Source organism: Streptomyces zaehneri (genome assembly GCF_032248645.1).
Lineage (GTDB): Bacteria > Actinomycetota > Actinomycetes > Streptomycetales > Streptomycetaceae > Streptomyces > Streptomyces coriariae.
Genome location: NZ_JASTTJ010000008.1, coordinates 115,343 through 171,291, shown reverse-complemented (window position 1 = coordinate 171,291; position 55,949 = coordinate 115,343). Strand labels below are relative to the sequence as shown.

Below are 55,949 nucleotides of genomic sequence, written 5' to 3'. Positions count from 1 at the left end.
TCCCACACCCGGTGGTAGCCGGGGTCGTGGAAGCGGCCGGTGGCCTGGAAGACGGCGCGGGCGGTGGTCTCCGGGTCGGGGACGGCGAAGTCGCCCGCCGCCACTCCCGCCTCGATGATCCGGGTGAGCTGGCCGGTCAGGTCGGCGAGGTGCTCGCCGACCGCCTCGCCGGCCTCCCCGGTCAGCACCATGTAGGTGGCGAACAGCTCGGGGTCGTCGCCCGCCTTGCGCCGCTTGGCCTCGAAGAGGGCCGCGAGCCAGTCACGCAGCCGGGTCCCCGGGGCGCGGGTCTCGTCGGCGGTGATGGCGGAGAGGGACTCGGACGTACGGTCCAGCCACCGCTTCGTGACGGCCTCGCGCAGCGCCGCCTTGGTCCGGAAGTGCCGGTAGACGCTGCCGTGACTGACGCCGAGTGCGCGCGCCACGTCGACCACGGTGGCCTTGGCCGGGCCGTGGCGGCGCAGGACCTCCTCGGTCGCCTCGAGGATGCGCTCGGCGGTCAGGGTCTCGGTGGTCGGTGACATGTTCAGACCGTACCCGCAGGGCGGGTCAGCGCTCGCTGTCGAGGTGGGCCATCGCGGCGGCCGAGTAGCGTTCACCGGCGGCCGCGTCGGCCGGGACGGCGTCCTCGATCGCGGCGAGGTCGGCGGCCTCCAGGACGACGTCCAGCGCGCCCAGCGACTCCGCCAGCCGCTCCCTGGTCCGGGCGCCGACCAGCGGCACGATGTCCTCGCCCTGGGCCAGCACCCAGGCGATCGCGATCTGCGCGACGGAGACGCCCTTCTGCTCGGCGATCTTCCGCAGGGCCTCCACCAGGTTCAGGTTGTGCCGGAGGTTGTCGCCCTGGAAGCGCGGCGAGTAGAGCCGGAAGTCGTTCGCGGCGAGCTTGCGGTCGGGGGTGAAGTGCCCGGAGATCAGCCCGCGCGACAGCACGCCGTACGCCGTGATGGAGATCCCCAGCTCCCGGGTGACCGGCAGGATCGACCTCTCGATGCCACGCGAGATCAGCGCGTACTCGATCTGGAGGTCGGCGATCGGCGCGGTGGCGGCGGCCTTGCGGATGGTCTCGGCGCCGACCTCGCTGAGGCCGATGTGCCGGACGTACCCCTTCTCGACCAGCTCGGCGATCGCGCCGACCGTCTCCTCGATCGGTACGTCGGGGTCGAGCCGGGCGATGCGGTAGACGTCGATGTGGTCGACGCCCAGGCGCTGGAGGGAGTAGGCGGCGAAGTTCTTCACGGCCGCCGGACGGCCGTCGTAGCCGCTCCAGCCGCCGTCCGGGTCGCGCAGGGCGCCGAACTTCACGCTCACCTGCGCCTGTTCGCGGCGGGCGGCGGGTGCGGAGCGCAGGGCTTCGCCGATCAGCAGCTCGTTGTGGCCCATGCCGTAGAAGTCGCCGGTGTCCAGCAGCGTCACGCCGGCCTCGAGGGCGGCGTGGATCGTCGCGATCCCCTCGGTCCGGTCCGCGTCGCCGTACAGCGCGGACATGCCCATGCAGCCGAGGCCGAGGGCGGAGACCTGGGGACCGGTGGTGCCGAGGGAGCGGGTTCGCATCGTCATGCCCATCAGCCTGGCATGACAGCTGACAGATTTCAACATCTGTCAGCTGTCATCTGTCATCTGCCGTCTGTCATCCGGTATCTGTCATCCGGTATCTGTCCGGTCGACGGGACGGGAGGTCCGAGGACAATGAGAGATGTCGGTGCGCGGTCACCCCGGCGGCGCCTGCCACCGACCGAGCGGCCCTTCGCGCCGCCATGGAGGCTGCCATGAGCATCCGCATCGCCACCTTCAACATGGAGAACCTCTTCCGCCGACCCACGGCCTTCCGCATCGAGGATCCGGTGCAGCGCAAGGAGATCCTCGACGACTTCGCCACGCTGGTCGCCCTCCTCGACCGGCCGCTGTACACGGACGACGACAAGACGAAGATCGCCGACCTCATCAAGAAGCACCGGGCGTACGACGTCGACCCGACGGACCCGCCGCCGATCTTCGTGAACCAGGCCCGGCCGGGCAAGGACTCCGGACTGTTCAAGACGACGGGGTCGGGAAAGAGCACCCGCGTCGAGGTCACCGCCAAGGGCCGTTTCGCGTGGGCCGGTTGGGCCGAACTGGGGCAGGACGACTTCGAGCTGGACGTGGTGCGCAACACAGGCCGTGTGGTCTCCGAGGTCGACGCCGACGTCCTGCTCACCGTGGAGGTCGAGGACCGCCTCACCCTGGAGCGCTTCAACACGCAGGTGCTCGCCGGGGCACTCGGCAGGCGGCCGTACCCCTACGCCCTGCTGATCGACGGCAACGACCCCCGGGGCATCGACATCGGGATCCTCAGCCGGCACCCGATCACGTCCGTCCGGTCCCACCTCTTCGAGACCGACCCGGAACGCCCCAACAGGCGCCTCTTCAGCCGCGACTGCCCCGAGTTCGAGATCCAGCTCAACGGCACACCGCTGGTGATCCTCGGCAACCACCTGAAGAGCAAGTTCCAGGACGATCCCGAGCTGCGGCTGGCCCAGGCGAAGCGGGTCGCGGAGATCTACCGGGACGCGGTGGAGCGCACCCCGCACGTCATCGTCGGCGGAGACCTCAACGACGACCCGGACAGCGAGACGGCGGCGGCACTGGGGGCCACCGGGCTGCGCGACGTGATGAGCCACCGCTCCTACAGCGGACTGCCCGGCACCCACGGCGACTGCAAGAGCGAGCGGAACAAGCTCGACTACCTGCTGCTCTCACCGGAGTTGTGGCAGGAGGTGCAGCACGTCGGCCTGGAGACCCGTGGCATCTTCGCGAACGGCATCAAGTCCTTCGACACCGTGACCTCGAAGGCCGACGAGGCCTCCGACCACGCGTCCCTCTACGTGGACGTCGACCTGTAGGCACGCACGAAGTGGCCCCAGGCCACCGGCCCGAAGACCAGCACACCCCGTCCGGGGTCCTTGCTGTCCCGGACGGGGACGAGGGAGGTCACGTCATCAGAGACCTCGACACACTGGCCGCCGTCTGAGTTGCTGTAACTGCTCTTGCGCCACGTCGCGCTGCTCAGGTCGATGGCTCGCACGGCAATTCCTCCAACATCCGCAAGATGAACGTTCGCGACTCGGCGGGGTTCAGCGCCAGGTCGCGTACCGCATCATATGTGCGGTGCAGACGCTCAACCCTGCTTGTTTCCTCGACCAGTTCACCCCGTACATCGTTCTCGGTATAAGCCACCGTCCGGCCATCCGAGAGGCGTAGGAACATCGTGTCCGTACTGTCCAACGAGTGCAGCCCGGTGCCGAACGGCAGCACGTGAAGAGTGACGTTCGGGCGCTCCGCGGCCTCCAGAAGACACTCCAACTGCTCCCGCCACTCTCGCAAGTCTCGCAGCGAGTTACGCAGCACCGCTTCGGCGAGGATCATGCGGAACGGGGGCGCATCAACCCCCTCCAGCACCTTCCCTCGCCCAACACGGGCCTCGACCTGCTGCTCCAGGTCCTCCCCCTTGAGCCCACCCGCCGCGAGCGCTTCCCGCGCATATCCGGCCGTGTGCAGCATCCCCGGCGGCCTGCTCACGCCGTAATGCCACAGGCCGATCGCCTCGGCCTCCAGCAGCATGTACCGCCGATACTGCTCCTTGAACTGCGAGGTGTCGGAGACCGCCAACTCCCATAACGCCAGCAGCAATCCCGGTGTCCCGTAGTACTGGTCGAGCGCCTGGGCGACCTCCGGGCTGCCCAACGTGCGCCCTGTCTCCAGCTTTCCGAACTGGGACGGATCCCAGCCGACGACCTCTGCCAGCTTTTGCAGGCTCACGCCCTTCTCGTGCCGCAGAAACCGCAACTCCTCCGCGAACCGTTGCCGCGGCTCCTGGCTCCGGCCCGTGATCACCCGCCTCGGCGGCATCGCACCCTCCCTGGAATTTGTGGAACTAACGCCGCCGAACATCGAAGAACCCCACGTCAGCGGCGCGCCGATCCCGATCTCGGGCCATCCTGGCGACAACCCCCACCACGCAGAGTAGCCCAACTGTCACAATTAGTATGTAAGTTGGGTGAAAGGAGCGAAAGATATGCACGACACGCAGCACGAGCCGGGCGCCCTGTTCTACGACCCCGCGACGGACAAGGTCGGCGAGTACCAGGACCGGTCCGGGCCCTACGCGATGCTGCGGCCAGTCGGCGGCGGCCGGGAGTGGCAGGCCGATCCGGCGACACTGCGGCCGGCGACCGCCGAGGAACGGCTGAGCGCGGGCGTACGGGCGGCGAACCGGCGTGCACGGACCGACGCGCCGTTCATGGTCGGCATCGGCACGCCCCGCCCTCCCGTACCGGAGCCGGACTGCGCCGAGTGCGAGGACCTGGGGGCACGCCGGGAGAGCGCCCGCGCCGCGCACGACTGGAGCGCGGAGACGGACGCGAACGTGCTGCTGCGCGGCCATCAGCGGCGGGCACACCGCACACGCGGCGAATGACGAGTGCCGGGCCCCTCGGGAGGGACCCGGCACCGGCGTTCAGGCAATGAAGAGGAAATGCGAGGTCAGCAGCCGATCAGGCGGCCGGCGAGGTAGCTCTCGATCTGGTCGAGGGACACCCGCTCCTGCTTCATCGAGTCACGCTCGCGGACGGTCACCGCGTTGTCGTCCAGGGTGTCGAAGTCGACGGTCACGCAGTACGGCGTGCCGATCTCGTCCTGGCGGCGGTAGCGGCGGCCGATGGCGCCGGCGTCGTCGAACTCGATGTTCCAGTTCTGGCGCAGCGCGGCGGCGAGGCCCTTGGCCTTGGGCGACAGCTCCGGGTTGCGGGACAGCGGCAGGACCGCGACCTTCACCGGGGCCAGGCGGTGGTCGAGACGCAGAACGGTCCGCTTCTCCAGCTTGCCCTTGGCGTTGGGCGCCTCGTCCTCGATGTAGGCGTCGAGGAGGAAGGCCAGCATCGCGCGGCCGACACCGGCCGCGGGCTCGATGACGTACGGCGTCCAGCGCTCGCCGGCCTCCTGGTCGAAGTAGGAGAGGTCCTGGCCGGAGGCCTTGGCGTGGGCGGAGAGGTCGAAGTCGGTGCGGTTGGCGACACCCTCCAGCTCGCCCCACTCGTTGCCGCCGAACTGGAAGCGGTACTCGATGTCAGCGGTGCGCTTGGAGTAGTGGGAGAGCTTCTCCTTCGGGTGGTCGTACCACCGCATGTTCTCCTCGCGCAGACCCAGGCCGGTGTACCAGTTCCAGCGCTGCTCCATCCAGTACTCCTGCCACGTCTCGTCCTCGCCCGGCTTGACGAAGAACTCCATCTCCATCTGCTCGAACTCGCGGGTGCGGAAGATGAAGTTGCCGGGCGTGATCTCGTTGCGGAAGGACTTGCCCATCTGCGCGATGCCGAACGGCGGCTTGCGGCGCGAAGTGGTCTGCACCTGGGCGAAGTTGGTGAAGATGCCCTGGGCGGTCTCGGGGCGCAGGTAGGCGATGGAGCCGGTGTCCTGCGTGGGGCCGAGGTGGGTGGAGAGCAGACCCGAGAACTGCTTGGGCTCGGTGAACTGGCCCTTGTTGCCACAGTTGGGGCAGTTCACGTCCGCCAGGCCGTTCTCCGGCAGGCGGTGGTGCTTGGCCTCGTACGCCTCTTCCAGGTGGTCCGCGCGGAACCGCTTGTGGCAGGAGGTGCACTCGGTCAGCGGGTCGGAGAACGTGGCGACGTGGCCGGAGGCCACCCAGACCTCGGGGGCCAGGATGACGGACGAGTCGATGCCGACCACGTCCTCGCGCGACGTCACCATGTAGCGCCACCACTGGCGCTTCAGGTTCTCCTTGAGCTCGACACCCAGCGGTCCGTAGTCCCAGGCGGCCTTCTGGCCGCCGTAGATCTCACTGCACGGGAATACGAAGCCACGGCGCTTGCTCAGGCTGACGATGGTGTCGATCTTGTCGGCGGCCACGGTGCTCTCTTCATAACGACGACGGGCGGCGAAGCGAGATGCGCTTCCAGAGAAGACTTCAGGGTACCGGCGGGGACTCCCCCTCGACCAAATCGGATCCCTACCCAGACCCTTACCCAGCCGTTACCAGGCCTTGTTGACAACGGTTTCCATATTTGTTGAAAATGACTGTCATGAACGTACGACGACGACTCATATCCGGCACCGCGGTCGCGGCGGTCACGGCCCTCGGCCTCGGCACCCTCTCCGCCTGCTCCTCCGACAGCGCGGCCGCGGCCAACACGGACAAGTTCGACGTCGTCGCGTCGTTCTACCCGATGGCCTTCCTCGCCGAGCAGATAGGCGGGGACCGGGTGAACGTCACCAGCCTCACCGAGCCCGGCCAGGAGCCGCACGACCTGGAGATCAGCGCCGAGCAGACCGCGCAGCTCCAGGAGTCCGACGCGGTGCTCTACCTCAAGGACCTCCAGCCCTCCGTCGACGACGCGGTGGCCCAGTCCGAGATCAGGACGAAGATCGACGCCGCCTCCCTCACCACGCTGGAGAAGCACGGCAACGAGGTCGGCGGCCACGCGGCCGAGCACGACGACCACGAGGACGAGGAGCTGTCCGGCCTCGACCCGCACATCTGGCTCGACCCGGTGCGCTACTCCCAGGTCGCCGAGGGCGTCGGCAAGGCCTTCGAGAAGGCCGACCCGGACCACGCGGCCGACTACAGGGCGAACACCACGGCCCTCGTGAAGAAGCTCGACGCCCTGAACACACAGTTCGAGGACGGGCTGGCGAACACGAAGAGCAAGGTCTTCGTCACCACGCACGCCGCCTTCGGCTACCTCGCCGAGCGCTACGGCCTGACCGAGGAGGCCATCAACGGCCTCGACCCCGAGTCGGAGCCCAGCGCCGCCCGCGTCAAGGAGCTTGAGAAGATGGCGAAGGCCGACGGCGTCACGACCGTGTTCTACGAGACGCTCGTCAGCGACAAGACCGCGAAGACCATCGCCTCCGACGCGAACCTCAAGACCGACGTCCTCGACCCGATCGAGGGCATCACGAAGAAGTCCCGGGGCACGGACTACTTCTCGGTCCAGGAGGCGAACCTCAAGGCGCTGAAGACAGCCCTGGGAACGAAGTGAATCTCCAGTGATCTCTACGGAGGGCGTCATGGACGCGAGCGTCACCGGCGCGAAGGCCGAATCCGTCTCGTCGGAGCCCGTATCTTCGGAGTCCGTATCTTCGGAGTCCGTATCTTCGGAGTCCGTATCTTCGGAGTCCGTCATCTCTCTGCGCGGTGTCCGCGCCGAGCTGGGCTCGCGCCCGGTCCTGCGGGGCATCGACCTCACCGTGCGGCGCGGTGAGGTCGTCGCCCTGCTCGGCGCCAACGGCTCGGGCAAGTCGACCGCCGTGCGCACCGTGATCGGGCAGGTCCCGGTCAGCGCCGGGGAGGTCGAGCTGTTCGGCACCCCGCGACGCCGGTTCCGGGACTGGGCGCGGATCGGATACGTCCCGCAGCGCACGACGGCCGCCGGCGGGGTCCCGGCCACGGTGACGGAGATCGTCTCCTCGGGCCGGCTCTCCCGCACCCGCTTCGGCGTCTTCCGCAAGGCCGACCGGGAGGCCGTACGGCACGCCCTGGACCTCGTGGGCATGGCGGACCGGGCCAGGGACAACGTCGACGCCCTCTCCGGCGGCCAGCACCAGCGCGTGCTCATCGCCCGCGCGCTGGCCGCCGAACCCGAACTGCTGATCATGGACGAGCCGATGGCGGGCGTCGACCTGGCCAGCCAGGAGGTCCTGGCGCGGACCCTGAAGGACCAGGTCGCGGCCGGTACGACGGTCCTCCTCGTCCTGCACGAACTGGGCCCCCTGGAGCCCCTGATCGACCGGGCGGTCGTCCTGCGCGACGGCTGCGTCCAGCACGACGGCCCGCCCCCGCGCGCCCTCGGCCAGCACGCGCTGCCCGGCCACGACCACGTACACCCGCACGCACCCGCGGGCGCCGAACCGATCCGCACGGGACTGCTGAGCTGATGGACTTCCTGAACTACGCCTTCATGCAGCGGGCGCTGCTGGCCGCCGTCCTGGTCGGCATCACGGCCCCTGCCGTCGGCATCTACCTCGTCCAGCGCCGCCAGGCCCTCATGGGCGACGGCATCGGCCATGTCGCGATGACCGGTGTCGGCCTGGGCTTCCTGCTGTCCTGGTCCCCGGTGTGGATGGCCACCGCCGTCTCGGTCGTGGGCGCGGTGACCATGGAACTGATCCGCTGGTACGGAAAGACCCGCGGCGACATCGCCCTCGCCATGCTCTTCTACGGCGGTATGGCCGGCGGCGTGATGTTCATCAACCTCGCGCCGGGCGGCTCGAACGCCAACCTGACGTCGTACCTGTTCGGATCGCTGTCCACCGTCTCCGAGTCGGACGTGACGGCGATCTGCCTGCTCGCGGCCTTCGTGGTCGTGGTCACCCTGGGCCTGCGCCGCCAGCTCTTCGCGGTCAGCCAGGACGAGGAGTTCGCCCGGGTGACCGGCCTGCCGGTCCGCGCGCTGAACCTGCTGACGGCGATCACGGCGGCGGTCACCGTGACGGTGGCGATGCGGGTGGTGGGCCTGCTGCTGGTGTCGGCCCTGATGGTGGTCCCGGTGGCCGCGGCCCAGCAGCTCAGCCGCAGTTTCGCCGCCACCTTCGCGATCGCGGTGGCGATCGGCGTGACGGTGACCATCGGCGGCACGGTCACCTCGTACTACCAGGACGTCCCGCCCGGTGCGACGATCGTGCTGCTGACCATCGCCGCGTTCATCACGCTGAGCGTGCTGGCCGCTCCGCTGGCCCGCCGCCGCGCCCGCGCGCTGGCGGCGGCCCAGCCCGCCGGCGCTCCGGCGGAGTGCGCGATTCCGGCCACCAGGGCGGCGGGGGACGAGGTCGGCGTCTGACCGGGCACAGCCGGGGCTGGCACAATGGCCCGGCAAGCCGCAGACGTGAGGAGGCAACGGTGACAACCGCTGGACCGCCCGTGAAGGGCCGTTCCACCCGGCAGCGTGCCGCCGTGGCGGCGGCGCTCGACGAGGTCGACGAGTTCCGCAGCGCCCAGGATCTGCACGACATGCTCAAGCACAAGGGCGACTCGGTGGGCCTGACCACGGTCTACCGCACCCTCCAGTCCCTCGCCGACGCGGGCGAGGTCGACGTCCTGCGCACCTCGGACGGCGAGTCGGTGTACCGCCGGTGCTCCACCGGCGAACACCACCACCACCTCGTCTGCCGCGTCTGCGGCAAGGCCGTGGAGGTGGAGGGCCCGGCGGTGGAGAAGTGGGCCGAGGCCATCGCCGCGGAACACGGCTACGTCAACGTGGCCCACACGGTCGAGATCTTCGGCACGTGCTCCGACTGCGCGGGTGCCTCCGGCGGCTGAGCGGGTGTGCGGGTCGGGTGGGGTGCCGGCCCCTGGGGCTGCGCCCCCAGCCCCCCGCCTTCGGCCCTGAACGGGCCTCGTCCTCAAGCGCCGGACGGGCTGAGGACACGCACGGCGAGCGGGCGGGAGACCGGGGTCGGACCGATCTCCCGCTGCGTCGACGGGCCGGGGGAACGCACGGGGGCTAGGAGGTGGCCTCCTGATCCGGAGTCTTCCCCTCCATGGCCAGGAGTTCCTCGTTCGTCACCGCGCCGCCGAAGCGACGGTCCCGGGACGCGAACTCGACGCACGCCCGCCACAGGTCACGGCGGTCGAAGTCGGGCCACAGGACGTCCTGGAAGACCAGCTCCGCGTACGCGCTCTGCCAGAGCAGGTAGTTGGACGTGCGCTGCTCGCCGCTCGGCCGCAGGAACAGGTCGACGTCCGGCATGTCCGGGTAGTACAGGTACTTCGCGAGGGTCTTCTCGTTGACCTTCGACGGGTCGAGCCGGCCCGCCTTCACATCCTCGGCGAGGGCCTGCGCCGCGTCCGCGATCTCCGCCCGGCCGCCGTAGTTCATGCAGAAGTACAGGGTGAGACGGTCGTTGTCCTTGGTCTGCTCCTGGGCGACCTGGAGCTCCTTGGCGACCGACTTCCACAGCTTGGGCATCCGGCCCACCCAGCGCACCCGGATGCCGAGCTCGTCGAGCTGGTCGCGGGTCTTGCGGATGAAGTCGCGGTTGAAGTTCATCAGGAAGCGGACCTCGTCGGGCGAGCGCTTCCAGTTCTCGGTGGAGAAGGCGTACAGCGAGATGTTGCGCACGCCCATCTCGACCGCGCCCTGGAGCACGTCGAGGACCTGCTCGGCGCCGACCTTGTGCCCCTCGGTGCGCGGCAGCCCGCGCTCCTTGGCCCAGCGGCCGTTGCCGTCCATGACGATCGCCACATGCTCGGGGACCAGCTCGCCCGGGAGCTTCGGCGGGCGCGCGCCGGACGGGTGCGGCTCCGGCGTCCGGTACTCACGACGCTGCCGCCCCAGGAACCCGCGTACCACCATGTGCCTCTCGTCTCCTCTGATTCTCGCTTGCTTATTTCTCTACGTACCTGAGTGAGCGCAGCCCGCGCTCCAGGTGCCAGTGCAGATAGGCGGACACCAGCCCGCTGCCCTCCCGGACGTACCGCGCCTCGCACGCGTCCGCCGTCTCCCAGTCTCCCGTGAGCAGCGCGCCCAGCAGGACCAGGGTCTGTGGCGAGGGTACGACGCTGCCGGCCACCCGGCAGTCGACGCAGACGGAGCCGCCGGCCGCGACCGAGAAGAACCGGTTGGGTCCCGGCATACCGCACTTGGCGCAGTCGCCGAAGCTCGGCGCGTATCCGTTGACGGCCAGCGACCGCAGCAGGAACGCGTCGAGGACGAGGTGCGGGGCGTGCTCACCGCGGGCCAGGGTGCGCAGCGCCCCGACGAGCAGCAGGTACTGCTGGACGGCCGGTTCGCCCTCGTGGTCGGTGAACCGCTCCGCGGTCTCCAGCATGGCCGTCCCGGCGGTGTAGCGGGCGTAGTCGGTCACGATCCCGCCACCGTAGGGAGCGATGATCTCGCTCTGCGTGCACAGCGGCAGCCCGCGTCCGACCAGCTCGCTGCTGCCCCGCGCGAAGAACTGCACGTCGACGTGGGAGAAGGGTTCGAGGCGGGCGCCGAACTTGGACTTCGTCCGCCGTACCCCCCGCGCCACGGCCCGCACCCGCCCGTGCCCGCGGGTGAGCAGCGTGATGATGCGGTCGGCCTCGCCGAGTTTCTGGGTCCTCAGCACGATGCCGTCGTCCCGGAAGAGACTCATCGGGCACCGCCCGAGGGGGCCTGCCGGGGGTGCGGCATGCCGCGGTCCGCCGCACCCGGCCGGCGGGTGGGGGGCACGGTGCCGTCGTCGCGGAACAGGCTCATGCGCCCATTCTCGCCTACGCCGCGGGAGCGGCGTGCCCGGCCGCCGCGATCCCTCTGACGCCGCGCCCGCGGCCAGGGGCGGCGCCGTCGACGGCGCAACCGATGGGGGCGGAGTGACGTCCGTGACAGAGGAGACCATGATCCTCGACGGACGGAGAGAACGATCTTAAGCTCGCACCTTTCCCCCAGGCCCTCCCGCCGCACCCTGCTGACGGCCGGCGCGGCCACCACGGCCGTCCTGCTCACCGCGGGTCCCGCCGGCGCCGCCACCGACCCCGTCACCGACCGCCTGCGCGACCTCGAGGCCGGGCACGGCGCCCGCCTCGGCGTGTTCGCGCACAACGTCCGTACCGGGCGTACGGTCCGCTACCGGGCCGACGAACGCTTCCCGGTCTGCTCCCTGTTCAAGACCCTGGCGGTCGCGGCCGTCCTGCGGGACCTGCCCGAGGGAACCCTGGACCGCCGTGTCTTCTGGACGACGGCGGACGTGGTGGAGAACTCACCCGTCACCCGGGACCATGTGGCCGACGGCATGACGATCGCCGAACTGTCCGCCGCGGCCGTCCAGCGCAGCGACAACACGGCCGGCAACCTGCTCCTGCGCGAGCTGGGCGGCCCCACGGCGATCACCCGCTTCGCCCGCTCCGTCGGCGACCGCGTCACCCGCCTCGACCGCTGGGAGCCGGACCTCAACTCGGCCGAACCGGACCGGATCACGGACACCACCAGCCCGTACGCGATCGGCCGCACCTACGCCCGGCTCGTCCTCGGCGACGCGCTGGCCCCGGCCGGCCGCCGGCGCCTGACCGACTGGATGCTCGGCACGATCACCAGCGCCAACCGCTTCCGGGCCGGGCTCCCCCCGACCTGGACGGTCGCCGACAAGACCGGCGGCGGCTGGTACGGCGCCAACAACGACGCGGGCATCGCCTGGACCCCGGACGGCGCCCCCGTCGTCCTGGTGGTCCAGCTCACCAAGCCGGACCGGGAGGCGGCCTACGACAACGAACTGATCGTGGAGACGGCGAAGGTGCTGGCGCAGACGCTGGGCCAGGACCCGTCTCGCCGGCTGAGGCCCGACGGTCCCTAAGACCCGTCGGGCCTCAGCCGGACGCTGTCGGGAACGCCGTTCGGGGAGGTGCCCGGGGCGGCGGCCTCCCACAGCTGGTCGAACCGGCGGATCAGGGGCTGGACCTCGTCGGCCCGGGCGTTCACCGTCGTCGAGGTGTTCACGCTGAGCTGGTCCGCGTGGATCTCGTACGACAGCACCCCGTCGAAGACGATGCAGTCGATCATCTTGCCGCGGCGCAGGTACAGCGGGAGTTCCTCCAGGGCCACCACCTGGACCTGGATGCCCATCTCCCGCTGCTCCGCGCAGATCGGTTCCAGGGCGGCCAGTTCCTCGGGCCGCTTCACGATGAACAGGCGCCGGACCGAGATGCGCCGTTCGAGGATCGCCTCGCGCTGGGCGGTCAGATAGCGTCCGGCCGGCTCGGTGTTCCAGAACCCGTCGTCGACGACGGTGGTGCTGATGGCGTCGATGCTGGTCCTCGCGCACTTGGTGAGGGTCAGGAGCCAGTCGTGGTTCTCGCCCGCGCACTCGGCGCTGAGGTTGGTGAAGTCCTCCATCTGCGCGGCGAGACGGTCGATCTCCGTATGCGCGAACTCGTGCAGGATGTCGGGCCCCATGGCCACGACCTTGGTGGCGTGCTCGGCGAGCCGGGGCACCCCGTCGCCGCGCAGCTTCTCCACCTCGGTGAAGAGCTTCGTCGCCTCGCCTATGTCGGCGAACCGCTTGTCGACGGACTCCCTGAGATCGTCCAGCTGGCTGACGAAGGACGCCAGGAACTGCACGATCAGCACGATGCCGCCGCACAGCACGGACAGCACGAGCTGCCACGGGCCGTCCTCCTCGGACGGTCCGACGACATTGGTGAGCAGGTAGACGCCGCCGCCCGTCACCACGGTGATCAGGATCTTCTGCGTCACGTGCCGGGCGCCCTCGCCGTCCCGGATCCGGTCGCCCCGGAAGTTCGTACTCGTCGGTGCAGGCATCTCTCGTTCTCCCCCCGTCGGGATGCTGCGCGAACAGCTGTCGTGTTGCCTTCAGGACAGGGCCGGCACCTCACCCCGGACGAGGTTCTGCAGTGCCAGCTGGTCCCGGATGCGCTGTGCCATGGTGTTCCACTGTCTGCTGAACCCCGGGTGCCGCTCCAGCTCCTCCCAGGGCGGACTCAGGGCACGGTCCAGGCGTGCCTGGGGCATCCACAGGTGCAGCAGATGGTCGACGAGCGGACGCAGCACCTTCATCGCGGCCGCCTGGTTCTCGGAGCCGGGCGGCAGGCCGTCGAGCTTGTCGCCGACGGTCGTCAGCAGCCAGTCGTGCAGCGCGAGGTCCTCGCACAGCGTGGCCGCCGCCACGGGTGCGGTCCCGCGCGGCAGCCGCAGCGCGACGATCCGCCGCCCCGAGCCGAGTTCGGTGAAGAGCGCCGACGCCGGCTCGCCGTCGTCGGCCGGTGACGCGGTCCAGCGCAGGCTGGTGTCGGTGGTGGTGAGCGGGGCGTCGTGGTCCAGGAGGTCGTGCCGGCGGGAGATCCTCGCCAGCAGGGACTCGGCGATCGAACCGACGTCCAGCCGGTCCTGCTGATGTCCGGTCAGGAAGCCCTCGGTGACGGACTTCTCGGGCAGCCTGCCGACCGGGACCAGCGAGCCGGGCCGGACCAGGTAGTACCCCCAGGGCCGGCGCCGGTCGGGCCCGGCGGCCGGGGCGGAGAAGTACGCCGTCGACTGCAGGACGCGGCCCTCGACGAGCCCCGCGTGCGCGGCCACGGTGCCGACCGCGCGGACCTTGGCCCCGGTGGCGGTGGGCAGCAGGCAGTCGACGCCGGTGAGGACGTCCGGGGAGAGGGCGTGCCGGTTGGGGCGCCGCGAGGTCCGGACGGGTTCGTCGGCGCGCAGCCGCAGCAGCAGCACGGCCGTCCGCTCGTCCACCGCCCTGCGGGTGGGCAGCAGACAGGTCCGCACCTCACCGCAGATGAGGACGGGACCGGAGGTCGTGCCCAGGCCGCTCATGTCACAACCCCGGCGGGAACACGTAGGACGTGCGGTCCACGACCCCCGCGGGCACCGTGAAGCCCTCGCCGGCGGACCGCGCGGCGACCTGCTGGAGCGCCTCGGCCTCCACGTGGACCTGGTCGAGGATGACGCGTACGGCGTGCTCGACGGGCAGGAACCGGGTCGGCAGGACGCTGCACGTGACGTAGGCGGTGAAGGGCGTCGCGGCGGGGTTGAGCTGGAGGACGGGCGGCAGCGCGTCCCACTCGGCCGGGAACTCGGCCCCCTGCCAGCGGGTGGGGGTCAGCACGGCCGCGCCGTTGTCCCGCAGCAGCCCGAGCCGGACCAGCTGCCAGACGGAGGCCAGGAAGGCGCAGGACCAGGTGCGCGCGTCCTCGGGCCCGTTCCACAGTTCGACGTCCAGGAACACGGAGTGGCCGCGGGCCTCGGTCTCGCTCGGCGGCTGCCAGACGCCGGTGGAGTCCAGGGCGGCCGAGGTCCGCTGGGAGGGGGTGCGGCGGCCGTTGGTGAGCCAGCCGGTGCGGCCGACGGGCGGACGGAAGCCGTTGCTGCCGGGCGGCGGTGACTCCACCAGCCGGTGCAGGACGGACTCGGCCGGCCGGGCCCGGTCGCGGTGGCCGGAGCCGCCGGGGCCGGGGGCGGGGCCGGCGCAGCCCGACTCGCGGGCCAGGTAGTCGATGGTCAGCCCGGCCTCGGCCGCCGCGTCCAGGAGGGGCGGGATCAGCTCGGCGGGGGTGGCCAGCCGGGAGAAGTAGTCGTCGATCAGGAAGCAGGTGCTGATCCGGGGCCGGCGGCCGGGGGGCAGCGGGCCCAGACCGGCCCGCGCGGCCTCCACCCAGGGCCGTACGCCGGCGAAGTGCCGGCGCAGCCGGGCGGCTCCCTCGGCGAAGTCCTCCATGTACAAGTGGCCTAATTCCAGGGAGAGATGGGAGAAGGGCACGGATTCCGTGCGCGGGTCGGCGCTGCTCTCCCGGAAAACGGTGCCCGGCCCGTTCACAACTGCCCCCAGAACTTGTCGTCGGTCAGCCGCTGCGCGAGATCCCCGATGGCCTGCCAGGTCTCGTTGTTGGCGATCCGGCGGTCGTGCACGTCCTCGTCGGTGATGAGGCGTTCCTGCCATTGGAGGACGGGTTCCAGCGGAATGGACGCCAGCACCCGGGTTCTGCCGATGCCTCGGCCGGCCGCGAGTTCCTCGAGTTCCTTGTCGCACTGCCGCATCCACGCGTACTGCGCGGGCGACACCTGGGACCACAACGGCGACTCGAGATCGGGCACCGCGGCGCGCACGAACCTGATGGCGCCGCCCAGCACCTCGGGGTCGTGTCCGATGGCCGTACCGGCTTGCACTATCCCCTGTTTCCCGAATACGAGTTCGGCCGCCGCCATGACGTGCTGGCGGGTCCACCGGTGATAGACGAGCCAGCGGTTCTTGAGGCGGCCGAGCCCGCCTCGGGGTGAGGTGGCGGCGAGTGCCAGGTCCATCGCATAACTGCGTCCGGCGCTCAGATCGATGATGATGACGTCGAATTCGCGTTTCAGCCGGAGCACGAGGTCCACACAGCGGTGCAGGTTCTCCTCGTCGGTGACGAATTCACCGGCCGTACGGTCGCCGGGCAGCAGTACCAGACGTCCGGAGCCGCCGGGCCTGCCGCGCAGCACGGGGTGCTCCGTGCGCGCCCAGACGTCGACCCGCAGCGGCTCGCCCGTCTTGCCCTTCAGATACGAGTGCAGGCCGCGCCCCTCGGCCTCGGAGAGGACGTCGGGCAGGTCGAACACGGCGGCGGCGGTGGGCGAGCCGAAGTCGAAGTCCAGGTAGCAGACGTCGTCCCCGTCCAGCGCGCGGTGGTACGCGAGGTTGGCGCTGGTGACGGACCGGCCGGTGCCTCCCTTGTCGGAGGCGGCGAAGACGAGCACCTTCACACCCCCCGGGCGTCTGCGCCCCGGGCGCGGGCCAGGGCGTAGAGCCGGGCGAGGACGCCGAGGGCGAGCGCGTGGGCGGTGCCGGGCTGTTTGTCGACGAGCTGACGGGCGCGACGCAGGTCGGCCTCGATGCCCTTGATCTCTTCTCCCTGGGGACTCTTGGGGGCTGGGGCGGGCTGCTCCAGCTGCTCCTTGCCGAACAGGTGGGCGGCCTCGCTGAGCGCCGCCTGGGCGAGGGCGGTCATCTCGGAGCTGCGGATCGGATCCTGCGTGTAGAGGGCGTGCGCGGCGACCATGCACTCGGTGACGCGCTCGGTGATGCTCCAGGACAACGGTCCTGTGCGGAGCGGTGATTCGGGGTACACGGCGTGCACGTTGTCCCACAGGCCGACACCCTCGCCGTCGCTGACGCGACGCGCCCAGAGGTGGTCGAGGATGCTCTCGGCGAGCGAGAGCAGACGGTCCTGCGAGGCGATGTTGCGGGACAGCGCGCACAGTTGGACGGTCCGCTTGAGCAGCTGCGCGGAGAAGTCGCCCATCGTCCACTTCATGGCCGGGCCGATCTCCTCACTGCCCAGCAGCGGGAGGGTGACTCCGGGGTTGTGCAGACCGATCGCCGGGTCCTCTCGGGCCGTGCGGCTGGTGATGCGGCCGCGTTCGGCGAGGCGTTCCATGACGGCGACGGTGCGGGTGAGGTCGTCGTCGGTGGCACGGCGGCGCAGCAGGTCGTGGACGAGGATCGAGGCCACGGACAGGGAGAAGTACTCGGACTCCAGCTGCTGGAGCGTGGTGCGCCAGGGGATCTCCTCCAGCGGCCAGGTGGCGGCGTCGAAGCGGGCGATGCCCGACCAGTACTGCTGGGTGATCTCCCAGCGCAGCCGCAGCGCGTCGGCCAGCTTCTGCTGCTCGGCGGTGAGCAGGCCGAGGACGAGGGTGCGCTCGGAGGACAGGTCGGGGATGCCGTCGAGGGCGACGACGGTGAAGTACAGGTACGGCACGGCGTGGGCGATGCCCTGGGGCTGCTTGCCGATGTCCTGGGCGGTCTGCGGCTCGACCTCGACCTCGGGGGCGTCCTTCACCAGGCTCCAGGCCCAGCCGCACTCGAACAGCCGGTTCTCGTTGCGGAGTTGGTCGGCGACATCGGTGTCCAGGCCGAGGGTGACGCTCTCGCTGATGAGGGCGCGCAGCGACTTGAACCGGTCCTGGAAGCGTTGCAGGACCTGCCGGTCGGAGAGCCGTCCCCGGCCGAGCAGCCGGGCGAGCGCCTGCCCCTGGTCGGAGGCGATGTCGACGACGTTGACGGTGAAGGAGCGCAGCAGGCTCACCATGGCCGCGGTCAGGCGGGCGCTGGTCGCGTCCCTCAGCTTGTCGATGCGGGCGAGGGTGCTGGCCCGCTGGGTCTTGCCCCGGTACACCTTGAGGAAGCCGAGGGTGGCCAGGCACAGCGTGATCGACATGGAGTAGGAGTCGACGACTCCCACTTCCTCCTGCTCCTTGGAGAGTTCGTGCTCGGGGTTCTCCGGGGCGAAGTAGTAGCCGCCGGCGAAGGTCGGGCTCTCCTCGCCGCGGTGGTTCTCCATGAAGTCGCCGAGGATCTCCAGGAGGTTCATGGGAATCTCGCTGGAGTCACCCGCGTTCCTGAGGGCCCGCTCCACGTCCAGCTGGGTGGTGTCGGGGTCGTCCAGACGGAACGGTTCGATTTCGGTGGCGGGGTACAGAAGGCAGAGCAGGCGCTCCGCGTCGGCGACGCTGCTGCGGCCGCCCCATTCACCCCATTGCCATTCTCCGTTGTCGAAAGAATGACGAGCGATGGCCTGCCACACCTCGAGCAGGTTCTGTCTCGGCTTGATCTGCATGCCCATTCCCCTCGCACAGGCCCGTCACCATGTAGAAGAACTCCGACTTCTTATTCGTCGCGTCGCTCTTTACGTTGCCCGCAGGCCAGGATCATACCCGTGTAGCCGTCCCGCACAAGCTGCTTCGGATTGGCCGTTCGGTGAATCTCCACATGGTCCGCGTAACCGCTGAGAACCGCCCGGACTTCGGATTCGTCGATATCACGGGCGGGAAATTCGTGTGAACCCACGCGATACCCTTCGGAATGTTCCATGAAGGCCGCGGCAAAAGGCGCCCCGGAATTCAGGGCGTTCATGAAACACCCCACCCCTCGCCGGAATTCGGCGAGCGAGGTGGTGATGGACTCGGCGACGAAGAACATCGTACCGAGGTCCCAGCGGCGCGTATCGGCGCAGAGATCGAAGAGACTGCCCGGCTCGGGCCGCTGGACGGCCTCCTTGAACCGGACCCTGGGCGTCCCGCCGAGCGTGGCATATGCCTCGTCCTTGCACAGGACGTTCCAGAACTGATCCCAGTGGGGGGCGTAGTCGGGGCACTGTCTCCGGAGGTACTCCAGATTCCGGGCGGACCGCTCCAACAGCGTGATCCGGTCGCACCAGGGAAGCATGGCGAGGGCCGGATAAAGATTGGGTCCGGCGCCGACGTCGATACCGTGAGCCACCCGCGCACGGCCTCGGAAGTGATCACTGAAGTGATCGCGCACATGGGCGAGGATCTCCTCGTCCACGGCCTGCATCTCGAGGTAATTGTGGCTGATGTACACGCCGGGATCGAAGTCGTCCCACAGCACGTCATCATTCAGCTTTTGGTCAGCGGCGGGCGGTACCGAGGTCATGATTCAGGGTAGCAGGAGGCATGGGTCTTGAAGGAGTGGGTGCCTGGAGCAATGATGGAGATCAGGTACGCAAATCGCACTGGCTGCAATTCGATTTGTCGACATTCACAAGGGGACGGTATGACTCCTCTTCCCGGAGATCGTTTTCCGTCGGGCACCGGTTCGATAATGAGCCAGATGTCCGGAGAAAGACCCTTACGGATCAGAGCGGTCACCGAGGCGGATCTACCCCATATCGTGCGCCTCGACGCCGACGCGTTCCCCCACGGCCCCTACCCCTACTTCGTGCTGCGCCAGCTCCTCGCCGCCTGCGCCGGCCTCGTGTACGTCGTGGACGACGGCACGGACCTCTACGGATACGTGCTCGCGACCTCGCCGAACGACGCGCAGAGCTGGGTGCTCAGCCTCGCCATCACCCCTGGGCTGCGCGGAAAGGGACTGGGCCGGCAGCTGATGACGAAACTGCTCGGCCTGCTGCGGACGAAGGGCGCCCATTCCGTCCGGCTCTCCGTGGAGCCGCGCAACGACTCGGCCATCGCGCTGTACCGCTCCCTGGGCTTCGTCCCGGATCCCGGCGGCCCCCGCGCGGACTACTTCGGCCCGGGTGAGGACCGTCTCCTCATGACGCTCACCCTGTGAGAATCGCCCGGTGAGCCTCACCCCGTGACGCTCACCCCGTGACGCTCAACCCGTGACGCTCACTCGGCGAACTCCCCGAACCCCCGCACATACCGGCGCTGCCAGGGCGTCTCCACCGCGCGTCGGTCGTAGTGGCGGCGGACGTAGTCCACCGCCTCGGCCGCCGGTACGCCGTCCAGGACCGCCACACAGGCCAGGGCCGTTCCGGTGCGGCCGCGGCCGCCGGCGCAGGCGATCTCCACGCGTTCGTCGGCCGCGCGGCGCCACGCCTCGGTGAGGGTCGCGCGGGCCTGCGCGCGGTCGCTCGGGAGACGGAAGTCGGGCCAGCGCAGCCAGCGGGACTCCCAGGGCGGCCGTGGGGGCCGCGCGCCGAGGAGGTAGACGCCGTACGCGGGGGTGGGGGCCGTACGGTCGAGCGGGCGGCGCAGGCCGCGGCCGCGGATCAGGCGGCCGGACGGCAACAGGAGCACCCCGGGGTCACCCTCACGCCAGACCCACGCGTCGTTTCTCATCTCCCCATTCGAACGCGGTCCCGGGGGACGGGCAACCGATTCGGCGCAACCGGTGGTCTGGAGGGCGAGGAGGGTGCTTGATGCAGGCCGAACAGGAAGACCGGTTCCAGGAGTTCGTCAGAGCCCGGTGGTCCCGGCTCGTACGGACCGCGTATCTGCTCACGGGGGACGTCCACCACGCGGAGGACCTGACGCAGACCGCGCTGGCCAAGGCGTACCGGTCGTGGCGACGGATCTCGCGCAGCGACAACCCGGAGGCGTATGTGCGCCGGATGCTGGTCAGTTGCAACAGCGACCGGTTCCGCAAGCGGCGGGTCACCGAGGCGCTGACCGCGGCGCCGCCGGAGCGGGCGGGACGCGACGAGGGCGCGGGGCGGGTGGAGGAGCGTGGCTCCCTGCTGGCCGGGCTGGCCCAACTCCCGCCGAAGCAGCGGGCGGTGGTGGTCCTGAGGTACTGGGAGGACCTGTCCGAGGCGGAGGTGGCCGACGTGCTCGGCTGCTCGCCCGGCACGGTCAAGAGCCAGGCGTCGAAGGGGCTCGCGAAGTTGCGTATGTATCCGGGGCTGGCCGCCGACCGCACGGTGTCCGGCGGTCGGGGACAGGGTCAGGGTCCTCAGGGGCAGGGCCACAGTCACGTTCCGATCCACGGTCAGGTTCAGGGAGGCAGCAGGTGAGCGGGGCGGGAGAGCAGGTGGACCAGGGGGACTTCGGGTTCGAAGGGCGGATGCGTGAGCTGCTCGCCGAGGACGCGTACACCATCCAGCCCTCGTCGGCGCCGTATCCGGCGATCCGGCGGCGTGGACTGGCCGAGCGGCGGCGGCGCGTCGCGCTGACCGGGGCGGCGCTGATGACGCTGGCCGCGGTGCCCGTGGGGGCGTACGCCGTGGCCGGGGGGAACGGGGAGCGGGGCGCGGACACGGCGGCGCCGAAGCCGTCGGTCAGCGCCCCGCACAGCCCGGCCGGAAGCCCGCACGCGACACCGGGCGGCACGGCGGCCGGGCCCGCGCAGCCCGCCACGGACGGGCAGTTGCTCGACGGGATCACCTTCGCGCAGGCGGCGGACGGGCTCAGGAAGTGCCTGGCCGCCGAGGGCGGGCCGGCCGGGAGCGCCGCGGATCTGGGCGAGGCCGGGGACTACCGGATCATCCTGGCGATCAGGAGCACCTCGGACTCCAACGCCCCCGGCGACGGCATCTACGTCACCGCGGTGCGGGAGCGGTCCGCGGGCCGCTGGGTGGTCTGCTCCATCAAGGACGGTGTGGCCTCGGGCATCAGCGCCGGCACGATCGACACCGGGGTGCCGGGCGCGGGCCCGGTCGTGGTCGACGGCAACGGCGAGCAGTTGTACCAGCAGTCGTTCATGGACAAGGGCAGGTGGAAGCTGCCGTTCAGGTGGGGAATGATCGGCACCGTCGAGGCGTCGGTGGCCGAGGTGACCGTCTCCTACGGCGACGGCGGCCCCGTGACCGCGACCCTGGACCACGGCTGGTTCGCCGTCGCCGGCCTGCTGAACCAGCAGGTCACGCTGGCCCCGCACATCAAGGGCTACGACGGCTCCGGCAAGCTGGTCTACGACTCCGACCAGGACGGCACCTACCAGCGCACGCTGCCCTAGCTAGGGCGCGCTCGGCCCCGGTGTCACCAGGCCCGACTCGTAGGCCACGATGACCAGTTGGGCCCGGTCCCGGGCGCCCAGCTTGCCCATGATCCGGCTGACGTGGGTCTTCGCGGTGAGCGGGCTGAGACCCAGCTCCTCGGCGATCCCGGCGTTGGTCAGGCCCCGGGCGACCAGGGCCAGCACCTCGCGCTCCCGTTCGGAGAGACACTCCGGGCCGCCCTGCGCGGGCGGTCCGCAGTGGCCGCGCAGGAACCGGGCGATCAGCCGGGCGGTGGGCCCCGGCGACAGCAGCGCCTCGCCCGCGGCGACCGTGCGGATGGCGTCGAGGAGGTCGGCGGGCCTGGTGTCCTTCACCAGGAAGCCGGCCGCCCCCGCACGCAGCGCCTCGACGATGTTCTCGTCGGTGTCGTACGTGGTCAGGACGAGGACGCGAACCCCGGCCAGCTCCTCGTCGGCGGCGATCAGCCGGGTCGCCTCGATGCCGTCGAGGTCGGGCATGCGGATGTCCATCAGCACCAGGTCGGGGCGTTCGGCGCGGGCCAGCGACACCACCTCCCGGCCGGTGCCGGCCTGCCCGACCACCCGCATGTCCGGCGCCGACTCGACGAGCATCGCGAACGCCTCCCGCACGAGGGTCTGGTCGTCGGCGAGCAGCACTCTGAGCGGCTTCACCGGTCCTTCCCGTGCGGCAGTACGGCGCTCACTTCGAAGCCCGTCCCGTCGTCGCGCGGTCCGGCCTCCAGCGAGCCGCCGACGCTGCGCGCCCGCTCCCGCATCCCGACGATCCCGAAACCGGGCGCTCCGCCGCCGACCGTCGCACGGCCGCCGCCACGCGCGCCGCCGTCTCTCCCCATGCCGCCGTCTCCCCCCGTGTCCACGCCCGCTCCGTCGTCGGTGACCCTGAGCCGCAGGGCGTCCTGCTCCTCGTACACCCGGACCCGGACCCCGACCCCCGCCGTCGGGTCGTCGGGGCCGCCGTGCCGGCCGCCGTGCCGCACCGCGTTCGTCAGTGCCTCCTGGACGATCCGGTAGGCGGCCGCGCCGACCGCGGGCGGTACCTCCCCGGACCGTACCGTCAGTTCGACCCGCGCACCGGCCGCACGGGCCGTCTCCGCGAGGTCGGGCAGACCGCGCAGACCGGGGAGCGAGCCCCGGGCGTCCGGTGCGCCGAGGTCGCGCAACACCTCCAGCGTCGTACGGAGTTCGCCGCGCGCGCTGCGGCAGGTCCCGGCGATGTCGTCGAGCGCCTTGGCGACGGCGGCGCGGTCCAGGCGCTCGGGGTCGGCGGCCAGCACGTGTGCGGCGACGGAGGTCTGCACCCCGATCAGGGTGATGGTGTGCGCGAGCAGGTCGTGCAGGTCACGGGCGATGCGCAGGCGTTCCTCGGCCACGCGGCGGCGGGCCTCCTCCTCGCGGGTGCGTTCGGCGCGCTCGGCGCGCTCGACGATGGCGGCGACGTACCGGCGGTAGTAGCGGACGTCGATGCCGCAGAAGAGGACGGCGATGATCCAGCCGGAGATCCGCAGGAGCTCCAGCGCCTCGTCCGGGTTGGTGAGGGCGTTGATGATCAGTGCCGGGCCGAGGACGGCGCACCCGGTGATCAGTGTCCGGCGCACCGTGCCGGTCGCCGCGACCGTGTAGAGCGCCACCATGGTCGCGGGGACGGGCGCGGCGTGGTTGTTGTCGAGGGCGTGGTACGGGACGACGCAGACCACCACCGCGAGCAGGGCCGGCACCGGACGGCGGCGCCGCCACGCGAGGGGCACGTTCGCGGTGAGCAGCAGCGTCCAGCCCAGCGCGTCGGGCCGGGGCCCGTCGACGCCGAGCAGGGCGAGGGCCGTGGCGAGGGCGGTCGTCGCCGCGGCCAGCAGTACGTCGTTGCGGGTGCCGTGCGGGGCGGTGCGGGGGTCGCGGTTGATCGCCGCCATGATCCGCTCGCCCGGACGGGGCCGCACCCTTGCCGTCGTGGTCTCCTGCACGGGTTCATCCTGCGGCACGGGGGCGCCCCTCCGGGAGAGGAGGGGCGCCCCGTCGGTCGACGAGCGGATCACACCGGCTCCGTCTGCCGCTCCGGCCGGCCCGGCCGCTCGGGCCGCGCCGTCTCCGGCGCCCGCGACAGCCGCCCCGGCCACCACACCTTGCGTCCCAGCGCCACGCTCGCGCTGGTCACGAGATAGGTGCGGACGAGGAACGTGTCCAGCAGCACCCCGACCGCGATCACGAAGCCCAGCTCGACGAGTTGGACGAGTCCCATGTTCGTCAGCACGGCGAAGGTCGCGGCGAGGACGAGGCCGGCGGAGGCGATGACCCCGCCGGTCGTGCGCAGCGCGGTCAGCGCCGCGGCGACGGGGTCGGCGCCGCGCGTCGACTCCTCCCGCATCCGGTGCATGAGGAAGATGCCGTAGTCGACGCCGAGGGCGACCAGGAACACGAAGGACAGCAGCCCCAGCCCCGGATCCGTGCCCTCGAAGCCGAACACCGGCCCGAAGAGCAGGCCGCCCAGGCCGAGCGCCGCACCCCACACCGCGACCACGGCGGCGACGAGCATCAGCGGCGCGACGAGCGAGCGCAGCAGCACGATCAGGATCAGCAGGACGGAGACGAGGACGAGCGGCACGACGATCAGCCGGTCGCGGGCGTTGGTGTCCACCAGGTCGATCTGCTGGGCGCTCGGCCCGCCGACGTAGGAGCCGGTCAGCCGGTCGCGCAGGGCCTCGATGGTCGCCGTCTCGGCCGCGGACTGCGGCGGCGCGGCGGCGGTCACCGTGATCTCCGTCCAGCCCCGCGCGGTACGGCCCTGCCGTACGTCGGCGACGCCGTCCGTGTCCCGGATCGCGGCGAGGGTGGCCTCGGCCCGGCCGGTCGGCGTCATCACGTCGATGGGCTGGGCGGACTGTTCAGGGAAGGCCTCGGCCAGGGTCTCCATGGCGACGACCGACTCGGGCCGGTCGACGAAGGAGTCCTGCTGCTTGACCGCGCCGGGCAGGTTCAGCGCGCCCAGCGCGAGCGCGCCGAGCAGGACGGCGCCGGCCGCCAGGACGGTCCGCGGACGCCGCCCGGCCGAGGTGCCCATCGCGGCGAACAGCGACCGTCGGACCTTGGGCGTGCTGCCGTAGGCGGGCACCAGCGGCCAGAACACCCGGCGGCCCAGCAGGACGAGGAGCGCGGGCAGCAGCGTCAGCATCGTGACGAGCGCGCACAGCACGCCGACCGTGCCCAGCGGGCCCATGCCCCGGTTGGAGTTGAGGTCGGCGGCGAGCAGGCACAGCAGGCCGGCGGCGACGGTCCCGGAGGAGGCCAGCACGGCCGGCCCGCAGCCGCGCAGCGCGGCCCGCATGGCGTCGTACGGGCGCTCCACGCGCCGCAGTTCCTCCCGGTAGCGGGAGACGAGCAACAGCGCGTAGTCCGTCCCCGCGCCGAACACGAGGATGGTCATGATGCCCGAGCTCTGTCCCGACACGGTGGTGCCGAAGCCCTGGTTGAGGCCGTAGGCGACGCCCATGGACAGGTAGTCGGCGATCCCGGCCACGACGAGCGGCACCAGCCACAGCACCGGGCTGCGGTAGATGAGGATCAGCAGGACGGCGACGACACCGACGGTGGTGTAGAGCAGCGGCCCGCCGAGGGACTCGTAGACCTTGCTCGCGTCGGTGGCCAGCGCCCCCGTCCCGCCCACCTCGACGGTCAGCCCGCCCTCGCTGTGGGCGACTTCGCGGACGTCCTCGACGAAGGCGTCCCGCTTCTTCTCGTCGGTGCCCGGCTCGTTGCTGGCGACCGGGTACATGAGCGTGGCGCCGTCGGCGGACGGGACGCCTCGCGGGTCCCCGGTCAGTGCGTGGTCCCCGGCGACCCGGGCGACCTGCTCCCCGGCCGTCGCCCGGTCGGCGGCGGTCAGCCCGCCCTCGCGGTGGTACACCAGCACCAGCTCGGTGCTCTCACCGCCGGGCAGTTGCTCCTGGAGCCTCGCGACCCTGGTCGAGTCGGCGCTCGCCGGCAGGTAGTCGGTGACCCGGTCGTGCTGTACGTCGGCGAGCTCGGCGGCGAACGGCGAGGCGAGCGCGAGCACACCCACCCACAGTGCGAGCACCACCCAGGGGATGGCACTGCGCCGGCCCTTCGGCTTCTTCCCGGCCCCCATGAAATCTCCGGCCCCCATGAATCGGGCCCTCCCTTCGGCACGGCTGTCTGGTTGCGCTCTCCAGACTTCCGGCACGCGAGGGGCGGCACGTCGCGCGTGAGGGCGAGTTCGGGAGTACTGCCGGGGGTGACCGGGCGGGGGGACTACTCCCTGGGGAGTATCAGGACGGCGTCCGGGCCGCGACCAGCAGGCGGGTCACGTCCTCCGCGCGGATCGTCAGGGCCGCGCCCACCGTCGTGAGGGCCTCTCGCTCGGCCGGGGTGTACGGGCCGTCCGCGAGGGCGATGCGGGCGCCCTGGAGCAGGATCGATTCGCGGCCGGCCGCGGCGAGGTGCGGGGCGAGCGGGTCGAGGGCCTCATGGAGCTCTATGGCCAGGCCCGGACCGTACGCCTCGCCGTAGTGGTGGCCGGTGTCGGAGGCGACGGCGGCGACGAGCGCGGCGAGCTGCTCCTGCGTGCAGTCGGTGAAGCCCGCCGCGCGCACGGCGCCCGCCGCCGTCTCCAGGGACGTGCGGGAACAGGTGCCGCCCGCGCACAGGACCGCGAGGGCGACGGTGTGGACGGCGTCGCGGAGCATCGCCGAGAAGCGGATGGTGGTGGGGTGGTCGAGGACGTCGGTGCCGAAGTGGCGGCGGCAGGCCGCGCACTCGACGACCGGGCCGGTCTCGCCGCGTGGCACGACCGGCAGGCCGAGGAGGGTGAAGCGGCGCCGGCCGGTCAGCCGCTGGTAGTTGCGGTCGCCTCCGCAGCCCGGGCAGAAGAACTCACCGTCGCCCGCGGGCGTCCACGCGATGCGGGTCCCCAGGATGCGGGCAAGCCCGGTGACACGGCCGTCACGTCCCCGTTCTGGCAGCACGTCGCACCTCCGTAACCCCGCGGCAACATCGCCGCACGCCTCCGTGATGTTAGCCACATCCATGAGGTGTAGTCAGCACCCAGGACGAGACCTTCCCGTGACCTCCACGGCGCGATGGCCGAAAACGACGGGGCCCCGACCGCCGTATACAGCGGTCGGGGCCCCGAAAGTCCCGGTCAGGCCGGTCAGCGGGTCGCGCGGTTGACGGCGGAGACGACCGCCTTCAGCGACGCACGCGTCGTGTTCGCGTCGATGCCGATCCCCCACAGGATCTTGTCGTCGATCGCGCATTCGATGTAGGAGGCGGCCTGCGCGGAGGCGCCCTCGCTCATCGTGTGCTCCTGGTAGTCCAGCAGGCGTACGTCGATGCCGACGGACTCCAGGGCGTTGAAGAAGGCCGAGATCGGACCGTTCCCGGTGCCGGTCAGGACGGTGTCCTCGCCGTCGACCGTGGCCTCGACGGTCAGGGTGTCGACGCCGTCGGTGTCGGTCGTGGACTGGCCCGCGCGGACCTGGATGCGGCCCCAGGGGTTCTCCGGGTTCGGCAGGTACTCGTCCTGGAAGACCGACCAGATGGCGCCGCCGGTGACCTCGCCGCCCTCGGCGTCCGTCTTCGCCTGGATGAGCTTGGAGAACTCGATCTGCATGCGGCGCGGCAGGTCCAGCTTGTGGTCGTTCTTCAGGACGTACGCGATACCGCCCTTGCCGGACTGCGAGTTGACGCGGATGACGGCCTCGTAGGAGCGGCCGACGTCCTTCGGGTCGATCGGCAGGTACGGGACCGCCCACTCGATGTCGTCGACGGTGACGCCCTTGGCGGCCGCGTCGGCCTCCATCGCGTCGAAGCCCTTCTTGATGGCGTCCTGGTGGGAGCCGGAGAAGGACGTGTAGACCAGGTCGCCCACGTACGGGTGGCGCGGGTGGACCTCCATCTGGTTGCAGTACTCCCACGTACGACGGATCTCGTCGATGTCGGAGAAGTCGATCTGCGGGTCGACGCCCTGGGAGAACAGGTTCATGCCCAGGGTGACCAGGTCGACGTTGCCGGTGCGCTCGCCCTGCCCGAACAGGCAGCCCTCGACGCGGTCGGCGCCGGCCATCAGCGCCAGCTCGGCGGCGGCGACGGCGGTGCCGCGGTCGTTGTGCGGGTGGACGGAGACGCAGACGTGCTCGCGGCGGGAGAGGTTGCGGCTCATCCACTCGAAGCGGTCGGCGTGGGTGGACGGCGTGGAGCGCTCGACGGTGGCCGGCAGGTTCAGGATGATCTCGCGGCCGGGGCCGGGCTGCCAGACGTCCATGACCGCCTCGCAGACCTCCAGGGCGAAGTCCAGCTCGGTGTCGGTGAAGATCTCGGGGCTGTACTGGTAGCCGAATTCCGTTTCGGGGCCCAGCAGCTTCTCCGCGTACTCGACGACCAGACGGGTGCCGTCGACGGCGATCTGCTTGATGTCGTCCCTGGAGCCGCGGAAGACGACCCGGCGGAACACGGGGGCCGTGGCGTTGTACAGGTGGACGGTCGCCCGCTTGGCGCCCTTCAGGGACTCCACGGTCCGCTCGATCAGGTCCTCGCGGGCCTGGGTCAGTACGGAGATGGTGACGTCGTCCGGGATCGCGCCCTCTTCCTCGATGATCGAGCGCACGAAGTCGAAGTCGGTCTGGCCGGAGGCGGGGAAGCCGACCTCGATCTCCTTGTAGCCCATCTTGACCAGCTGGTCGAACATCCGGCGCTTGCGCTCGGGCGACATGGGGTCGATCAGGGCCTGGTTGCCGTCACGCAGGTCGGTGGAGAGCCAGCGGGGGGCGACGGTGATCCGGTTGTCGGGCCAGGTGCGGTCGGGGATGTCGACCTGGTCGTACTGTCCGTACTTGTGGATCGGCATGTGACTGGGCTGCTGGCGGTTCGCCATGATGCGGTGGCTCCTCAGGAGGACCGGAGAGTGTCCGGACGGAAGGACGGCCGACGCGCAACACCAAGCACCGCGGGGAGGGGGTCGGCCTCGACTACAGGCCCTCGCCGCGGCAGCTAAGGAGAAGCAGCCCGAAACGCATAGTGCTCCGCAGCCTAGCGGAGCCGCTTCCGTCGCGCGGGTTCGTTCCAGTATGCGGGACCGGCGGGACGAACCATAGGAAAAGGCGCATAACGTGCGCCATGCCACTCGTCACCCCTCCGCCATACCACCCGGCGCCGCAGATCACGCCCCTATGTCACCGTATTTCACCAATCATGGTTGCCTGTGGTGACAGCCGCGTAACGCAGTGCAAGGGTGCCGGGCATGACGACTCACGGGGGCTTCGAGCCCGTCTTCTGCACCGTCGTACCGCCACACGTCCTCGACCGGCTGGCGCGCAACGACGACCCCGCTCTCTCCGGTCCCGCCCGGCGCACCATCCTGCGCGACAGCGAGCTGCGCGCCCTGCGTCAGGTGAACACCGAGTACGGCCTCCTGGCCGCACCGGCGGCGAAGGCGCCGTCGGACCAGCCGCTGCGCACGATCTACGACGCCGGGCACGGCACCTCGCTGCCCGGCACCAAGGTCCGCGCCGAGGGCCAGGACCCCGGCCGGGACGCCACCGTCAACCGCGCCTACTCCGGGCTCGGCGCCACCTTCGACCTGTACCTGAAGGCCTACCGGCGCCACTCGATCGACGGCGACGGCCTGGCCCTCGACGCCACCGTGCACTACGACGAGGGCTACAACAACGCCTTCTGGAACGGCGAGCAGATGGTGTTCGGCGACGGCGACGGCGAGATCTTCACCGACTTCACCAACTCCATCGACGTCATCGGGCACGAGCTCACCCACGGCGTCACGCAGTACACGGCGAACCTGACCTACAACGGCCAGCCGGGCGCCCTCAACGAGTCGATGTCCGACGTCTTCGGCTCGCTCATCAAGCAGTACTCCCTCGGCCAGACAGCCGCCGAGGCCGACTGGCTGATCGGCGCGGGCCTGCTCGCCCCGGCCGTCACCGGTACCGCCCTGCGCTCCATGAAGGCGCCGGGCACCGCGTACGACGACGACGTCCTCGGCAAGGACCCGCAGCCCGCGACGATGGACGAGTACGTCCGCACCGGACGCGACAACGGCGGCGTCCACATCAACTCCGGCATCCCCAACCACGCGTTCTACCTGGCCGCCACGGCTCTCGGCGGCTACGCCTGGGAGAAGGCCGGCCAGATCTGGTACGACGTCCTGACCGGCGGCGAACTCTCCGAGCGGGCCTTCTTCACCGACTTCGCCAAGCTGACGGTGCGGGCCGCGCGCGAGCGCTTCGGCAGCGGCGGCGAGGAGCTCCAGGCCGTGGAGAAGGCGTGGGAGCAGGTGGGGGTGCGGATTCTCTGAGTCCGTAATAGACAGGGACCCATGCGTATTCAGGTGAGTCGCACGGGCGGGTTCGCGGGCATCGAGCGCCGTGCCGAGGTGGACACCTCGGGACGGCCCGACGCCCACGAGTGGCACGCCCTGGCCCAGCGGGCGGTCGCCGCCGGCCGGGGCGCGCCTTCGGCCGGCGTGCCGGACGGCTTCAGCTACGAGATCACCGTGGACGGCAGGACGGTGTACGCGGCCGATCCCCGGCTCACGGAGGAACAGCGCGAGCTGATCTCACGGGTGCTGAAGGAAGGGGCCTGAGGGGGCTCGCCGGGGGCGCGCGGGGTGATTGCGGGGGCTTTCGGGAGGGGCATAACTGGCAGTTCACGCCGGGACGTTGACTTCCTTACCCAGCGGTAAGGATGATCCCGCCCATGGCGAACGATCCGCGCGACGCGGCGAACCCGATGCCCCGGTTTCCGGCAGACTTCCTGTGGGGCGTGTCCACCTCCGCGCATCAGATCGAGGGCGCGGCGGACCAGCGCGAACCTTCGGTCTGGGACACCTTCACCGCCGAGCCGGGAAGGGTGAAGGACGGCTCCACGGCGGCGGTGGCCTGCGACCACTACCACCGCTACCCCGAGGACGTGGCGCTCCTGTCGGGCCTCGGGGTGGACGCCTACCGCTTCTCGATCTCGTGGCCGAGGGTGAACTCCCCCGGCGGTCTCGACTTCTACGACCGGCTCGTCGACGAACTGTGCGCGGCCGGTGTCCGCCCGGTCCCCACCCTCTTCCACTGGGACCTGCCGGTCCGGCTCGACTGGCTGGAGCGGGACACGGCGAACCGTTTCGCCGAGTACGTGTCGGTGGTGGCCGGGCGTCTCGGTGACCGCGTGACGAAGTGGATCACCCTCAACGAGCCCGCCGAGCACACCCTGTTGGGGCACGCCCTCGGTACCCACGCGCCCGGCAGGCAGCTGCTGTTCGACGCGCTCCCGGCCGCCCACCACCAGCTGCTGGGACACGGCCTCGCCGTCCAGGCGCTGCGCGCGGCCGGCGCCACGGACATCGGCATCGCCAACTCGCACGGCCCGACCTGGCCGGCCTCTCAGGAACCCGCCGACGTGGAGGCGGCCGCCTTCTACGACCTGCTTCTGAACCGGCTGTTCGCGGAGCCCGTGCTGCTGGGCGAATACCCGGAAGGGCTCGGCGAGTTGATGCCGGGGGACGTCCAGGCCGACCTCAAGGTGATCTCGGAACCGGTCGACTGGTACGGGATCAACTACTACGCCCCGACGAAGGTGGGCGCCCCGCAGGGCACGGAGATCGAGTTCGGTGGCATCCGCATGCCGGCCGAACTGCCCTTCTCCGTGCAGCAGATAGAGGGCGTCCCGGTGACGGACTTCGGCTGGCCGGTCGTCCCGGAGGGCCTGACGGAGCTCCTGACCACCTTCCGCGACCGTTACGGCGACCGGCTCCCCCCGATCGTCATCACGGAGAACGGATGCAGCTACGACGGCGTGGACGACCAGGAGCGCATCGCCTACCTCGACGGTCATCTCCGCGCCCTGCACCGGGCCGTGGAGGCGGGCGTCGACGTGCGCGGCTACTTCGTGTGGTCGCTGCTGGACAACTTCGAGTGGGCGGAGGGGTACGAACGCCGCTTCGGACTGGTCCACGTGGACTTCGAGACCCTGGCCCGGACCCCGAAGGCCTCGTACGGCTGGCTGCGGGACGTGCTGCGGGCGCAGAGATGACGACGGCGGACAGAGCCCCGGCGGCCGCGCTGGCCGAACCCGTCGAGCGGGTCGGCCGGGGCTGGACCTCGGCCCTGTCCCTCGCCAACGGAGCGATCTGGGTGGGCTGGTACGGCCCCCTCCAGATCCTGCTGGCCTCCCAGGCCGAGGACTTCGCGCCCGGCTCGGGCATGTCGAAGGAGACCATGCTGGCCTGGGTGACGGGCGTGGGCGCGGTGGTGTCCCTGGCCGCGAACCCCCTCTTCGGCGCGCTGTCGGACCGGACGACCTCGCGCCGGGGCCGGCGTACGCCGTGGATCGTGGCGGGGACCGCGGGCGGCGCCCTCTCGCTGCTGCTGCTCGCGGGAGCGGACGGCGTCTGGACCATGGCGGCGGGCTGGTGCCTGGTCCAGCTGACGCTGAACGCGGCCTTCGCGGCGGTGACGGCCGCCGTCCCCGACCGGGTCCCCCGGCTTCAACGGGGCTCGGTGGGCGGCTGGCTGGGCGCCGCGCAGATCCTCGGCGTGGTCGGCGGCACCGGGCTCGCGACGGCCGCCGGGGGCGTCGGAGCGGGGTACGTGGCGTGCGCGGTGTTCACGACGCTGGGCGTGCTGCCGTACGTGCTCCGGTACGAGGATCTGCGGCTGGCCGAGGAGGACCGGCCGGCGTGGTCCTGGCGGGGCTTCGCGGCCGGGTTCTGGCTGAGCCCGCGCACCTACCCCGACCTGGGCTGGGCGTGGCTGACCCGCTTCCTGATGAACCTGAGCAACGCGCTGGTGCTGCTGTACCTCCTCTACTACCTGCGTGACCGCCTGCATCACCCGGACCCGGAGCAGGGCGTGCTGATCCTGACCGCGGTGAACGGGCTGACGCTGCTCGCCACGGTGGTCGTCGGCGGCGCCTGGTCGGACCGGGTCTGCCGGCGCAAGCCGTTCGTGATCTGGTCGGGCGTGCTGATGGCGGTGGCGACGGCGGGACTGGCGCTCTGGCAGACCTGGCCGGGCGCGATCGTCGCGGCGGCGGTGCTGGGCATCGGCTTCGGCGTGTTCACGTCGGTCGACTTCGCGCTGATGACCGACGTGCTGCCGAAGGCCGGGGACCGGGGCAAGGACCTGGGCCTGATCAACGTGGCCAACGCCCTGCCCCAGGTCGCGGCCCCCGCCCTCGCCGCGCCGATCGTCACCTACCTGGGCGGCTACCGGGTGCTGTATCTGGTGGCGGCGGCGGTCGGGCTGGCGGGGGCGGTGCTGGTGGGCCGGATCAGGGGGGTGGACTGACCCGTCAGAGGGCTCCGGCGTCCCGGGCGGCGTAGACGCTGGGGTACAGCGGGCGGAAACCGAGTTCGCGGCGGATGCGTTCGGTGGAGGTCAGCTGGAAGAACGGGTCGGGGTCGGTGCGCTCGTAGAGCTCGGCGGGCACGTCGACCCCGTTGAGCTGGTGCAGTTCGACCGCCGTGACCGGGGCGTCGTCGGCGATGTTGTAGGCCCGGCCGCCGGCTCCCGGCGCGTGCAGGAGACGCAGCAGTCCCTGGGCGACGTCCACGTGATGGACCATGTGCAGCCGCCGGGCCGCCGCCCAGTCGCCGGCCCACATCAGCGACTGGGCCAGGTGCGGATCGCCCTCGCCGTAGACGAAGGCGAGGCGGCCGACGCGCACGTCCAGGCCGTCCAGTGCGAACAGCTCCCGCTCGGCCACCCCCTTCGCCTCGGGGTAGGCGCCCCACATCGCGCCGCCGCCGGGCCGGACCTCGTCGTCCTCGACCAGCGGACGGCCCCGCCCGAGGCCGTACACCAGTCCCGTGCTGACCTGCACGAAACGCCGCACACCCGAGGCCAGCGCGGCGCGGCCCAGCTCCACCGCCGCGTCCCGGTTGACGGCCCACGCCTCCTCGTCCGGCACCCCGCGGAAGGACGCCGCCACGTTCACGACCGCGTCCACCCCGGCCACCGCCTTGCCGAGCACCTCCGCGTCGCGCAGATCCCCGAGCACGACCTCGGCGCCCAGCTCCGCGAACCGCTCCCCCCGTGCCGCGTCCCGCACCAGGACCCGCACCCTCTCCCCCGCCGCGGCCTGCGCCAGCAGCCTCGGCACGAAGCGCCGGCCGACCTGTCCCGTCGTACCCGTCACCAGTGTCAACATCGTCATCCACTCCTCTTGGTCGGTGACACCAGCCTCGGCCGGAGCCGGGACGACCGGGAGAGACCCGTCGATCAGGGGACCGGCAGTCCCTGGTTAAGACGGCCGGCCTGGCGCAGCCTGGAGGGGTGAACCGAACCGAACTCGCCGACTTCCTGCGCCGCGGCCGGGCCCGTCTGACCCCGTCGGACGTGGGTCTGACGTCGGGGGCCCGCCGCCGTACGCCCGGACTGCGCCGCGAGGAGGTGGCCCAGCTGGCGGGCATGTCGGTCGACTACTACACGCGCCTGGAACAGTGCCGCGGACCGCGCCCGTCCCGCCAGATGCTGACGGCGCTGGCCCGCGCCCTGCGGCTCACCGACGACGAGCGCGACCACCTGTTCCACCTCACCGGCGAGGAACCCCCGCGCCGCGAGACGGCGTCGGCGCACGTGCCGCCCGGTCTGATGCTGATCCTGGACCGCCTGCACGACACACCGGCGCAGGTCGTGACCGACTGCGGCGAGGTCCTCGCGCAGAACGCGATGGGCAGGGCCCTGACCCGCGACGTGATGTCACGCCCCCGGCGCGAGCGCAACCTGCTCCGTCTCTACTTCCTGGATCCGCAGGCCCGCGACCTGTTCCCGGCGGAGGACCGGCCGGACCACGCCCGCGCCCAGGTGGCCAACCTGCGCGCGGTGACCGCCGCCCGCCCCGACGACCCCGAACCGGCCGCGCTGGTCGCCGAACTCCGTTCGTCGAGCGAGGAGTTCGCCCGCCTCTGGGACGAACACGAGGTGTCCCTGCGCCACAAGGCGACGAAACGCTTCCTGCACCCGCTGGTCGGCCTGCTGGAACTGGACTGCGAGGTCCTGCTCAGCCACGAGCACCACCAGCTCCTGGTCATCCACACGGCCCGCCTGGGCACGGAGGCCTACGAACGGCTCCGGTTGCTCCGGGTGGTGGGACTCCAGGACATGTCCCCGCAGGCCGTCTGACAGCCCCTGGCGGCCTCAGAAACCCAGCTTGCGCAGCTGCTTCGGGTCGCGCTGCCAGTCCTTCGCGACCTTCACGTGCAGGTCGAGGAAGACCGGGGTGCCCAGCAGGGCTTCGATCTGCTTGCGGGACTTGATGCCGACGTCCTTCAGGCGCTTGCCCTTGGGGCCGATGATGATGCCCTTCTGGCTGGGGCGCTCGATGTAGATGTTCGCGTGGATGTCGAGCAGCGGCTTGTCCGCCGGACGGTCCTCGCGCGGGAGCATCTCCTCGACGACCACCGCGATGGAGTGCGGGAGCTCGTCCCGGACGCCCTCCAGCGCCGCCTCGCGGATCAGCTCGGCGACCATCACCTGCTCGGGCTCGTCCGTCAGGTCGCCCTCGGGATAGAGCGGCGGGCTCTCCGGGAGCATCGGGGCGAGCAGGTCCGCCAGCAGTCCGACCTGCTGGTCGCCGACCGCCGAGACCGGCACGATCTCCGCCCACTCGAACCCCAGCTCCTTGCCCAGCTGGTCGATCGCGATGAGCTGCTCGGCGAGCGTCTTGGAGTCCACGAGGTCGGTCTTCGTCACGACCGCGACCTTCGGGGTCCGCTTGATCCCGGCCAGCTCCTTGGCGATGAAGCGGTCGCCGGGGCCCAGCTTCTCGTTGGCCGGCAGGCAGAAGCCGATGACGTCGACCTCGGCCCAGGTGGCGCGCACGACGTCGTTGAGCCGCTCGCCGAGCAGGGTGCGCGGCTTGTGCAGGCCCGGTGTGTCGACCAGGATCAGCTGGGCGTCCGCTCGGTGCACGATGCCCCGCACCGTGTGCCGGGTGGTCTGGGGACGGTTCGAGGTGATCGCCACCTTCTTCCCGACCAGAGCGTTCGTGAGGGTGGACTTGCCCGCGTTGGGACGGCCCACGAAGCAGGCGAAGCCGGCGCGGTGGATGGCCTCGGCCGACTGCTCGGATGACTGGTTACGAACGCTCATGGCCCCCATTCTCCCTGATCCACGAAGCCCCGCCGCACACACGAGCGGCAGCGCCCTCCACCGTGAGCTCCCGGAAACCTCCACGCAACGAAACGTCACGGAAACACACCTGTACGCGACCGGAAACCGGAAGCGGTGAACCTCTGACGAGCCCCCGCATCGTTGGAGACTCCCGTGACTCTGGCCGCCGCCCACGCGAACACCGGCGACACCGCCTGGCTGCTCGCCGCCACCGCCCTCGTCCTGCTGATGACCCCGGGTCTCGCCCTCTTCTACGGAGGCATGGTCCGCACGAAGAGCGTCCTCAACATGCTCATGATGAGCTTCGTGTCGATCGCGCTGGTCACGGTGGTGTGGCTGACGGCGGGCTACTCGCTCGCGTTCGACGACGACGCCGGGGGCGGGCTGATCGGCGGCCTCGAGCACGCCGGGATGGCGGGCCTCGGCCCGGACAGCGTGCAGGGCACGGTCCCCACCCTCCTGTTCGCCACCTTCCAGCTCACCTTCGCGATCATCACGGCCGCCCTGATCAGCGGCGCCATCGCGGACCGGGCGAAATTCGGCGCGTGGCTGGTCTTCGTGCCGGTCTGGGCGCTCCTCGTATACGTTCCCGTGGCGCACTGGGTGTGGGGCCCCGGTGGCTGGATCCTCGACCGGCTCGGCGCCCTCGACTTCGCCGGCGGTCTTCCCGTCGAGATCACCTCGGGCGCCTCGGGCCTGGCGTTGTGCCTGGTCCTGGGCCCGCGCCTGGGCTTCAAGAAGGACGCGATGCGTCCGCACAACCTCCCCATGGTGATGCTGGGCGCGGGTCTGCTCTGGTTCGGCTGGTTCGGCTTCAACGCGGGCTCCGCGCTGGGCGCGAACGGTCTGGCGGCGGCCGCCTTCCTCAACACCCTCGCCGCGGGCTGCACCGGTCTGCTCGGCTGGCTCTTCGTCGAGCAGCGGCGCGACGGCCACCCGACGACGCTGGGCGCGGCGTCCGGCGCGGTCGCGGGCCTGGTGGCCATCACGCCCTCCTGTGGCTCGGTCTCCCTGCTCGGCGCCCTGGCCGTCGGCCTCGCGGCCGGTGTCGTCTGCTCCTACGCCGTGAGCTGGAAGTTCAAGCTGAACTACGACGACTCCCTCGACGTGGTGGGGGTCCACCTGGTCGGCGGGATCATCGGCACGCTCCTGATCGGCGTCTTCGCGGTGGACACCATGACCGGCGGCGCCGAGGGTCTTCTCTACGGCGGCGGGCTCGGCCAGCTCGGCAAGCAGCTGGTCGCCGTGCTCGTGGTGGGGGCGTACGCCTTCACCGTCACCTACGGCATCGCCAAGGTGCTCGACAAGGCGATCGGCCTGCGCGCGCACGAGGACCACGAGCACTCCGGCCTGGACCTTACGGTGCACGCCGAGACCGCATACGATCACGGCGTCCTGGGCCACGGCGCCCCGGTCGGCTCGCACCCCGTCCTCTCCGCCCAGAAGGTCAAGCCACAGGAATGAAGCTCATCACCGCGATCGTCAAGCCCTACCGCCTCGACGAGGTCAAGACGGCCCTCCAGGAGCTCGGCGTGCACGGTCTGACCGTGACCGAGGCCAGCGGCTACGGCCGGCAGCGCGGCCACACCGAGGTGTACCGGGGCGCCGAGTACCAGGTCGACCTCGTGCCCAAGGTGCGCATCGAGGTCGTCGTCGACGACGCGGAGTCCGAGGCCGTGATCGACGCGGTGGTGCTGGCGGCACGGACCGGGAAGATCGGGGACGGGAAGGTCTGGGCCGTGCCGGTCGAGACGGTCGTGCGGGTGCGGACGGGTGAGCGGGGGCCCGACGCGCTCTAGCGTCAGCCTCCGGCGGGTTGGCCGACTTTCGGCTGCGGGTCCGCCGTGGCCGGTCGCGCCCCGCGGCGGAGCCGCGGAACGCCGGCGCCCCGCGCCCCTTCGGGGCGTGTCCGCCGGCGTCTGATCAGCAGCCGGACGCCCGCTCCGACCCCGGCCGCCAGCAAGGCCGCCACCAGCCACGGCACCGCCACGAAGGACGCTTTCGCCGACTCCTCGGTGCCCTTGGCGGTCGCCGTCAGCTCGACGTCCGTCCAGTCGAGCTGGGGGGCGTCGCGCCAGCGTTCGGTGAGGCGGACGCGTTGGCCGGGCAGGAGCTGGGAGGGGAGCTTCGTCAGGTCCCGGGTCAGGAGGGTGCGGCCGAACAGTCCGCTCGCCTTCAGCTCCACCTTCGGGGCGAGGGTGACGTTGCCGGTGTTGTGCAGGGTGTAGGAGATCGTCGCCGTGCTGTCGCCGAGGCCGGGGACCAGCGGCTGGTCGTGGCCGACCGTGACGTTCTCGACGGCGAGCGCGGGCAGCGTGGGCCCGCCGACCTGGAGGTAGACGCGGGCGCCGACGGCCCGCTGGACGCCCAGCGCGACCCCGCCCCCGCCCTGCTCGACCCGTTCGTCGAGGGCGACGATCGCCCCCGGATGGTCGCCCGGCTCGGCACCCTCGGGCACCCGGACGGTGAACGGCACGGTGACCGTCGCGCGGCCGGGCACGGTGACCCGGTCCTTCGGCAGCTCGGCCCAGGCGCCCACGCCGCGCATCTTCTCGCCGAGCGACTTCACGGCGAACCCGCCGTCGCGCGCGGTGTTGTAGGCGTCGGCCGCGTACAGCCGGAAGGTGAGGGGCTCGGCCGTCTTGTTGGCGACGACGACCTTGTCCTCGATCGTCTGGCCCGGATCGGCGGAGACGTAGAAGTAGGGCCGCGCGGCGACGGCCGAGGAGACGGGGTAGACCGACCAGCTGCCGTTGTCGGCGGCGCGGGCGGGGGTCGCCGGCGTCAGGAACAGCAGCAGCGGCAGGAGGAGGACGTACGGCTTGCGCATGGGTGCGGACCCCCCAGCGGACGGGCCCCGGCCGGCGGGCCCCGGCGAACGGGCTTCTACGAACGGGTTTTCACGAACGGGCTTGGACGGCCGGCTGGTCGGGCGGGTGCGGACCTGTGGGGCGGGCGCCCGGCCACCGGTGGACGTGGTGTGTACGGCTCAGGTGAGCGTGAGGGTCAGGACGCCGGCGTAGCTGCCCGGAGGCGTGAACGACGGTACGTCGAGGGACAGTTGGGCGCCGGTGGTGAACTCGCCGCCGGTGGCCGTGCCGTCGGGTGTGGACGCCAGGGTCGCCCCCGAGACGCCGACCGTGCCCGCCGAACCGGCCTGACAGGTGCTCGGGCTGCCCGCCTTGGTGGTGCACGCGGGCGTCCAGCTCAGCTTGCCGGCGTCGATCTTGGCGCCGGGGCCGCTGAAGTCGGTGACCTTGCCGGTCAGGGACCAGCCCGCGGGTCCGCCGCGGAAGTCCTTGACGGTCACGGCCTGGAGCGCGCCGGTCGAGGCCCCGCCCTGGCCGAAGTCGACCGCGGACAGCTGGACGGCGTCCCCGGCCTGGGACATCGACAGCGTGCCCGCCCGGACCGTGGTGGTCACCTTCTGGCTGCCCTCCGGTACGGGCTGGTCGTCGATGACGACGTACGCGACCGGCCCGGCACCGAGGTCCGAGCTCCACGCGCCGCCCTCGTACGCCACGACACCGGTCGTGGTGAGGTCGCTGACGACGAGCGAGCCGGAGATGCCGCCCTGCGCGTTGGCGGTCACGGTCGCCGTGTCCGCGGTCTGGGCGGACGCGGAACGCCCGGCCAGCGTGACGGTCGCGCCCGCGGTGAAGCCGCTGCCGGTGACGGCGACGGCCGCGCCCGGACTGCCGGAGGCCGAACCCAGCGAGATCGCGCGGGTGTTGGCCGGCGGGTTGGCGGCGGCGGTGACGGTCTCCGACACCGGGGCGGGCGGGTTGGTCACCGTGCAGGGGGTGTCCAGCTCCAGGATGTAGCTGGTGTGGATGTTGTAGTCACCGGGCGAGAGGCTGATCGCGCCGGGTGCGGTGACCGTGAAGGTGCCGGTCATGGAGAACGACGGGAAGGCTCCCTTGCCGGGCACCGGGGGGTTCTGCTTCGGCCCCGTGACCGTGACGCTGCCGGTCTGCGCGCCACCGAGGGTCACCTTGCCCGTCGGCGTCATGATGTCGGCCGGCAGGGCCAGGTCGGTGGGGTTGCTCGCGGCGGGCGTGACCACCGTGTACGTCACGGTGACGGTGTCGCCGACCTGCGGACTGGTGTTGTCCGCCGTGATCTTCGCGGTGGTGGTGCCATCGATCGGCGGGAGGCCCGCGATGGCCGGCGGGATGCAGTGCGTGTCGAAGTCGACGTTGGACGCGGCGACGGCCGGGGCCGCCGCCAGCGCCCCGCCGGCGGTGACCGCGAGCGCGGTCGCCCCGAGCAGCGACGCCCAGCGCCGTCTTCGGGAACCTCGGGTGCTTCCGGAACTTCGGGGTGAACCCATGTTGCCCCCTCCTCCAGGGTGCGGGCGCAGCGGCTCTTCTGCGCCGACAGGGGGCATTGAGGTGCGGATCGTGCGAGAAGTCAATGGACATCACGCGGTGAACTGATGGACCGTCAGCTTCCTGGCGCAGCCGGGAAGCCGACGGCCTGTCGGCTCAGTTTCCAACCGCTATCAGCTGAACACGAACGGGCCCGGCGTCTGCGCCGCGCTCGTCGTACAGGTGACGGTGATCCCGAAGACGACCATCTTCAGGGAGCCGCCGTAGAAGTCCAGGCTGTCACCCGAGGCCACGGTCCCGTTGAGCGGACCGACCGTGATCGTGGAGCCGGCCGGCATGGCGGGGTTCACCGTGCCGGAGAAGACCCTCGCGGAACCGGTCGAGTTCGCCATCGTGAGCGTGGAATTGATGCTGTTCGCGCCGATCGCGATCGGCGTGGTGATCGCGGTGGACGTCAGCTTGAGGGTGGCGGCCGTGCCCGTCTGGGTGGCCGTGAGGGTGGCTGCGCCGCCTCCGAAGAGACCGCAGCTGGCGGTGACGTTCGCCGTCAGCGGGGTGACGGCGACAGCCGAGGGCGCGAGGGCCAGTCCGGTGACCGCGAGGGCCCCGACCAGCATTGCCGCACCTGATCCGATTCGCTTGCCTCTCATGGGATCCGCTCCCTTCCCGAGTACGGGAATCCATGTGGGGGGTGGATGGACGGGAGATGCCGACGGACCACCGCCCGGGAGGGATGGGTGCGGGCACCCTGCCCGGGTGGAGATCTGACGTCCAGATCCGACGTCCAGATCTGACGCCCGAATCTGACGGTCCGTCGGAACTTGCGGTTCCATTGATGCGCGAGCGATGCGAGAAGGGCAAGGTTGAATTCCGGCCTACCTCCGAACGGCCCCTCGCGACCTGCCTCCGGCCGCCGTCAGCCCGCGGAGACGGTCAGCCGGACGCTCCCGTCCGGCGCGGCCACCAGCACCGGCGTCCCCGCCCCGCCGAGATCCCGCACGGCGGCCAGATCGGCCTCGTCGGCCGTCTCCGAAGCGGTCACCACCGCCGCCGCCTCCAGCGACTCCGCCCCCGAGGCCACCGCCATCGCCACCGCCGTCCGGAGCGCGCTCAACCGCAGCGACGGCAGCTCCACCGTCCCCGCGACGTAGGTGCGTCCGGTCTCGTCCCGTACGGCGGCCCCCTCGGGCACACCGTTACGGGCCCGCGCGGAACGGGCCAGGGTGACGATCTTGCGGTCCTCGGGGTCGAGCGCGTTGCTGTCGGTCATGCCCCGAGCATACGAAGAACCGATCCGCTCACCGCGTCCGCCCTGCGCGCCCGCGTGACGGGTGGTGCCGCCGCCATCGGCAGGGGCGACTCCCGCCCCGTTCCGATGGCCAAAAGGGCTCGGGCCGCACGGCCGCGCGGCCGCCGGACGGGCTCAGGGACGGTCGAGCCGCAGCCGCTCGGCCCGCGGCAGACCGGCGACCACCAGGTCGTAGGAGTCCTCGACGAGCTCCCGGACCAGCCGGTCCGGGAGCTCTCCGTCGACCGTCACCGTGTTCCAGTGCCGCTTGTTCATGTGCCACCCGGGCACGATCAGCCCCGCGTGCTCCGCGCGCAGACGCACCGCGTCGTCCGGGTCGCACTTGAGGTTCACCGTCAGGGGCCGCGCGTCCAGGGTCGTCAGGGCGAACAGCTTGCCGCCGACCTTGAAGACCGAGATCTCCGGCCGGAACGGGAAGTCCTCCACCGCCGCGTTGAAGGAGAGGCACAAGGCGCGCAGTTCCTGAGGTGTCACTCCGTCACTCCGGTTTCGTCTCGTCCTGCGGCCGGTCCGTCGCTTCCAACGGCTCCACCAGCACCGTGACGATCTTGTTCCGGCGGCCGGCCGCGGCCTCCGCCGTCAGCCGCAGCGCGCGCCCGTCCGGCAGGTCGACCACGCTCGACGCCCCGGCGATGGGCACCCGGCCCAGCGCCTTGGCGAGGAGCCCGCCGACGGTCTCCACGTCCTCGTCGTCGTACTCCTCGAGGCCGTACAGCTCGCCGAGGTCGGTGATGTCGAGGCGGGCGGTGACCCGGTGACGGTCGTCGCCGAGTTCCTCCACCGGCGGGAGTTCACGGTCGTACTCGTCGGTGATCTCGCCGACGATCTCCTCGAGGATGTCCTCGATGGTGACGATGCCGGCCGTGCCGCCGTACTCGTCGATGACGACGGCGACGTGGTTGCGGTCCTGCTGCATCTCCCGCAGCAGGTCACCGGCGTTCTTGGTGTCGGGGACGAAGGCGGCGGGCCGCATCGCCGTCGACACCAGCTCGCCCTCGGCCTCCCGGTTGATGTGCGTCTTGCGGACCAGGTCCTTCAGATACACGATGCCGACGATGTCGTCCTCGTTCTCCCCGGTCACCGGTATGCGGGAGAAACCGGAGCGCAGGGCGAGGGTCAGCGCCTGGCGGATGGTCTTGTACCGCTCGATGACGACGAGGTCGGTCCTCGGGACCATGACCTCGCGTACCAGGGTGTCGCCGAGTTCGAAGACGGAGTGCACCATACGGCGCTCGTCGTCCTCGATCAGGGACTCCTTCTCGGCGAGGTCGACCAGCGCGCGCAGCTCCGCCTCGGAGGCGAAGGGACCCCGGCGGAAGCCCTTGCCCGGGGTCAGCGCGTTGCCGATGAGGATCAGGAGCGACGGGATCGGGCCCATGATCCGCGCCAGCGGGAGCAGCACGTACGCGGCCGCCGTCGCCGTGTTCAGCGGGTGCTGGCGGCCGATGGTGCGCGGGGAGACGCCGACGGCGACGTACGAGACGAGGACCATCACGCCGATCGCCGCGAAAAGGGCCCCGGTCGTGCCGTCGATCTCCTGGAGGCATGCGTAGGTGACCAGCGCCGCGGCCGCCATCTCGCAGGCGACGCGGACCAGCAGCGCCACGTTCAGATAGCGGGTGGGGTCGGCGGCGATCTGCGCGAGCTTGGCGCTGCCCCGCCGGCCGGACCGTACGGCCTCCTCGGCGCGGAAGCTGGAGACGCGCGCGAGGCCCGCCTCCGCGCAGGCGGCGAGCCAGGCGACGACGACCAGGGCGATCGCGCCGGCGACGAGGCTGAGGCTCATGAGACGGTCGGGGCCGGGGACGGGCCGGTCAGGCCCTTCTCCGCACGCCAGCCGTCGACGATGGCGGCCTGGAGCCCGAACATCTCGGCCTTCTCGTCGGGCTCCTCGTGGTCGTACCCCAGCAGATGCAGCACCCCGTGGACGGTGAGCAGTTGGAGCTCCTCGTCCATGGAGTGCCGCGTCGGCGCCTCGGTGCCCTGCCGGGCGGCGACCTCGGGGCACAGCACGATGTCGCCGAGGAGGCCCTGCGGGGGCTCGTCGTCGTCCTTCGACGGCGGACGCAGCTCGTCCATCGGGAAGGACATGACGTCCGTCGGCCCCGGCAGGTCCATCCACTGGATGTGCAGCTGCTCCATGGCATCGGTGTCCACGACGATCACCGAGAGCTCGGAGAGCGGGTGGATGCGCATCCGCGCGAGCGCGTAGCGGGCGATGTCGAGGATCGCCTGCTCGTCGACCTCGGTTCCGGACTCGTTGTTGACGTCGATCGACATGGTGCTGGCTTGTCTACTTCCGCTTGTTACGGCCGCCCTTGTGGGTGCCGTTCTCCGTACCGTTCTCGCTGTCGTACTGCTCGTACGCGTCGACGATACGGCCGACGAGCTTGTGCCGGACGACGTCCTGGGACGACAGGCGGGAGAAGTGGACGTCCTCGACCCCCTCCAGGATGTCCTGGACCTGCCGCAGACCCGACTTCGTGCCGTTCGGCAGGTCGACCTGGGTCACGTCACCCGTGATCACGATCTTCGAGTCGAAGCCGAGCCGGGTGAGGAACATCTTCATCTGCTCGGGGCTCGTGTTCTGGGCCTCGTCCAGAATGATGAAGGCGTCGTTCAGGGTCCGACCCCGCATATAGGCGAGCGGCGCCACCTCGATCGTCCCCGCCGCCATCAGCTTCGGGATCGAGTCCGGGTCGAGCATGTCGTGCAGCGCGTCGTACAGCGGGCGCAGGTAGGGGTCGATCTTCTCGTACAGCGTGCCCGGGAGGAAGCCGAGCCGCTCCCCCGCCTCGACCGCCGGGCGGGTCAGGATGATGCGGTTGACCTGCTTGGACTGGAGGGCCTGGACGGCCTTGGCCATGGCCAGGTAGGTCTTGCCGGTACCGGCCGGGCCGATGCCGAAGACGATCGTGTGCTTGTCGATCGCGTCGACGTACCGCTTCTGGTTGAGGGTCTTGGGTCTGATGGTGCGACCGCGCGAGGACAGGATGTTCTGGGTCAGAACCTCGGCCGGGGTCTCCTGGCCGTCACTCGTCCCGTTCTCACTCGCCCGCAGCATGGCGATCGAGCGTTCCACTGCGTCCTCCGTCATCGGCTGTCCGGTGCGGAGCACCAGCATCATCTCGTCGAACAGGCGCTGGACGAGAGCGACTTCCCGTGGGTCGCCGACCGCGCTGATCTCGTTGCCCCGGACATGGATGTCGGCCGCCGGGAAGGCCGTCTCTATCACGCGCAGGAGGGAGTCTCCGGATCCCAGCACCGTCACCATGGGGTGCTGGGCGGGAACGGTGAACTGTGCTCTCGCCTTGCCCTGCGCGGGCGTGTGAGCTGTGGGTGTCTGAGTCATAGGCCGGCCCGAAGGCCTCTACGTCCTCCCGGATGCGTCTCGCCTGCCACGAGGGCGGCCTGGCGAGTTCAAGGGTACGCCAGGGGACTGACAACGCCGTAGGGCTTTTCCGGGTCCGGCGATGCGTCCGGCGACGGGTCGGACGACGGGTCCGGCGACTACGCCGAGCGGCCGAAACCGATCGTCGGCACCGCTCTGCGCAGCGGCCACGGGGTGGCCTCCTCCGCCGCCGGGAGCAGCGTCGGGAGCAGGGCGTCAAGGAACGCGTACCGCAGGAGCGCCTCGGGGTCCTGGCTGTCGACCGACTGGACCCTGCGCCACCAGGCCGCGATCTCGGACCAGCCGGGGGCGGAGAGCGAGCCGCCGAACTCCTGCACGGAGAGGGCCGCGGTGAGGCCGGCGAAGGCGAGGCGGTCGGCGAGCGGCCAGTCGGCCAGCGTGCCGGTGACGAAGCCGGCCACGAAGACGTCCCCCGCGCCGGTGGGGTCGAGGGCCTCGACGGCGATGGCCGGGACCTCGGCGGACTCGCCGGTGCGCCGGTCCACGGCGTAGGCGCCCTCCGCACCGAGGGTCACGACCGCGAGCGGTACGTGCTCGGTGAGGGCGTGGGCGGCGGCGCGGGGGCAGGTGGCGCCGGTGTAGCGCATGGCCTCCTCCGCGTTCGGCAGGAAGGCCTCGCAGTGCGCCAGGTCGGTGAGGCCGGCCAGGTCCCAGGCACCGGTGTCGTCCCAGCCGACGTCGGCGAAGATGCGGGTGCCGCGACCGGCGGCCCGCTCGATCCAGGGCGCGGGCTTGCCGGGGGTGAGGGAGGCGACGGCGGCGCGGGCGTACGGCGGGTGCTCGGGCGCCTCCTCCTGCGTCAGCACGGCCTCGACGGGCGGTTCGTGGCCGTGGGAGACCATGGTCCGCTCGCCCTCGTAGGCCATGGAGACGGTGACCGGCGAGTGCCAGCCGGGGACGGAGCGCGAGGCGCTGAGGTCGATGCCCTCGCCCTGTTCGAGGGCGTCCCAGCAGTACTCGCCGTAGTGGTCGTCCCCGAAGGCCGCCGCGAGGGAGGTGCGCAGGCCGAGCCGGGCGAGTGCGGTGGCCATGTTGGCGACGCCGCCGGGGCTCGAGCCCATTCCGCGCGCCCAGGACTCGGTCCCGCGCACCGGGGCGGAGTCGAGCCCGGTGAAGATGATGTCGAGGAAGACGGTGCCGGTGAGGTAGACGTCCCACGGCGGATCGTCGGCGGCGCGCCGGGCTGCCAGGGGGTCGACCCGGGCAGCCTGGCAGATCTGGCCGGCCTTGCCGGTCTGGCGGTGGTGTCCCTCTCCGGTGGACGCGTTGGACGCGGTCACGGTGTGCTCCCTGACGTGGTGCCGATCTGGCCAGTGTGCACCACGCCACCGACAGGAACCGGTCTGTCACACGCGGCGCGGGACACCTACCGCTCAGTACCCCGCGAGCGGCGCCCTCGGGCCGCGCCACGTCCACCGGGAGGCCGGCCGCCCGCGCTTCGAGGACGGTGGCGGCCGTGCCGCCGCCCCGGCCGGTGGGCGGTTCGCCGTTCCGCACGGCGACGAGCCGGTCGGCGCGTTCGACCGGTTCGGCCGGGCGCGGGTCGTACCGCGCGCCTCGCCGGCCTCGTCGCCGCCGGTCGCGCCGCCGGGCCGGCAGGAAGGTCGCCGGTGCGGGGACACCGGCACAGGTCACCAGCGGGGGACGGCCGGGGTGACCCAGTCGGGGTCGGCCAGGCGCATGGCCGCCGCGTCGTCGCGCTCGCGCAGGGCGCCGTCGTCGTCGAGCCAGCGCCGGTGCAGGAACCGGAGCTTGTCCCGGTCGAGTTCGACGCCGAGGCCGGGCGCGTCCGACACGGTGACCTTGCCGTCGTCGAAGGTGAGGCGTTCGGTGAGGACGTCCTCCGACTGCCAGGGGTAGTGGGAGTCGCAGGCGTGGTGGAGGTTCGGCACGGTGGACGCCACGTGGGTCATGGCGGCCAGCGAGATGCCCAGGTGGGTGTTGGAGTGCATGGAGATGCCGACGCCGAACGTCCGGCAGATCTCGGCGAGTTGCCGGGTGTTGCGCAGTCCGCCCCAGTAGTGGTGGTCGGAGAGGACGACCTGGACGGCGTCGCGGGTGAACGCCTCCTTGATCTCGGCGAACGTCGTCACGCACATGTTGGTGGCGAGCGGCACGTCGGTCTTCGCGGCCACCTCGGCCATGGCCGGGGTGCCGAGGGCCGGGTCCTCCAGGTATTCGAGGATGCCGCCGATCTCGTCGGCCACCTTGAGTGAGGTCGCAACGGACCAGGCGCCGTTGGGGTCCAGGCGCAGGGGATGGCCGGGGAACGCCTCGGCCAGCGCCCGTACGGCGGCGATCTCCTCGTCCGGCGGGAAGACGCCGCCCTTGAGTTTGAAGGAGGTGAAGCCGTAGCGCTCCTTGAAGCGCCGGGCCTGCTCGACCACCCCGGCCGGGTCGACGGCGGCGCCCCAGTCGTCCTTCTGCGCGGGGACGCCCTCGGGGTGGCCGGCCCACTTGTAGAAGAGGTAGGCGCTGTATTCGACCGCGTCGCGGACCTTGCCGCCGAGCAGGGTGTGCACGGGCAGGCCGAGCGCCTTGCCGAGGGCGTCGAGGCAGGCGACCTCGAAGGCGGAGACGACGGACAGCCGCAGCTTGTCGGCGGTCTGGACGCCGCGCAGCCCGCCGACGTCCACCTGTCCGAAGACCCGGGAGCTGTCGACGGCCACCTGGTCGGCGATGGCGAACAGGCCGTTCAGGTCGCTCACCGGGCGGCCGTGCAGCTTCTCGGCGAACGGGCGGGCCAGTTCCAGGTACTTGGTGTCGCCGTACGTCTCGCCGACGCCCGTGACCCCGTCCGCCGTCTCGACCTCCACGATCAGCCGGGGCGTGTACGGCTGGTGCACGCCCTGGGTGTTGAGCAGCGGCGGGTCGGCGACCAGGATCGGGGTCAGGCGGACGTCGGTGATCGTGAGGTTCACAGCGCGGCTCCTACGAGGTCGAGGCCGGTGTCCAGGAGGGCCCTGAGGTCGGCGAGGTCGGTGGGCGAGGGGTCGGTGAGCGGGGCGCGGACGGGTCCGACGGGGCGGCCGCGCAGCCGGGCCGCCGCCTTCACCAGGGACACGGCGTATCCCGGTACCCGGTCGCGGAGTTCGACGAGGGGGACGTAGAAGTCGCGCAGCAGCCGGTCCACCGATTTGTCGTCGCCGTCGCGCAGCGCGGCGAAGAAGGCGTCGGCGATCTCCGGGGCGAAGGCGTGGACGGCGGAGGAGTAGGCGGGGACGCCGACGGTGGCGTAGGCGCGGGCCTGGATCTCGGCGGTGGCGGCGCCGTTGAAGAAGAGGAAGCCGTCGGGTGCGGCGAGGGTGAGCCGCTGGAGGCGGTCGAGGTCGCTGTGGCCGTCCTTGAGGCCGATGACGCCCGGGATGGCGGCGACCCGCCGCAGCGCGGCGGCGGTGAAGGTGACCTGGCCGCGCTGGTAGGCGATGAGGGGCAGCCGGGTGCGGGCGGCGAGCTGCTCGAGCTGGGCGACGAGGCCGTCCTGCGGGGCGGCGACGAGGTAGTGCGGCAGGACGAGGAGGGCGTCGGCGCCGGCCTCCTCCGCGATGCGCGCGAACCGGGCGGCCTGGGCCCAGCCGTAGCCGACCCCGGCGACGACGGGCAGGCGGCCGCCCGCCTCCTCGACGGCGATCGTGACCACCTGGCGGTACTCGTCCTCGTCGAGGGAGAAGAACTCTCCGGTGCCGCAGGCGGGGAAGACGGCGCCGGGTGCGGTCGCGATCTGCGCCGCGACATGCGCGCGGAAGCCGTCGGGGTCGAGGGTGCCGTCGTCGTGGAAGCTCGTGAGCGGGAACGACAGCACCCCCTGTGCCATGCCGTCCCGCAGGCGTCGGACCGTTTCCCTGTCGAGGCTCACCCTCGGTCATCTCCCTATGTAGACGTCATCCACGTATGAAGATGGAGGTTAGATACGCGAACGCCGACCGTCAATGGGCGTGCGCCGCGGTGCACCGGCCGGGCGTGCGCCCCTCCACCCGCACACCCTTACGATCGGCACATGTCGGAGACAGGCGGCGTCCGCGAGGTGAAGTCCGCGGCGCGCACGGTCGAGCTGCTGGAACTGCTCGCGGCGCGCGGCGACCGGCCGGCGCGGCTCCAGGAGCTGGCGGACGAGCTGGGGGTGCCGCGCAGCTCGATGTACGCGCTGCTCCAGACCCTGATCAGCCGGGGCTGGGTACGCACGGACGTGACCGGCTCCCTCTACGGCATCGGCATCCACGCCCTGCTGACCGGCACCAGCTATCTCGACTCCGACCCGCGCGTGCGGCTGGTGCGGCCCTACCTCGACGAGGCGTCCGAGGCGCTGGGCGAGACGATCCACCTGGGCCGGCTGGACGGCCGTGGCGTGGCGTATCTGGCGACGCGCGAGTCGCACGAGTACCTGCGCACGATCAGCCGGGTCGGGCGGCGGCTCCCGGCGCACGTCGGCGCGCTCGGCAAGGCGCTGCTGGCGCAACGGCCGGACAGCGAGCTGCCCGAGGGGCCGTACGAGGCGTTCACCCCGCACACCCGCACGAGCCGGCGGGCGCTGCGCGACGATCTCGCCGGGGTGCGGGCGCGCGGGTACTCCGTGGACCGCGAGGAGGGCGTCCTCGGCATCGTCGGGTTCGGGTTCGCGCTGCGCTACGACACCCCCGCACAGGACGCGGTCAGCTGCTCGGTGCCGGTGGCCCGGCTGACGCCGGAGCACGAGGAGCGGATCGTCGCGGTGATGCGGGAGATCAGAGCGAAGATCGAGGCGACGGCGCCGGGTTCCGGCGGCGCCGCCGACTGGCGCTAGCGACCGCCGTTACCCGCTCTCCGCCGCTACAAACGCATGGTGATCCACATCACCCACCCTGCCCTTCATCTCGCACCGCGTGCTTGATACAAATTGCCCGCGCGTTCCTGTCCGTCGACGGTCGGCGCCCCACCCCTCCTCCGGCCCCTTCCGAGCCGTCCCTTTCGCATGCCCTGGAACGCCCGTGTCCGCCCCTCGCACCACCCTGCCCTGGCCCGTCGTCGCCCTGTTCACCGCCGGGTACCTCGCCCCCTATCTGCTGCCGACCGTGGTCGGCCGGCTGGACGCCGGGCTGCCGCTGTCCGCCACCGAGGCCGGAGCCGTCGGCAGTGCGCTGCTGCTCGGTTCGGCCGCCGCCGGGTTCCTGCTCGCCTCCCGCGTGGAGCGGATCGGGGCGCGGACCCTCGCCCGGACCGGACTGGCCCTCGCCGTGCTCGGCTACGGCGGCGCCGCGCTCGCCGGTGAGGTGACCGCCGTCGTCGCGGGCGCGGTCCTCGGCGGCTTCGGCTCCGGCACCGTCACCACGGTCGCCGCCACCCGGATCGCCGCCCATCCCGACCCGCACCGCGTCTCCACTGCGGGCCTGCTCGGGGTCTCCGCGCTCGCGGGCGCCGTCTACCTGACGGTGCCGCACCTGGGCGCGGGGCACGGTCAGCCGCTGGCCGCGATCGCCCTCACCGCGCTCGCGGTCTGGCCGCTGACGGGGCGTCTGCCCGGCCGGGCGGCCCTCGTCCGGACCCGCCGCCAGGACCGGCCGCGGCTGCCCCGGCTGCGGGCCGGACTCGTCCTGGCCGCAGCCATGCCCTGCTGGTCGCTGGTCCAGAACTCGCTCTGGGGCGTCAGCGGACGCATCGGCCTGACCCAGGCGCACCTCACCGAGGCGGGCGTCGGCGTCGTCTTCGCGGTGGCGCTGGGAGCCGGGCTCACGGGCGTGCTGGGCGCGGGAGCGCTCGGGACGAGGCTCGGGCGGGCGGCGCCCATCGGCGCCGGGACCGTCCTGATCGCCGGCTGTGTCGTCGCCAGCGCCTCCGCGACCGGGCCGGTGAGCTTCGCGGCCGGCGAGATCGCCTGGAACACGCTCTACCCGATCGTGCTGTCGTACCTGATCGGACTGGCCGCCTCGCTCGACCCGCGCGGCCGCTGGGCGGTGCTCGTCGGGTCGGCGTCCTCACTGGGGACGGCGGCCGGGCCGCTGACCGGGAGCGTGCTGTCGGCCTGGGCCGGGTTCCCGGTGATGGGCCTGCTGCTGGGGGCCGGGCTGCTCGTCGTCGCGGTGCCGATGACCGCCGTCGCCCTGCGCACGGGCGGCGGCCCGCGAGTCGCGGGCTCGGTCCGGCGGCGGGGCGGCGCCCCGGAGCCGCACGTGGTGGAGATCCCGGTGGAGGGCTCGGCGGTACCCGTCCGGGACGCGTACGGCACGGCCGGACCCCGGCGGGCGGGCGCCGCGCCGGGGTCCGGTGCCTGAGGCCGCCCGACCTGCCGGTGTCCACGACGCCGCGGGTCAGTAAGGCTGGAACGTGTAGGCGTCGACCTCGGCGAGATACCGCGCCCGCCGCTCCTCGTCGTCCTCCAGGAAGGAGGCGACGAAGGAGTTGCGGGCCAGCTCGCGCAGCCGCTCCTCGCCCAGGCCCAGGGCCGCGCCCACGGCGTCGAAGTTGTCGCCGGCGTACCCGCCGAAGTAGGCCGGGTCGTCGGAGTTGACCGTGCACAGCAGCCCGGCGTCGAGCATGGCGGGCAGCGGGTGGTCGGCGAGGACGTCGACGGTGCGCAGCCGCACGTTGGACAGCGGGCACAGCGTCAGCGGGATCCGCTCCCGCACCAGCCGCTCGACGAGGGCCGGGTCCTCCATGCACCGGAGGCCGTGGTCGACGCGCTCCACGCCGAGCACGTCCAGGGCCTCGGTGATGTACTCCGGCGGCCCCTCCTCACCGGCGTGCGCGACGCGCCGCAGTCCGAGAGCGGCCGCCGCCTCGTACACCTCGCGGAACTTCACCGGCGGGTGCCCGACCTCGGCGGAGTCCAGGCCCACCCCGGTGATCCGGTCGAGGTGGGGCCGCGCCGCCTCCAGGGTCTCCAGCGCCGACTCGGCGGACTCGTCGCGCAGGAAACACAGGATCAGCCGGGTCGAGATGCCGTGTGCGGCCTCACTGCCGCCCAGCGCGCGCCACAGCCCGTCCACGACCGTGCCCATGCTCACCCCGCGGGCGAGGTGGGCCTGCGGGTCGAAGAAGATCTCCGCGTGCCGCACGCCCTGCGCGGCGGCCCGCGCGAGGTAGGCGTTCGCGAGGTCCTCGAAGTCGCGCTCGGTGCGCAGGACCGCCATGAGCTCGTAGTACAGGTTCAGGAACGACTGGAGATCCTCGAACTGATACGCCTTGCGGAGCTCGTCCGTGTCGGCGTACGGCAGTGCGACCCCGTTGCGGGCGGCCAGCTCGAAAGCCAGCTCGGGCTCCAGGGTTCCTTCGATGTGCAGGTGCAGTTCAGCTTTGGGGAGGGGCATCAAAGCATCGTACGGCTGCTCCGGCTCGGATTCCGCCTTGCGATCTCTGCGCCGATCACCCCTGCTGAGCTGCTTTTCTGCTGGGGGTCCGGGGGGTCGTCCCCCGGAACGGTTCAGTACCGCCGTTTCGGAACCGGCACTCGCAGCAGGTCGTGCGCCACGGTCAGCTCGCCCTCGAACCCGGCCGCCCGCGCCTGCCGCTCGAATTCCTCCGGCTCCGGGTAGCGCTGGCTGAAGTGGGTGAGGACGAGATGCCGCACCCCGGCGTCACGGGCCACCCGGGCGGCCTGACCGGCGGTCAGATGACCGTGGTCGACGGCGAGCCGCTCGTCCTCGTCGAGGAAGGTCGACTCGATGACGAGCAGGTCGGCGCCGTCGGCGAGCGCGTGCACGCCCTCGCACAGCCGGGTGTCCATGATGAACGCGAACCGCTGGCCGGTCCGTACCTCGCTGACGTCGTCCAGCGACACCGCGCCGATCGCTCCCTCCCGCTGGATCCGGCCGACGTCCGGCCCCTTGATGCCGTGCGCGGCCAGCTGCTCGGGCAGCATGCGGCGGCCGTCGGGCTCGACGATCCGGTAGCCGTAGGACTCGACGGGGTGGGAGAGCCTGGCGGCCTCGAGACGGTAGGACGCGGTGGTGGCCAGCACGCCGTCCGCGTCGACCGGGGCCTCGGTGATGCCGACGGTCTCGCGGTAGGCGGTGGAGTAGCGCAGCCGCTCGAAGAAGCGCTGCCCGGAGCGCGGATAGTGCGCGGTGACCGGGTGCGGGACCTTGTCCAGGTTGATGCGCTGGATGACTCCGGCGAGGCCGAGGGAGTGGTCGCCGTGGAAGTGCGTGACGCAGATCCGGTTGAGGTCGTGCGCGGCGACCCCGGCGCGCAGCATCTGCCGCTGGGTACCCTCGCCCGGGTCGAAGAGGACACCCTCGCCGTCCCAGCGCAGCAGGTAGCCGTTGTGGTTGCGATGCCGGGTGGGGACCTGGCTGGCGGTGCCGAGGACCACCAGTTCACGTACGGACACGGCGGCCTATCCGGGAGGCCAGTGCAGGCCACGGCCGCCGACGACGTGCGCGTGGGCGTGCCAGACGGTCTGACCGGCGCCGGCGCCGGTGTTGAAGACGACGCGGTAGCTCTCCAGCTTGTCCTCGTCCGCGACCGCCTGCGTCTCGCGCAGCACGTCGGCGGCGAGCTCCGGCGCGCCGGCGGCCAGCGCGGCGGCGTCCCGGTAGTGCGCCTTCGGGATCACCAGGACGTGGGTGGGCGCCTGCGGGTTGATGTCCCGGAAGGCGATGGTCGTCTCGGTCTCCCGCACGATCGTCGCCGGGATGTTCCCCGCGACGATCTTGCAGAACAGGCAGTCGTCCTGCGGTTCCCCTGCCATGCGGGCTCCTCCTCAGACGGTTGATCAGTACGGGGGCATGGTAGCGGGGGTGCGTTGTCCCAGCCCGTCCGGCACTGGAGGACGAGGCCGTTCAGGCCGAAGCGGGGTCTCCGGGGGCGGCAGCCCCCGGAGACGGTCGCCACGACGCCGGGTGGGCTACGACCCGGGCAGCGGCGGAGGCGTCTTCGCCGGGGTCTCCCGCAGAGCGGCAAGCGCCAGCGAGACCGCCTCGTCCAGCTGGACGTCCCGCTGCGCCGCGTAGTCCTGAGGAGCACAGACCACCTCGACGTCCGGGTCGACGCCGTGGTTCTCCACGCCCCACTCGTACCCCTCCAGCCAGAACGCGTACTTGGGCTGCGTGACGAGCGTCCCGTCGACCAACCGGTACCGGCTGTCGATCCCGATCGTCCCGCCCCACGTGCGGGTGCCCACCACCGGCCCGATCCCGAGCGCCTTGATCGCCGCGTTGACGATGTCCCCGTCGGACCCGGAGAACTCGTTGGCGACGGCGACGACGGGCCCCCGGGGAGCGTCCTCCGGATAGCTGGACGCCCGCATCCCGCGCGGCAGGTCCCAGCCGACGATGCGCCGGGCGAGCTTCTCGACGACCAGCTGCGAGGTGTGCCCGCCCCGGTTCTCCCGGACGTCCACGATCAGTCCCTCCCGCGCCACCTCCACCCGCAGGTCGCGGTGGATCTGGGCCCAGCCGGGCGCCTGCATGTCGGGCACGTGCAGATACCCGAGCCGGCCGCCGGAGGCCTCGTGCACGTACGCCCGGCGGTCCGAGACCCACGCGTGGTAGCGCAGCGCCTCCTCGTCCGCGACGGGGACGACGACGGCGTGCCTCGGCTCGCCCCCGCCGGACGGCGAGATCGTCAGCTCGACGACCTTGCCCGCGGTGCCGACGAGCAGCGGTCCGGGCCCGGCGACCGGGTCCACCTGCTGCCCGCCGACGGCGACGATCGCGTCGCCGGCCCGCACCGCGACGCCGGGCGCGGCGAGCGGGGAGCGCGCGTGGGGGTCGGAGGTCTCCGAGGGCAGGATCCGGTCGATGCGCCAACCGCCGTCGGCGTGAAGGGAGATGTCCGCGCCCAGCAGGCCCTGCCGGGCACCGCCGCCATGGCCGCCGCGCGGTGTGACGTAGGCGTGCGAGGTGCCGAGTTCGCCGTGCACCTCCCAGAGCAGGTCGACGAGGTCGTCATGGGTGGCGACCCGTTCCAGCACGGGCCGGTAGCGGTCCAGGACGCCGTCCCAGTCGACGCCGCCCAGGTCGGGCCGCCAGAAGTTGTCCCGCATGATCCGGCCGGTCTCGTCGTACATCTGCCGCCACTCGGCGGCCGGGTCGACGGTGCGGCGGATCCGGCCGAGGTCGACGGTGATGTTGCTGTCGCTGTCCTCGTCGCCGGAGGCGCGCCGGTCGCTGGGCACGACCTTGAGCTTGCCGTCGGTCCACAGCAGCAGCCGCTTGCCGTCGCCGCTGACCTCGAAGCCGTCGGCGTCGGCGGCGAGGTGCTCGATGCGCTGCTGGGCGAGGTCGTAGCGCTCGAGTTCGGTGTGCGGGTCGGGGTCGTCCGGGGTGGCCCGGGAGGCGCCGAGGACACCGCGCACGGGGTGCCGCAGCCACAGCACGCCGTCCTTCGCCGCGGCGAGCCCGGAGTACCGGCCGGCCTCCACCGGGAAGGGGACTATCCGGTCGGCGAGGCCTTCGAGGTCGATACGGGTGGTCGGGGTGCCCTCGCTGTCGGGCGTCTCGTCCTTGTCGGGGGCCTCGAAGGGCCTGCCGTGCCGCTGGGGGCCGAAGGGGGACGGGGTCGTCGCCGCGAGGGTGATGAGGTGCGGGCGGGCTCCGGCCACGAAGGAGAGGTCGAAGACGTGCTCGTCGTAGACCGGGTCGAAGGCGCGTGCGGAGAGGAACGCCAGGTGCTTGCCGTCGAGGGTGAAGGCGGGCGCGTAGTCCCGGAAGCGCAGGGGGGTGGCCTCGGTGACCGACAGGTCGGTGACGTTGGCGAGCTTGAGCTGGCTGAGCGGGCGCGGCCCGGGGTGGGACCAGGCGAGCCAGCCCGAGTCGGGCGAGAAGACCAGGTCGGACACCTCGCCGTCGGGGCTGCTGTCGACCTCGCGGACCTCTCCGGTCTCCCGCTCGACGAGCAGCAGCCGGCCGTCGTGCGCGGCGACGGCGGCCCGGCTGCCGTCGGGTGCCATGGCGAGCTCCAGGACCCGTCCGAGCCGTCCGGCGGCGAGCCGGCGCGGAGTGGCGCCGGGGGCCGTGCCGGTGGCCGGGGCGAACTCCAGCGCGTCCTCGCCCTCGGCGTCGGTCACCCACACGACCCACTCCTCGCCCTCCGTGCGGAAGGTGCGCGGCAGCCGGGCCCGGACGCCGGGTTCGGCGGCGAGCGCGCGG

At 71.5% G+C, this 55,949-nt stretch carries 55 protein-coding genes (2 of these 55 running past the window's edge); 19 read left to right on the top strand and 36 right to left on the bottom strand.

The window, feature by feature from the left end:
- On the bottom strand, positions 1-524 hold the 5' portion of the coding sequence (locus tag QQM72_RS15935) for a TetR/AcrR family transcriptional regulator (RefSeq protein ID WP_314221524.1). The gene continues 73 nt to the left of window position 1, outside the view; the window shows 524 of its 597 coding nt (coding positions 1-524); the start codon lies at positions 522-524; its stop codon lies beyond the left edge, outside the window.
- Between the two features lie 25 nt (positions 525-549).
- Positions 550-1,560: an aldo/keto reductase gene (locus QQM72_RS15930; protein ID WP_314221523.1), complete on the bottom strand. Its 1,011-nt coding sequence runs from the start codon at positions 1,558-1,560 to the stop codon at positions 550-552.
- Positions 1,561-1,769: 209 nt separating this feature from the next.
- Between QQM72_RS15930 and QQM72_RS15925 the strand changes: the two genes are divergently transcribed.
- Complete coding sequence (locus tag QQM72_RS15925; protein WP_314221522.1) at positions 1,770-2,882, top strand: endonuclease/exonuclease/phosphatase family protein; 1,113 nt, start codon at positions 1,770-1,772, stop codon at positions 2,880-2,882.
- On the opposite strand, the gene QQM72_RS15920 is transcribed toward QQM72_RS15925, so the two are convergent.
- Positions 2,861-3,064, bottom strand: a complete 204-nt coding sequence (locus QQM72_RS15920; RefSeq protein ID WP_314221521.1) for a DUF397 domain-containing protein — start codon at positions 3,062-3,064, stop codon at positions 2,861-2,863. The genes QQM72_RS15925 and QQM72_RS15920 overlap by 22 nt on opposite strands.
- Complete coding sequence (locus QQM72_RS15915) at positions 3,046-3,888, bottom strand: helix-turn-helix domain-containing protein (RefSeq protein WP_314221520.1); 843 nt, start codon at positions 3,886-3,888, stop codon at positions 3,046-3,048. Before QQM72_RS15915 ends, QQM72_RS15920 begins: the two co-directional genes overlap by 19 nt.
- 166 nt (positions 3,889-4,054) lie before the next feature.
- Here QQM72_RS15915 and QQM72_RS15910 point away from each other — a divergent pair, with 166 nt between their 5' ends.
- Positions 4,055-4,456, top strand: coding sequence for a hypothetical protein (locus QQM72_RS15910; protein WP_314221519.1), 402 nt, complete (start codon positions 4,055-4,057; stop codon positions 4,454-4,456).
- A 65-nt stretch (positions 4,457-4,521) separates the two neighbouring features.
- Here the strand turns inward: QQM72_RS15910 and QQM72_RS15905 are convergent, their stop codons facing one another.
- A complete protein-coding gene (locus tag QQM72_RS15905; RefSeq protein WP_314221518.1) occupies positions 4,522-5,904 on the bottom strand; it encodes a glycine--tRNA ligase in 1,383 nt (460 codons plus the stop codon).
- A gap of 173 nt (positions 5,905-6,077) precedes the next feature.
- Here QQM72_RS15905 and QQM72_RS15900 point away from each other — a divergent pair, with 173 nt between their 5' ends.
- Genes QQM72_RS15900 through QQM72_RS15885 form a run of 4 tightly spaced genes read left to right on the top strand, consistent with a single transcriptional unit; the run spans position 6,078 to position 9,313 of the window.
- The gene (locus QQM72_RS15900; protein WP_314221517.1) at positions 6,078-7,037 is read left to right on the top strand and encodes a metal ABC transporter substrate-binding protein; all 960 of its coding nucleotides are present in this window, start codon (positions 6,078-6,080) and stop codon (positions 7,035-7,037) included.
- 28 nt (positions 7,038-7,065) lie between these two features.
- Positions 7,066-7,932 carry a metal ABC transporter ATP-binding protein gene (locus tag QQM72_RS15895; protein WP_314221516.1) on the top strand — a complete coding sequence of 289 codons (867 nt, stop codon included), beginning with the start codon at positions 7,066-7,068 and terminating at the stop codon, positions 7,930-7,932.
- Complete coding sequence (locus tag QQM72_RS15890; protein WP_314221515.1) at positions 7,932-8,834, top strand: metal ABC transporter permease; 903 nt, start codon at positions 7,932-7,934, stop codon at positions 8,832-8,834. Before QQM72_RS15895 ends, QQM72_RS15890 begins: the two co-directional genes overlap by 1 nt.
- 59 nt (positions 8,835-8,893) lie before the next feature.
- Positions 8,894-9,313 carry a Fur family transcriptional regulator gene (locus QQM72_RS15885; protein WP_028806487.1) on the top strand — a complete coding sequence of 140 codons (420 nt, stop codon included), beginning with the start codon at positions 8,894-8,896 and terminating at the stop codon, positions 9,311-9,313.
- Between the two features lie 184 nt (positions 9,314-9,497).
- Here the strand turns inward: QQM72_RS15885 and QQM72_RS15880 are convergent, their stop codons facing one another.
- On the bottom strand, positions 9,498-10,349 hold the full coding sequence (locus tag QQM72_RS15880) for an isoprenyl transferase (protein ID WP_020127702.1): 852 nt from the start codon (positions 10,347-10,349) through the stop codon (positions 9,498-9,500).
- A 31-nt stretch (positions 10,350-10,380) separates the two neighbouring features.
- Positions 10,381-11,130 (bottom strand): DNA repair protein RecO, encoded by a 750-nt coding sequence (gene recO / locus QQM72_RS15875; RefSeq protein ID WP_020127703.1) that lies wholly within the window; start codon positions 11,128-11,130, stop codon positions 10,381-10,383.
- Positions 11,131-11,397: 267 nt separating this feature from the next.
- On the opposite strand from recO, the gene bla reads away from it, so the two are divergent.
- Positions 11,398-12,324 (top strand): class A beta-lactamase, encoded by a 927-nt coding sequence (gene bla, locus QQM72_RS15870; protein WP_314221649.1) that lies wholly within the window; start codon positions 11,398-11,400, stop codon positions 12,322-12,324.
- Here the strand turns inward: bla and QQM72_RS15865 are convergent.
- The 6 genes from QQM72_RS15865 to QQM72_RS15840 are packed head-to-tail and all read right to left on the bottom strand — an operon-like array spanning position 12,321 to position 18,921.
- The gene (locus QQM72_RS15865) at positions 12,321-13,289 is read right to left on the bottom strand and encodes a hypothetical protein (RefSeq protein ID WP_314221514.1); all 969 of its coding nucleotides are present in this window, start codon (positions 13,287-13,289) and stop codon (positions 12,321-12,323) included. The genes bla and QQM72_RS15865 overlap by 4 nt on opposite strands.
- 51 nt (positions 13,290-13,340) lie before the next feature.
- Positions 13,341-14,306, bottom strand: a complete 966-nt coding sequence (locus QQM72_RS15860; RefSeq protein WP_314221513.1) for an SCO2521 family protein — start codon at positions 14,304-14,306, stop codon at positions 13,341-13,343.
- A 1-nt stretch (position 14,307) separates the two neighbouring features.
- Positions 14,308-15,306 carry an SCO2522 family protein gene (locus tag QQM72_RS15855; RefSeq protein ID WP_314221512.1) on the bottom strand — a complete coding sequence of 333 codons (999 nt, stop codon included), beginning with the start codon at positions 15,304-15,306 and terminating at the stop codon, positions 14,308-14,310.
- Positions 15,303-16,223 (bottom strand): SCO2523 family variant P-loop protein, encoded by a 921-nt coding sequence (locus QQM72_RS15850; protein WP_314221648.1) that lies wholly within the window; start codon positions 16,221-16,223, stop codon positions 15,303-15,305. The genes QQM72_RS15855 and QQM72_RS15850 overlap by 4 nt, the downstream gene beginning before the upstream one ends.
- A 2-nt stretch (positions 16,224-16,225) precedes the next feature.
- Complete coding sequence (locus QQM72_RS15845; protein ID WP_314221511.1) at positions 16,226-18,085, bottom strand: SCO2524 family protein; 1,860 nt, start codon at positions 18,083-18,085, stop codon at positions 16,226-16,228.
- Between the two features lie 50 nt (positions 18,086-18,135).
- On the bottom strand, positions 18,136-18,921 hold the full coding sequence (locus QQM72_RS15840; protein ID WP_314221510.1) for an SCO2525 family SAM-dependent methyltransferase: 786 nt from the start codon (positions 18,919-18,921) through the stop codon (positions 18,136-18,138).
- Between the two features lie 177 nt (positions 18,922-19,098).
- Here QQM72_RS15840 and QQM72_RS15835 point away from each other — a divergent pair, with 177 nt between their 5' ends.
- The gene (locus tag QQM72_RS15835; RefSeq protein WP_314221509.1) at positions 19,099-19,560 is read left to right on the top strand and encodes a GNAT family N-acetyltransferase; all 462 of its coding nucleotides are present in this window, start codon (positions 19,099-19,101) and stop codon (positions 19,558-19,560) included.
- Between the two features lie 59 nt (positions 19,561-19,619).
- Here QQM72_RS15835 and QQM72_RS15830 read toward each other — a convergent pair whose 3' ends face one another.
- On the bottom strand, positions 19,620-20,072 hold the full coding sequence (locus QQM72_RS15830; protein ID WP_314221508.1) for a protein-tyrosine phosphatase family protein: 453 nt from the start codon (positions 20,070-20,072) through the stop codon (positions 19,620-19,622).
- 80 nt (positions 20,073-20,152) lie between these two features.
- Here QQM72_RS15830 and QQM72_RS15825 point away from each other — a divergent pair, with 80 nt between their 5' ends.
- Both QQM72_RS15825 and QQM72_RS15820 read left to right on the top strand, forming a co-directional pair.
- The gene (locus QQM72_RS15825) at positions 20,153-20,746 is read left to right on the top strand and encodes a SigE family RNA polymerase sigma factor (RefSeq protein ID WP_314221507.1); all 594 of its coding nucleotides are present in this window, start codon (positions 20,153-20,155) and stop codon (positions 20,744-20,746) included.
- Positions 20,743-21,687, top strand: coding sequence for a hypothetical protein (locus QQM72_RS15820; protein WP_314221506.1), 945 nt, complete (start codon positions 20,743-20,745; stop codon positions 21,685-21,687). Before QQM72_RS15825 ends, QQM72_RS15820 begins: the two co-directional genes overlap by 4 nt.
- Here QQM72_RS15820 and QQM72_RS15815 read toward each other — a convergent pair whose 3' ends face one another.
- The 5 genes from QQM72_RS15815 to leuA all read right to left on the bottom strand — a co-directional run bounded on the left by QQM72_RS15815 (position 21,688) and on the right by leuA (position 28,591).
- On the bottom strand, positions 21,688-22,362 hold the full coding sequence (locus QQM72_RS15815) for a response regulator transcription factor (protein WP_314221505.1): 675 nt from the start codon (positions 22,360-22,362) through the stop codon (positions 21,688-21,690).
- Positions 22,359-23,669: a sensor histidine kinase gene (locus QQM72_RS15810; RefSeq protein ID WP_314221504.1), complete on the bottom strand. Its 1,311-nt coding sequence runs from the start codon at positions 23,667-23,669 to the stop codon at positions 22,359-22,361. The genes QQM72_RS15815 and QQM72_RS15810 overlap by 4 nt, the downstream gene beginning before the upstream one ends.
- A gap of 68 nt (positions 23,670-23,737) precedes the next feature.
- Positions 23,738-25,828, bottom strand: a complete 2,091-nt coding sequence (locus QQM72_RS15805; protein WP_314221647.1) for an MMPL family transporter — start codon at positions 25,826-25,828, stop codon at positions 23,738-23,740.
- Between the two features lie 160 nt (positions 25,829-25,988).
- Positions 25,989-26,684: a TerB family tellurite resistance protein gene (locus QQM72_RS15800; RefSeq protein ID WP_314221503.1), complete on the bottom strand. Its 696-nt coding sequence runs from the start codon at positions 26,682-26,684 to the stop codon at positions 25,989-25,991.
- 185 nt (positions 26,685-26,869) lie between these two features.
- A complete protein-coding gene (gene leuA / locus QQM72_RS15795; RefSeq protein ID WP_314221502.1) occupies positions 26,870-28,591 on the bottom strand; it encodes a 2-isopropylmalate synthase in 1,722 nt (573 codons plus the stop codon).
- A gap of 366 nt (positions 28,592-28,957) precedes the next feature.
- Here leuA and QQM72_RS15790 point away from each other — a divergent pair, with 366 nt between their 5' ends.
- The 4 genes from QQM72_RS15790 (at position 28,958) to QQM72_RS15775 (ending at position 33,008) form a co-directional block, all read left to right on the top strand.
- Positions 28,958-30,028 carry a M4 family metallopeptidase gene (locus QQM72_RS15790; RefSeq protein WP_314221501.1) on the top strand — a complete coding sequence of 357 codons (1,071 nt, stop codon included), beginning with the start codon at positions 28,958-28,960 and terminating at the stop codon, positions 30,026-30,028.
- A gap of 21 nt (positions 30,029-30,049) precedes the next feature.
- On the top strand, positions 30,050-30,316 hold the full coding sequence (locus tag QQM72_RS15785) for a protealysin inhibitor emfourin (RefSeq protein ID WP_314221500.1): 267 nt from the start codon (positions 30,050-30,052) through the stop codon (positions 30,314-30,316).
- 113 nt (positions 30,317-30,429) lie between these two features.
- On the top strand, positions 30,430-31,752 hold the full coding sequence (locus tag QQM72_RS15780; protein ID WP_314221499.1) for a GH1 family beta-glucosidase: 1,323 nt from the start codon (positions 30,430-30,432) through the stop codon (positions 31,750-31,752).
- Positions 31,749-33,008 (top strand): MFS transporter, encoded by a 1,260-nt coding sequence (locus QQM72_RS15775; RefSeq protein ID WP_314221498.1) that lies wholly within the window; start codon positions 31,749-31,751, stop codon positions 33,006-33,008. Before QQM72_RS15780 ends, QQM72_RS15775 begins: the two co-directional genes overlap by 4 nt.
- A 4-nt stretch (positions 33,009-33,012) precedes the next feature.
- Here QQM72_RS15775 and QQM72_RS15770 read toward each other — a convergent pair whose 3' ends face one another.
- Positions 33,013-33,870, bottom strand: coding sequence for an NAD-dependent epimerase/dehydratase family protein (locus QQM72_RS15770; RefSeq protein WP_314221646.1), 858 nt, complete (start codon positions 33,868-33,870; stop codon positions 33,013-33,015).
- A 125-nt stretch (positions 33,871-33,995) separates the two neighbouring features.
- Here QQM72_RS15770 and QQM72_RS15765 point away from each other — a divergent pair, with 125 nt between their 5' ends.
- Complete coding sequence (locus tag QQM72_RS15765) at positions 33,996-34,844, top strand: helix-turn-helix transcriptional regulator (RefSeq protein WP_314221497.1); 849 nt, start codon at positions 33,996-33,998, stop codon at positions 34,842-34,844.
- Between the two features lie 15 nt (positions 34,845-34,859).
- Here QQM72_RS15765 and era read toward each other — a convergent pair whose 3' ends face one another.
- Positions 34,860-35,813, bottom strand: a complete 954-nt coding sequence (gene era, locus QQM72_RS15760) for a GTPase Era (RefSeq protein WP_314221496.1) — start codon at positions 35,811-35,813, stop codon at positions 34,860-34,862.
- A gap of 174 nt (positions 35,814-35,987) precedes the next feature.
- Here era and QQM72_RS15755 point away from each other — a divergent pair, with 174 nt between their 5' ends.
- Together QQM72_RS15755 and QQM72_RS15750 are read left to right on the top strand one after the other, a co-directional pair.
- The gene (locus QQM72_RS15755) at positions 35,988-37,298 is read left to right on the top strand and encodes an ammonium transporter (protein WP_314221495.1); all 1,311 of its coding nucleotides are present in this window, start codon (positions 35,988-35,990) and stop codon (positions 37,296-37,298) included.
- Positions 37,295-37,633 carry a P-II family nitrogen regulator gene (locus tag QQM72_RS15750; protein ID WP_020127730.1) on the top strand — a complete coding sequence of 113 codons (339 nt, stop codon included), beginning with the start codon at positions 37,295-37,297 and terminating at the stop codon, positions 37,631-37,633. Before QQM72_RS15755 ends, QQM72_RS15750 begins: the two co-directional genes overlap by 4 nt.
- 2 nt (positions 37,634-37,635) lie before the next feature.
- Here the strand turns inward: QQM72_RS15750 and QQM72_RS15745 are convergent, their stop codons facing one another.
- The 11 genes from QQM72_RS15745 to QQM72_RS15695 all read right to left on the bottom strand — a co-directional run bounded on the left by QQM72_RS15745 (position 37,636) and on the right by QQM72_RS15695 (position 48,742).
- Complete coding sequence (locus QQM72_RS15745) at positions 37,636-38,664, bottom strand: WxL protein peptidoglycan domain-containing protein (RefSeq protein ID WP_314221494.1); 1,029 nt, start codon at positions 38,662-38,664, stop codon at positions 37,636-37,638.
- Positions 38,665-38,823: 159 nt separating this feature from the next.
- Entirely contained in the window at positions 38,824-40,167 is a 1,344-nt protein-coding gene (locus QQM72_RS15740; protein WP_314221493.1) for a beta-xylosidase, read from the bottom strand.
- 171 nt (positions 40,168-40,338) lie between these two features.
- Complete coding sequence (locus QQM72_RS15735) at positions 40,339-40,815, bottom strand: hypothetical protein (protein ID WP_028806496.1); 477 nt, start codon at positions 40,813-40,815, stop codon at positions 40,339-40,341.
- A 266-nt stretch (positions 40,816-41,081) separates the two neighbouring features.
- Positions 41,082-41,435, bottom strand: coding sequence for a cytidine deaminase (locus tag QQM72_RS15730; protein ID WP_314221492.1), 354 nt, complete (start codon positions 41,433-41,435; stop codon positions 41,082-41,084).
- Positions 41,436-41,588: 153 nt separating this feature from the next.
- A complete protein-coding gene (locus QQM72_RS15725) occupies positions 41,589-41,948 on the bottom strand; it encodes an MmcQ/YjbR family DNA-binding protein (protein WP_314221491.1) in 360 nt (119 codons plus the stop codon).
- Between the two features lie 4 nt (positions 41,949-41,952).
- The gene (locus QQM72_RS15720; RefSeq protein WP_314221490.1) at positions 41,953-43,260 is read right to left on the bottom strand and encodes a hemolysin family protein; all 1,308 of its coding nucleotides are present in this window, start codon (positions 43,258-43,260) and stop codon (positions 41,953-41,955) included.
- Positions 43,257-43,754, bottom strand: a complete 498-nt coding sequence (gene ybeY / locus QQM72_RS15715; RefSeq protein WP_142264256.1) for an rRNA maturation RNase YbeY — start codon at positions 43,752-43,754, stop codon at positions 43,257-43,259. Before ybeY ends, QQM72_RS15720 begins: the two co-directional genes overlap by 4 nt.
- Positions 43,755-43,767: 13 nt before the next feature.
- Positions 43,768-44,826 (bottom strand): PhoH family protein, encoded by a 1,059-nt coding sequence (locus tag QQM72_RS15710; RefSeq protein ID WP_314221489.1) that lies wholly within the window; start codon positions 44,824-44,826, stop codon positions 43,768-43,770.
- A 158-nt stretch (positions 44,827-44,984) separates the two neighbouring features.
- Complete coding sequence (locus QQM72_RS15705; RefSeq protein ID WP_399077350.1) at positions 44,985-46,166, bottom strand: PfkB family carbohydrate kinase; 1,182 nt, start codon at positions 46,164-46,166, stop codon at positions 44,985-44,987.
- Between the two features lie 351 nt (positions 46,167-46,517).
- The gene (locus QQM72_RS15700; protein WP_314221488.1) at positions 46,518-47,807 is read right to left on the bottom strand and encodes a glucarate dehydratase family protein; all 1,290 of its coding nucleotides are present in this window, start codon (positions 47,805-47,807) and stop codon (positions 46,518-46,520) included.
- Positions 47,804-48,742, bottom strand: coding sequence for a 5-dehydro-4-deoxyglucarate dehydratase (locus QQM72_RS15695; protein ID WP_314221487.1), 939 nt, complete (start codon positions 48,740-48,742; stop codon positions 47,804-47,806). Before QQM72_RS15695 ends, QQM72_RS15700 begins: the two co-directional genes overlap by 4 nt.
- 141 nt (positions 48,743-48,883) lie before the next feature.
- Between QQM72_RS15695 and QQM72_RS15690 the strand changes: the two genes are divergently transcribed.
- Positions 48,884-49,666 (top strand): IclR family transcriptional regulator, encoded by a 783-nt coding sequence (locus QQM72_RS15690; protein ID WP_314221486.1) that lies wholly within the window; start codon positions 48,884-48,886, stop codon positions 49,664-49,666.
- A 184-nt stretch (positions 49,667-49,850) separates the two neighbouring features.
- On the top strand, positions 49,851-51,131 hold the full coding sequence (locus QQM72_RS15685; RefSeq protein WP_314221485.1) for an MFS transporter: 1,281 nt from the start codon (positions 49,851-49,853) through the stop codon (positions 51,129-51,131).
- Positions 51,132-51,167: 36 nt separating this feature from the next.
- Here the strand turns inward: QQM72_RS15685 and QQM72_RS15680 are convergent, their stop codons facing one another.
- The 4 genes from QQM72_RS15680 to QQM72_RS15665 form a co-directional block, all read right to left on the bottom strand.
- Entirely contained in the window at positions 51,168-52,166 is a 999-nt protein-coding gene (locus tag QQM72_RS15680; protein ID WP_314221484.1) for an adenosine deaminase, read from the bottom strand.
- Between the two features lie 113 nt (positions 52,167-52,279).
- Positions 52,280-53,188: a ribonuclease Z gene (locus tag QQM72_RS15675; protein WP_314221483.1), complete on the bottom strand. Its 909-nt coding sequence runs from the start codon at positions 53,186-53,188 to the stop codon at positions 52,280-52,282.
- Positions 53,189-53,194: 6 nt separating this feature from the next.
- Positions 53,195-53,548, bottom strand: a complete 354-nt coding sequence (locus tag QQM72_RS15670) for a histidine triad nucleotide-binding protein (protein ID WP_054244874.1) — start codon at positions 53,546-53,548, stop codon at positions 53,195-53,197.
- Positions 53,549-53,704: 156 nt separating this feature from the next.
- Positions 53,705-55,949, bottom strand: partial view of a S41 family peptidase gene (locus QQM72_RS15665; RefSeq protein ID WP_314221482.1) — the 3' portion only. It continues 962 nt past the right edge of the window; the window shows 2,245 of its 3,207 coding nt (coding positions 963-3,207); its start codon lies off the right edge, out of view; it ends in the stop codon at positions 53,705-53,707.

Excerpts from the sequence above, each read along its gene's own strand:
- QQM72_RS15840 (WP_314221510.1), bottom strand. The coding sequence starts at position 18,921 with ATGACCTCGGTACCGCCCGCCGCTGACCAAAAGCTGAATGATGACGTG.
- QQM72_RS15915 (WP_314221520.1), bottom strand. The coding sequence starts at position 3,888 with ATGCCGCCGAGGCGGGTGATCACGGGCCGGAGCCAGGAGCCGCGGCAA.
- QQM72_RS15845 (WP_314221511.1), bottom strand. The coding sequence starts at position 18,085 with ATGCAGATCAAGCCGAGACAGAACCTGCTCGAGGTGTGGCAGGCCATC.
- QQM72_RS15690 (WP_314221486.1), top strand. The coding sequence starts at position 48,884 with ATGTCGGAGACAGGCGGCGTCCGCGAGGTGAAGTCCGCGGCGCGCACG.
- QQM72_RS15775 (WP_314221498.1), top strand. The coding sequence starts at position 31,749 with ATGACGACGGCGGACAGAGCCCCGGCGGCCGCGCTGGCCGAACCCGTC.
- era (WP_314221496.1), bottom strand. The coding sequence starts at position 35,813 with ATGAGCGTTCGTAACCAGTCATCCGAGCAGTCGGCCGAGGCCATCCAC.
- QQM72_RS15785 (WP_314221500.1), top strand. The coding sequence starts at position 30,050 with ATGCGTATTCAGGTGAGTCGCACGGGCGGGTTCGCGGGCATCGAGCGC.
- QQM72_RS15930 (WP_314221523.1), bottom strand. The coding sequence starts at position 1,560 with ATGACGATGCGAACCCGCTCCCTCGGCACCACCGGTCCCCAGGTCTCC.
- QQM72_RS15805 (WP_314221647.1), bottom strand. The coding sequence starts at position 25,828 with ATGGGGGCCGGGAAGAAGCCGAAGGGCCGGCGCAGTGCCATCCCCTGG.
- QQM72_RS15770 (WP_314221646.1), bottom strand. The coding sequence starts at position 33,870 with ATGTTGACACTGGTGACGGGTACGACGGGACAGGTCGGCCGGCGCTTC.
- ybeY (WP_142264256.1), bottom strand. The coding sequence starts at position 43,754 with ATGTCGATCGACGTCAACAACGAGTCCGGAACCGAGGTCGACGAGCAG.
- QQM72_RS15750 (WP_020127730.1), top strand. The coding sequence starts at position 37,295 with ATGAAGCTCATCACCGCGATCGTCAAGCCCTACCGCCTCGACGAGGTC.
- leuA (WP_314221502.1), bottom strand. The coding sequence starts at position 28,591 with ATGGCGAACCGCCAGCAGCCCAGTCACATGCCGATCCACAAGTACGGA.
- QQM72_RS15910 (WP_314221519.1), top strand. The coding sequence starts at position 4,055 with ATGCACGACACGCAGCACGAGCCGGGCGCCCTGTTCTACGACCCCGCG.
- QQM72_RS15895 (WP_314221516.1), top strand. The coding sequence starts at position 7,066 with ATGGACGCGAGCGTCACCGGCGCGAAGGCCGAATCCGTCTCGTCGGAG.
- QQM72_RS15925 (WP_314221522.1), top strand. The coding sequence starts at position 1,770 with ATGAGCATCCGCATCGCCACCTTCAACATGGAGAACCTCTTCCGCCGA.
- QQM72_RS15865 (WP_314221514.1), bottom strand. The coding sequence starts at position 13,289 with ATGCCTGCACCGACGAGTACGAACTTCCGGGGCGACCGGATCCGGGAC.
- QQM72_RS15740 (WP_314221493.1), bottom strand. The coding sequence starts at position 40,167 with ATGGGTTCACCCCGAAGTTCCGGAAGCACCCGAGGTTCCCGAAGACGG.
- QQM72_RS15835 (WP_314221509.1), top strand. The coding sequence starts at position 19,099 with ATGTCCGGAGAAAGACCCTTACGGATCAGAGCGGTCACCGAGGCGGAT.
- QQM72_RS15830 (WP_314221508.1), bottom strand. The coding sequence starts at position 20,072 with ATGAGAAACGACGCGTGGGTCTGGCGTGAGGGTGACCCCGGGGTGCTC.
- QQM72_RS15735 (WP_028806496.1), bottom strand. The coding sequence starts at position 40,815 with ATGAGAGGCAAGCGAATCGGATCAGGTGCGGCAATGCTGGTCGGGGCC.
- QQM72_RS15710 (WP_314221489.1), bottom strand. The coding sequence starts at position 44,826 with ATGACTCAGACACCCACAGCTCACACGCCCGCGCAGGGCAAGGCGAGA.
- QQM72_RS15790 (WP_314221501.1), top strand. The coding sequence starts at position 28,958 with ATGACGACTCACGGGGGCTTCGAGCCCGTCTTCTGCACCGTCGTACCG.
- QQM72_RS15680 (WP_314221484.1), bottom strand. The coding sequence starts at position 52,166 with ATGCCCCTCCCCAAAGCTGAACTGCACCTGCACATCGAAGGAACCCTG.
- QQM72_RS15670 (WP_054244874.1), bottom strand. The coding sequence starts at position 53,548 with ATGGCAGGGGAACCGCAGGACGACTGCCTGTTCTGCAAGATCGTCGCG.
- QQM72_RS15890 (WP_314221515.1), top strand. The coding sequence starts at position 7,932 with ATGGACTTCCTGAACTACGCCTTCATGCAGCGGGCGCTGCTGGCCGCC.
- QQM72_RS15720 (WP_314221490.1), bottom strand. The coding sequence starts at position 43,260 with ATGAGCCTCAGCCTCGTCGCCGGCGCGATCGCCCTGGTCGTCGTCGCC.
- QQM72_RS15745 (WP_314221494.1), bottom strand. The coding sequence starts at position 38,664 with ATGCGCAAGCCGTACGTCCTCCTCCTGCCGCTGCTGCTGTTCCTGACG.
- QQM72_RS15900 (WP_314221517.1), top strand. The coding sequence starts at position 6,078 with ATGAACGTACGACGACGACTCATATCCGGCACCGCGGTCGCGGCGGTC.
- recO (WP_020127703.1), bottom strand. The coding sequence starts at position 11,130 with ATGAGTCTCTTCCGGGACGACGGCATCGTGCTGAGGACCCAGAAACTC.
- QQM72_RS15880 (WP_020127702.1), bottom strand. The coding sequence starts at position 10,349 with ATGGTGGTACGCGGGTTCCTGGGGCGGCAGCGTCGTGAGTACCGGACG.
- QQM72_RS15860 (WP_314221513.1), bottom strand. The coding sequence starts at position 14,306 with ATGAGCGGCCTGGGCACGACCTCCGGTCCCGTCCTCATCTGCGGTGAG.
- QQM72_RS15730 (WP_314221492.1), bottom strand. The coding sequence starts at position 41,435 with ATGACCGACAGCAACGCGCTCGACCCCGAGGACCGCAAGATCGTCACC.
- QQM72_RS15780 (WP_314221499.1), top strand. The coding sequence starts at position 30,430 with ATGGCGAACGATCCGCGCGACGCGGCGAACCCGATGCCCCGGTTTCCG.
- QQM72_RS15825 (WP_314221507.1), top strand. The coding sequence starts at position 20,153 with ATGCAGGCCGAACAGGAAGACCGGTTCCAGGAGTTCGTCAGAGCCCGG.